The sequence below is a fragment of the Rhodopirellula europaea 6C genome (genome assembly GCF_000338295.1).
Lineage (GTDB): Bacteria > Planctomycetota > Planctomycetia > Pirellulales > Pirellulaceae > Rhodopirellula > Rhodopirellula europaea.
Genome location: NZ_ANMO01000212.1, coordinates 1 through 57,671, shown reverse-complemented (window position 1 = coordinate 57,671; position 57,671 = coordinate 1). Strand labels below are relative to the sequence as shown.

Here is a 57,671-nt window from a genome sequence, read left to right as displayed (position 1 = left end):
CTTCTCGGCCGCCCCATGCCGGACCGCCCCATTTCCACTGGCCGTCGACCAATTCGGCGGACAGAGCAAAGTCACCCGGTGCGTATCCGATGACAACAACCAATCGCTTTGCATCCGGCAGAAAGACAACATCGCACGGAGTGAATCGTCCGCCTGACTTGAAGTATTGATTGACGGTCGGGTTGTCGAATTCGTCGCCCTTGGGTTGAGTCAGTTTCGCAAGGACTTCACCGCGTTTGGTCACGAACACTTCTTGCGTGTTGGTCGAAGCGAACGCCCAGTAGGATTCGCCATCCAAGACAAAGCAATCGGTTCCGTGAGCGTTCATGCCAGCAGCGAACACTGGATCCTGATCTTCAACGAGAGTCCATTCCTTCAACTCGGAATCGAGCTTCACGAGTCCGTGTTTAGCAACAGCCGTCACGACTTCTCCGGTCAACAAATCCCGGTCGGCGTTGTTGTGCAAGCCACCTTTGGCCGCATTGATCATCGCTTCGGATTGCTTGCCCAATTCCGGACGGTGTTCCCAGCGATACGTTTTGCCGTTGACTTGGAACTTGTTGGTCGGCGCAGTTGGATCGAACTTCGCGGTGGATTCCTTCGACGCATCGGAATCTCCGTGCTCGTGGCCTTCATGGGTCATTCCCGCCAAAGGAATTCCGGAGAGGATCGCAAAAACGGAGCAGATGATTATTCGGGTGTAGGGCACGATTGAGAGTCTTTTTTGGAGGATGATGAATCTGAAATGCACCGGCCGCGGTGGTCGTTTCCACGAGCAATTTCGGTGCATCCTGCGGGTGCCAATCTCTGTTTTCCGAGCCGGATCTGTCAATTGGGTGACGAAACCGAGAGCCATTACCAGCTCGAGCCTGCCCACAAAATCGCGGCAAAAGGCTCTGTGGCGATGATTCTACTTCAAACCAAACAGCGATCGCACGCTCTTCAAATTCACTCTCTAAAATAAACGGGAGTTCAGATCGACCAAATCCCAGCGGTTCTAAGCGGGTAGGCAGGAATAACTGTGTAGAACCTCACGTAGGCGAGTCTCTCTGAGACTCGCAAATAACAGCGTCTCGGAGAGACGCCGCTACGTGATCAAGCCCAATGACTCCCGCTCACGTGCTTAGGACATGAAAATTGCGACTTCGATACATTCGACATCGGCCAATCCGCCATCCTCTCCCTCCTCGATCGCGAGGCAGTTTCGATCGTTGAGTGCGGTTCTCGCAGAGCGTATGCTGAACAGATTGCGACGACGAGAGACCGCGACGAAGCAGGTTACATCACGTTTGCCGCAAACAAGAATCTGGCGTTATCGTTGTCTCTTTCAGCGTTTTCCGATGCCCCAAAAGAATGAACCAAAAGCAAACCAAGTCGGCCATGGTGGGGCCTCGGCAATTTCAGTGGCAGGGCGGTGGCTGGTTTGGATGCGTGATCGGCGGATCCGCTTGGCTGGTTCCCATGTCGGCGATCCTTGCGTTGAACGGTCAACCCATGCTCGCTCTGGTACCTTCGGGATGCTGCGTGCTGACGATTCTTGTTGGGCTGGCCCTTTGGCACAATCGTGACCGAGTACGTCCGTTTCGAGCATTGATTGGCATGTTAATGCTATTCTCGATCACGACTCCATTTGCTTGGTTCACCGTTGCAACCAACGCGACGGCGGATTCCCTTGTGCTCCTCAATTGGCCTCAGTCAATCGCGATCACTGCGATGGTCGCGCTGATCTGCCCCACCATTGCGATCTGGTTTTGCTTCCTCGAATACTCTCATCACGGCACGTCGAAACGGGCAAACCAAGACGTGTGAACTCCGATCAGACGCGCATCGAAGTGTTGAACATGTCGTCTCCTCGCCCGCCCACCGAGCGTCCTTCCCCTATCAAAATCGCTTGTGAAGATCAAATCTGTTGACGAATCCTTATCGACCGCCGCAGTCTGATGCCAGTTTTGATCTCAGCCACCAAGCCGTTCGGAAGCGAGTCTCCCGCCCTGCGACGGCACTGCTCATCATGGCGTCGATCCATGCCGTGCTTGTGACGATTCATCTTGTTTCAGCAGGTTTTGTCTATTACCAGCAGCTTGGTTCTGGGATTTCGTTGATCGCGACCGGCACCGCCGCCGCACAACTCGTGTCGATGATTGTGATTTCCATTGGTGCCGCCAAGCTTGGATTTTTGGAATCCTATCGAATGGCACGCATCGGATCGATTCTCGCGTGCGTTCCCTTGCTGACACCCTTCGTCTGGCTAGGCATCCCATTCGGTATCTGGGCATTGAGACTTCTGCGTGATCCTGAGATCCGCGGGGCGTTCCCAGATCAATCAATGTCCGATGAGTTGGATGGCAGTTAAGCATCCACGGCCACGAACTGGACGTCGAATTCGATGCGTTCGACCAATCAAGATGCAAACGCGGCTTTCGTTGACTCGCAGCATCGGTCTGGATAGACCGTTTGAGCTTGCTGAAGCGAACCGTGGCTAACGCCAAACGGCTAAAGTGATCGTGGGAAGGAACCGTGGTGGATGTCAAAAGGGTCGAGGTGATCGATGGAAGGAATCGGGAGAGCCGATCGCTCGCTACCACTGCGAGTTGATCGACGCTACTTTCTGCAGACGTATCTCGATGCTCATCAAAGAAACCAGTGTCCACGCAACCTTGGTGAACAGTTGCAACTTCTTTCCTCTCACGAGCTTGGCAACGAATTCATGCACCGCATCCATTCCCTGGTAAGAAATGCGTCCGCATTGGCCATTGCCGTGGTGGCATTCTCAGCGTCGATCGTTGCGTCTGAACCAAAGCCGATCGAAGCGTGGGACAGAGTTGTCTGCATCCAAAGCCAGGTCGAATCGAAACCCGACACGGGCAAGCTTTGCTCGGCGTTTCTCGTCACCGCAGACGAACGGTTGTATCTCGTGACGGCTGGCCACGCTTCCGCTGAAACAAACCTCAAGAGCAAGCTTCGGTATCGAGATCCAGATGGCGTGACGCAGTGGGTATCGCTCAAGACATTCTTCCGAACATCGACCAATCCGTGGCAACGAAACGAGCAATCCGACTTCGCGATCGCAGAGCTTCCCAATGTCGATGGTGCTGAAACGTACCGTTCTCATCTTTCTGCACTCTCGATCTCGTTGGATTCCATTTGCACCGAAACCCCGCCTCGCACGACCGAAATCGTGACGGTCGGGTTTCCGCTGGCCATCGGAGCTGGTGATGTGATCTCACCCGTCGCGGTGGTGGGGCATGTCGCATCTCGCGAAACGAACACGGCGAATAGTTGGGGGCACGAACCAATCGTGTATTGCTCGCCAGCCCTCGCTCAAGGAACCAGTGGCGGCCCAGCTTTTCTGAACAACCAGCCGGACGGAGAACTGACGGTGATCGGCATTTACGTCGGCGTGGTTCACGACGTGTCGGGTGCCAAGCTGTCCAAGATGGTTCCCGCCCACCTGATCCGCGCGCACATCTCGTCACAGCAAACGAACGAATAGCGAAGGATTGAGCGAGAAACGATCGCGTGCCATTCGACGTCCGCGAAACGCTGCCCGCACCGGCGGTTCACTTCCGCAATTGGCGACCGCGTGGCATTCGGCAGCAATCCACACTGCGATTGAAGAAGCAGATATTCCGGTGGGGAACATCCAGCACGCCCAGGTGGATTCGAACCACCGACCTACGGATTAGAAGTCCGTTGCTCTATCCAGCTGAGCTATGGGCGCGAGAGGAGGGTCGCTCGATGGCGACGAGCGGCAGTTTAAACCACCGGTTTCGATTTGGCGAGTTGACCTGCCGCGTTTTGGTGGCCGCTTGATTCGCGACTCAGTCGGCCTCGATGCCGGTTTGCCCGTAGGACCAACCGCACTCCCCGCACTCGTCATTGTCTTCCGCCATTTCATTGCCACACGCCAGACACGCGTCCTCGTTCGTGTTCGCCATCATCTGAAGCCGAGCCTTCGATTGAGTCCTCAGTTGGCTGGCAATCTGCTTGGCATGGGCCTCCTGAGACTCGGGCACCTTCACCTTGACGCCCCCATACGCACCGGAATGCATCCAGTTCATGCCGACGGTGTGGTTGTCCACGAGCTGAGGCGTCAAACCTTCTCGCGTCAACAACATGGCCAACATCTCCGCATCGACCACATGATCAAATACATCGACGATTACAAAATTGCTCTGCATGGAATGGATCCCGGTAGGTTTGGATTGAAAATACGAACCATTCTCGGGCCAGAGGTGTGGGTCGCAGATGGATGGGCGAGGAATCCGTTGCTTGTGGGCGCTCAATCCAATTGCTCGTTTGCCTGAAAAGTTTCACGAGTTTCGTTGGTAAACCGTTTCGATCGCTTTGGCCTCTTCTCCGTCTGGCGTGACGTTGTAGGCGGTGATGACCAAGCCGGATTCTTCATCGTACGCGTAGCGAGTTTTCCAGCCCCAGCGTGGGTGATCCTTGCCAACGTCGTAGTGGCCGAAGACTTCGAACGCAGCACATCGTTTTGACGACCCTTCGGGCACCGACAACGGTCCACGCGAAATCATGATGGCTCCGCTCATGTGGAAATCGTCTACCCAGGAGATCTCAAAGTTCTCCGTGACTTCGTTGAAAGCGATCCATTCTTCGCCGTGACGCGGACGGCCTTGGATCTGACTTTGGTACACGTGACGCAGAAAGCGACCTTCCAGCATTGGCTTGATGCTGCCGGAGACGTCGGATTCGTCAGCGAGCTTGCCGGGTTCGAACCAGGTTTGACAGTTCCCTCGCCAATCTCCTTCAAGGGCACGCAGCAGTTGTCGGGGTGGCACGGCAATTCCTCGGAATACAAGCGGCGGTTGATAAACCTCAAGGATAACGATTTGATGAAGCGCGCATAAAAAAACGACCCCGGAGAGTCTGGCTCTCCGGGGCCGCTAGTCTTTGAAATCGATCGTCGACGAACTATCGCGTGGCGACCGGTTGCGTGTAGATCGCGTGCTTGGCGTTGCCACCGGCTCGCAGGTAAGCAACCAGGTCAGCGATCTCTTCCTCGTTCAGCGTGTCCAACAAACCGTTGGGCATCATGCTGACGGTGGATTCACGCGTTTGGATGACGGCTTCCCGATCCACTTTCGTGAGTGAAGAAGGATCCAACATGTTGGTCATCACGTTCAGCTCTTTGTTCCGCATGTTGATCACACGGCCGGTGATGACTTCTCCATCCTCGGTCAGGAACTGCGTCGACCCATATTGGTCGCTGATCACCTTGCTGGGTTCGATGATCGAAACCAACATGTCACGAGGGCTGAACTTGCCACCGGCACTCGTCAAATCGGGACCAAGAATCCCGCCTTGCAATCCCATTCGGTGACACTTGTAACACGTCGCGGCGGCAAACATCGCCTTGCCGTTTTCGAAGTCGGGACGACGGTTTTCATCGCTCACCAGATCAACCAAATCGTCGACCTTCCATTGCTTGACAAATTCGCGTGGCGGTCCGGTGGGTGCCTCATCGGCTTGCTTGGGTTTGGCCAGCACGTCAGCCAGCGATTGCTTGTCAGCGTCTGACAAACGTTCAACAGTGACCTTTTTGATGTTGTCCAAGAAACCACCAAACGACATTCCGCCACGAGCGGTTGCCATTTCGTTGAACCACGCCAAGTAATCGCGACGAAGGTCCTTGCTCCAACCTTCCTTGGCTGCCCGCAATGCCATCGCGTAGTGGATTTGGCTCTCTTGGCTTGGCGAATTTTGCAAAGCGGCCACGACCGAGGCGGTCGAATCTGGATCGCCCAAGTAGATCGCCATGATCGCCAGCTCGCGGTCGAGCGAATCGACGCCGGTCGGGAATTGACCTTTGATCTTGCCGAACAGGGCATCTCGCTGCGTTTCGGTGAATTCGCCCAAACGCATCGCGACCAGACCAGCCGCACGAAGGAAGTCAATCTTTTCATTGGCCGTCAACGAATCCAGCTCGATCGTTTCCAACGCTTTGACAGCATCAGCTTGATCCGATTTTTCGCCCGTACGAGCCAAAGCGATCACGCCGAGAATTTTGGCTTCGGCGTTTGCTTCGTTTAGCGCCGTATTCTTCCACGCCGAAGGCGAACGGTGTTCCAAAGCGACTCGAGCGGCGAAGCGAATCGCGCGGTCGTCATGGCTCAGGTTCTTGATCGCTTGTTTGACAGCTTCGTCAGGAGTGACCGAAAGATCCGCGTCGTCCACGTGCAAAGCTTCGATGCTTTGACGCAGCTCACGAAGTTGTTTGGCTTCGTCCGACAGAGCGACAACTTCTTCCGCCGCATCGGCAGCGGCGATGTCACCGGTGTACTTGATCCGGTACAGACCGCTTTGCGTGCCACGACCACCGATCGCGAAGTACAAGGCTCCATCGGGATGGATGACCAAGTCCGTCACGGGCAAGGGTGCTGCGGTGGCGAAGGTTTCGTAAGTCCCGCTGTAGCTGGAACCATCTTCGGTCAGGTGAACCGCGTGAATGTTGCCGTAGCTCCAATCCGAAATGAACAGAGCGTTCTCATACTTCTTAGGGAATTTGGCTCCGTAGCCAAAGACAATGCCCGTTGGTGATCCGGGTCCGATATCAACAGCGGATCCAAACGAATCGGGATAGTACGCAGGCCATTTGCCGGTACCGTTTCGCCATCCGAATTCTGATCCACTGATCACGTGGTTGATTCGAGTGGGGCGGTACCAAGGCGTGCCGACGTCCCATTCCATGTCAGCGTCGTAGGTGAACAGTTCGCCTTGACGGTTCAACGCGATGTCGTAGGGGTTACGGAAACCAGTTGCGATCAATTCCACATCGCTGCCGTCAGGGTTCAACGAGCAGATGAATCCACCAGGAGCCATTCGGTTGGCGTTGTGGCCTCGAGCATCGGGCATGCGGCCGAGCAAGTGGTCTTCGTCCCAAACCTTTGGCACTCGCGAGTGGGCGATGTCTTCGGGCAAATTGGTGTTGTTGCCCGCGACCATGATGATGCGTTTGCCATCGGGCGTGACCAGCAACGCGTGAGGACCGTGCTCACTGCCGCCATTGAGCGGAATGATGTGTTCCTTTTTGTCGTACTGATCGTCGCCATTGGTGTCAGTCAAACGCCACAAACCGCACGGGAATTCGCGAGCGTTGACGTTGGCGTACAGCGACCCGAATGCGCACAGCAAACCTTGGGCACCGACAAATTCAATCTCGAGCTTTTCAACTTTGGCTTCACCCGAGCTCATGTCGATTCGGAACAGTCCGCCGGCTTGATCGCAGGCAATCAGGCGTCCTTTGGGATCGACCGTCAAGCTGACCCAAGAGCCTTCCGACTCGGGGGAGACTTCGTGCAACAGCTCGACTTCAAAGCCTTCAGGGACCTTGAACTGCTCGGCGGGCGTGACGCCCAACCCAGCCGATGCGGTCGGAAGATGAAGTTGGCTCAGTCCGAGGACGCCAACGATGGCTCCCAGACGAAGGGCGGATGACGTCACCGCGAGAACTCGCCGGGACAAACAGTTTCCCGCGTGCGAGCTCGCGAAAACGCCAGCAAACGTGGAAGAACAGAGGGATTTCATGGACGAAGCAGTTGCCGGAGGGATGGGGAGGGAGTGGGGGACGTGGTCGCAAACCACGCCGTCGAGCGTTCGCTCGGAGAAGTCCATATATTAACCGGCGGCCAGGGCAACCGCCAACCAACACGGTGAAGATCTTCGAAGTCCCTCTCGCCCGCCCCAAAGTGGCGTGAAACCGCACCGATCGATCTCTCCTCTCCTCGAATCAGCACTGGTTGGTGGCCGAGCGGACTCTCGTTCGGAATCCCACGCTTTATCGTGGTTGTGCAGTTTTAAAGTGCCGTGTTGTTGGCGTCTTGCGAACCCCGCCCGTTGGCAATGAGCTTGTCGATTTTGCTGTAGGTTGGCCACTCTTGGCCGACATCCGCAACTTGGACGGGCAAGAGTGCCCATCCTACATGCGTTGGAAACCCCATTGACGACTCAACCGACAAGCCGCAGCGGGAGGATCGGAATGCGAGCGTTCAGCGAAAATTCCGGGGAAGGGAGTGCGCACCGTTTCACATGCCCGGCCCTCACCCTCGCGTACGGAGGTCGTGCAGTTGTTAACTGCTGTGTTGCCAAGCGTTTAACATCACCCTCCCCCTGGGAGGGTCGAGCGAAGCGAGGGGAGGGCTCAGCATTGAATCCAGCACGTAACCCTCCCCGGCCCAAAGCGGCCCGACACTCCCAAAGGGAAGGTGAAGTAAAACTGCACGGCCTCCACACCCCCGAAGTGGTTCAGTGGCCGTTTGGTATCGACACGCCGGCCGGCGGCTTGCTACAGGCCACTTGAAGCGTGGTTTTTGCCACGCGTTCTCGTTTGTTTTGTGTTGGTGGCTGCCATGAATACTTGGATCGGAATCCCGTCGTTTACCGCCCTCGTCTGTATGTTGGCAGGCATTCTGGCTGGGCATTTGCTGTGGTACCGCGATCGCAGTCGTGATGTGCAGGCCATCAAAGACGCCGAGAAAAAGTACGCGAAAGCGAAAGCGGCGGCTCGAAGCCGAAAACACCACTTCCTCAGCATGCAAGGCGACATCGATTCGCTGCAATCCAGCCGGGACGAAGTGAAAGCCGAAAACGAACAACTGCGTCAGTGGCTGAAAGACCAAAAGCAACTGACGGCCGAAGCGGAAACCGAACTCGGCCACCTGCGGACCGAACACAGCCGTTTCGAATTGGCCAACAAAGACGCGGAAGAAGCTCGCAAAGCCGCGACCGATTCATTGGAACAAGCGGAAAAAGAAATCGAGTCGTTGCGTTCTGCTTTGGCGGACAACGAAACCCGGTTTGAAGAATCCGCTTCCAAGATGCGTGAGCTCGCCGAAACCGCCAACGCCACCGGCGATGAGCTTGCCAACAAGGAGAAGCAGCAGGAATTCCTGATGCAAGCCAACGAGCAACTCAAAACACAAAACGCGGAACTCGAGTCGCAAATCGAAGTCACTCGCGGTGAAGTCTTTGCAGCTGAGGAAGCCCTCAACGCTTTCCGAGAACAACAAACCACGCTGCAGAACGAACAACAAAACACACAAAGCCAGGTCCAACAAATCCTTGCGGACCTCAACGCTGCGAACGAAGAGATCGACACTCTCAGCCAAGCCAACGAGTCGCTGCTTCAACGAATTGAAGAAGCGGTCACCCAGCGTGACGCCGCGATCTTGCAGCGTGATCAATTCGCCGCCGAGCGTGAAAACGTATCCAACGAATACGACGAAACCGGCCAACGCTTTGCCGAGTTGCAAAAGGAATACGAGCACCTGCGATCACAACACGAGATCGCCATCCAAACCGCGACCCGCCACGAAGAAACCGTGCAAGTGGTTCGCGAAGAATTGGAAACTCGCAACGAAGAGGTGAGCGAACTGAAGACCGCTCGCACGCAACTGGAATCCACGTTGCAGGAGAACGAACTGAAACTGCAAACGCTGCAAAGCGAACGCGAAGAGTTGGCAGACGAACTGGACGAGCGAACGCTTCGAATCCAAGAAGCCATCGACAGCCGAGTGGTCGCCGAGTCCGCACTTTCAGAACTCGAAGAGCGGCTCAGCCTGACTCAAACGGAGCTGAATTCCAAACTGGAAAGCACCGCATCGCAATTGGAGTCGACCGAATCGAGCCTGTCCGAAACCCAGTCGCAACTTTCGCAGACGGTCGAAAAACTGACGACGACCGAGTCTCAGCTGGAACAAACACGGACGGAGCTGGCATCGGTTCAAACCAGTTGGAATGAGAGCCAAGCCAAGCTGTCAGAATCGGAATCCAAACTCTCCGCCACCGCACAGAAATTGTCGACCGTCGAGTCGCAACTCGAGCAAGCTCAAACCGATTTGGCATCCACCGCGTCTCGTTTGGAAACGACGGAGTCTTCGCTCGCGTCCGCGATTGTCCAACGTGACCGTCACGAGAAAACGCTGCAAGAGATCCACGCCTCGACAGAACAACTCCGCAACGAAGCCACGCAATTGGAAGCCACCATTGCGGCGAAAGACGACGCGATCTCACAACTGCGGATCGATCTGCAGGAACAGCAAGATTCCGTGTCGCGGCACCGTGCCGAGATCGAACGTCTTCAATCGGTTCGTCCCGAGTTCGAGAAGTTGAAGCAAACCGTTTCGGATCGAACCAACGAATCCACGCGTTTGGCTCAACAGGTCAAGAATCATCAGCAACGCGAAACGCAGTTGCAGCAAGAGATCGACGAACGCAATCAGCAAGTTCAATCGCTGCGACGATCGCAGGAGCAACTGGAGTCTCGAATCGGCGAACAAACTTCGCTGGTGCAACGATTGACCCAAGAGCTGAAGTCGACCAAAGAATCTCTGCAAACCGCTCGTCAGCACGAACCGCGTGCCGCGGCGATGCAGTCCCAGGTCGCCGACCTGACCGTCGAGCTCAAACGCGTTTCGAGCGAACTTGATCAAAGTCTCGATGCGAACGCGGAAATGCAAGAACGCATGCGAGTGCTGGAAGGCAAACTGCACGAGAGTGCCGCCGTCATGCGGGACCTTCGTCGCAAACGAGCCCACGTGCCCGTGTTGGAATCCAACGAGAACCAACGTCGCGCCGCGTAGCCATCCGTCTCGGGGCTTCCGCCCCGACTAAGGAAGCCGGCGCCATCCGGGGCGAAGATCATGAATCGCACCTGTCTCATTTCGTTCCTCGCTCACGGGCCTGTTGATCGAATCCCAACCCGACGCGTCAGCGAGGGATCGCGTGCCATTGCAACGAGCCGGTCAGTGAGGGACACGTCTGAAGTCTGGCGAAGCCACCAACGTAGGCCAGGTCATTACCTGGCACCCAGCCGATGCTTTGGAACAAAGCGAGCCGTCCAGCCGATCACGCAAGACTCAGCGATGTCCGCCTATTCACCCCGCCAGGTGCAACCTGGCCTACATGTCTGTCCCAGCCCGACGCGTCAGCGAGGAAAGACATCCTCCGCTTTCAGATCAACATTTCTTCGCGAATTTTGGTGAGGTAGGCGAGCATGGGTCGTGGCCGACCTTTGGCATCGATCAATCCCGCGTGCGGCGTCATGTGAGGATGCTGGTCCGACCAACCGTCCCACACCACCGCGTGCACGATTTGTTTTGACAGCAACGTTTCGATCAGTGGTTGCACAAATTCGAATTGAGCCTTGGCCCAAGAGTCAGGCTCGCCGTTGATTTCGGGTGACAACGGCCGCGTTTGAATTGGCAAGCGTGCCGCGGCGTCTTTTCCGGGTGCTCCCGCGACGGACAACTGAACCATCAGCGGAGCGTTCAGGGTTCCCCAACGGTCAAGCATTTGCCCGAACTCGACCGCCGATCGTGGGTGAGTGTCACCGTCGTCGAATCCAAATCGGAAATTCAATCCAATCCCGGCCAGCCCCAAACCGCTCCGCAGCAATGCGTCGGCAAAGTGCAACGGGCTGATCCCTTGTTCGTCGCGAGCGAGGTATTCGCCACAAGGTTGGTCCAACGACATCAAGACGGGCGTGTTTGGATCGCAACGTCGGATCGTTTGCAGGATTCCGATCGAGAACCGCATGACTTGTTCATCATCGAACCCAAGCGGTCCGGCAACGTTCAGTCCGGAGGCTGCGTTCCAAAGGTTCACGCGTCCGCGAAATTGCATGACCGTCTTTTCGACGAAGCTGGTCATCGTTGACATCAACTTGTCGAAGTCATCCTCCAACAAAGTCAACCAATCCGGCAACAAACCTTTGCGGTAGTCGATGACCGGTCCGCCGATCACACGCAGCCCCATTTGGGCACACGCGGTCAGGGCTTCGTCCGCGGGTTCGTAATTTGGACGCCCCGAATCGGTTTCGATTTCGCCCCAGCTAATTCGAACCGCGGCGGCGTTGAATGCTCGCGTGATGGTGGCTTGTTCATCAATTGAATTGCTGGCACGGCCGGACTGCATGTCCGCGGTGACTTCGGTGGCGGGCAGCGGCGGCAAAACTCCGACGGCCAACATGGTGCTCAACCGAGTTTCGCGACTTCGGCGATAGGCAACGGACTGAGTCGAGAACAGATCGCCCAGTTCGTTCGATGCCTGCTCGAGAGCTTCGATGGCTTCCAAGGCGGCATCCACGCACGACGGGTCGTCGGGGGCACACTGTGCCGCGTCCAGAAAACGCTTGGTGCCTCGCGTCAGAAAATCGTCGAATCGATCGCTGAGGACCAACCCGCCGCGCTGCCAGACATCGGCTTGAACACGAACGCGGTAACAGCTTCCACGAGCCAGTTCGACAAACAGTCGGTGCGAGCTGTCCAGGCAACGCAAACTGCATGTGCTGAGTTGGCGATACCCGATGGAGGGAATCGGGCAGGTCAGGAACAGTTTGGCCGAGGTGTCGACGCCGCGAGTCAGCGTGAAGCGGCCGTTCGCGTAAGAATTGCGTGACTGCCACGGCACCCCTTCGATGCCGCATAGATACGCGTCTTCCCAACGAGTCGATTCAAAGAACTCGTTCGCTGCGTCAGGGACATCAAAATGCATTTGCCCCATGGCAACCAGCGATTCAAAGACCGAACAAAAAACTATCGGGAAACGTCCGAAACGTTACTCAGGACCATCCTGGCAACCGAGACGGTGCGGCTCACCCATGTCGCCCGCCATCCGTTTCCCCGACGTTCGTTCGAGTTGACTGAAACGCCTGAATCAAGCGATTCTCAACTTTCGAAGGATTGTCCGAAAATGCCCTCCGAAACGATCCCTGGCAACAAAGTGTCTTGTCCGAGTGTCATTCCCAAGGAACTCCCGCACACAACGTGTGAACAACCACCTTTGTCCAACCGGGCTGGAAACAACCGAGTCGATCTGAAAAGGGGCCGGGTGGGATGGTTTGGCACGCGACTGGTGCCACTCCGCCGGCTTTCGCCTTAGCGCCATCATAGTAGTCGGTTCGGTCAGTCGCCGCGAGATGGCTGGTTCGAGGCACAAGAGCACCCTTTGGGGGACGAATCGCCCATTGAGCTCCGACGTGGGAGGTTGTCGCTTTGCACCATCGCTTTGAAGCGCCATCGCGTGTAACCTGTTTCGCTCGTTTTTTGAATTGCACCTTCTGAGAAGCAACACGCATGGACTGGATCGCGGAAGACCAACTCGGATCGCTTGGATTGCTGATGGGCGAGGCGGTGGAGCGTCTCGTTGATTCGCACGACCAGGGTTTCGATTCCCGCGCAGCAATGCTGACGGTGAAGACTCCCACTCTGACGCAAGGCGACAACGGAGTTCGCTTTGATTTCCAGGTGGTTGGCAACCGAGAAAAGCAGCAAAACGTTGCTCTCGAAATCGTCCCGCAAGTCGACGAGGACGATCCCGGCGGAGTCGGCGAACTTTCCAGCGAATGCCAATGCGGATGCGTGGCGTTCCTGCGAGACAACTCGTGCCCGCACACGTTGGCGGCCGCTTGGTGGTTGCAAGAACAAATCGCTCGGCGAAACGGCAACGGGCAACTGATCGAATTCCTGGGCGGTCTGAAAGCCGACGCCGTCGCGGCGGGCAAGCAGTTCGTGGATGAACTGTTGCGACGAGCCAAAAATTCGCGACCGGCACCAGCCGAAGACGCCGAGCCCACTCGTTTGCAGTGGCGAGTTCGCGTGAACATGGCATCGCAGACGGCACCGCTGACGATCACGCCGTTTGAACAAAAGCAACGCAAAGGCGGCAAGGGTTGGACGAAGGGTCGCGAAGTCCGCAGCTTCGACCTGCTGGATCAAAACTTGTTGACCGATCCGCTGGACAGCAAAATCGCATCGCTGACTTCGGTGCCGACACACGGCGTTCACGATGACAACTACGCCATCTTCGAAGCCTTGCGAATGCTGGCCGGCCACGAGAACGTTGCCTGGGACGATCAGAACGCACTTCCCGTCGAAGTCTTCTGCAGTCAGTTGTTGTTGACGTTGCAGCCAGTTGAAGTCGAACAGTCCAAGAAACCCAAAGCATCCAAGAGCCAAACCGACGGCGAAGCTTCCAAGAAGAAGACCGCGGCAAAGACAACTCGCAAATCATCAGGCAAACGTTCGGGCAAATCCGCCGATGAGTTGTTGGGCAACGTCACCGCGACGATGACCATGCCGGAATCGGAACTGGATTCCGTCGAGGCTCCATCCGCCGATGGTTTGATCCCCGACGATTTAATTCCCGATGAAGAAAAGGTCGAGGTGCAATTTCAACCGCGACTGTCGGTCGACGGAATTGACATCAATGTGCAAAAGTGCGAGATCGTTGTTGGCGGCCTGAGCCCGGTCGAACCAGCGATCATCTTGGCCGATTCCGACGAAGACCGAATCGTCCTGTGCACGCTGGCCGATCCCGCTGCGATTGGAATCATTCAGTTCTTGCTTCGCGGCGACTATCGCGACACATTGCTCGATCACGCGACGGCTTCGCGGTTGGCTTTGGCCGCTGGGTCGATCGACTCGTTGATTCGAGTGGAACTGCCACCGCAATTGGCCGGCCCGATCGTTCCGGCTCCGTGTGAGCTAGTGCTGCAAATGCGTCCGCGTCCGGGTGCGGGATTGAAGGTATCCCTGCGAGTCTACGAGTCACGTCTGCGAGATTCGTTGATCCCCGGGGATGCTCCCGAGTTGGTGCCATGTTTGGCCGAGACCGGTCCGATTCGATTGCAACGCGATTTGAAAGCGGAATTGGAATCTGCCGAAAAGATCGTGCAACGTTTTGGCCTGAGCCGTCTGTCTCACGAGAGCACCATGGAGTGGGTCGCACTGACCGATCACGCCGCATTGGATTTGCTCGGTCGTTTGCACGACGCCGGTGATGAATCGCCTCGAATCGTTTGGCCCGAAGGCGAAACGTTCCGCGTGCGTGGTGAGATCACACCGAAATCGCTGCGAATCAAAATCGATGACTCGCCGGACTGGTTCGGCATGACGGGAACCGTGACCGTCGATGGTGTCGACGTGCCACTACAAGATCTTTTGATGGCGGTCCGCGAAGACCGTCAACTCGTTCGTGTCGGCGATCGCCGTTTCGCGAAAATCAGTGAGGCGTTCCGCAAACGGTTGACTCAGTTGGGCGACACGCTGGTCAGCGAAAAAGGACAACTGCGATTGGCCGGAGCAGCGGTGCCGTTGGCTCGCGACGTTCTGGGCGACGACGTGACGCTGGAAACAACAGCGGCTTGGCACCAAGCGATCGAGCGACTCGATTCGCTTCAGGATTGGTCACCGGATCGTCCGGATGGCCTCGATGCGACGCTGCGTGATTACCAATTGGACGGGTACCGATGGCTGGCACGTTTGAGTCGCTGGGGCGTTGGTGGCGTCCTCGCCGATGACATGGGGCTCGGTAAAACCGTCCAAACACTCGGCATCTTGGTCGAACGTGGTCCCACTGGCCCCGCTTTGGTCGTGGCACCAACCAGTGTCGGTGAGAACTGGGTTCGAGAAGCGGAGAAGTTCACTCCCGCGTTGACCGGCAAGCTCTACCGCGATTGCGATCGAGACGAAGTCATCAAGACCGCGGGGCCAAACGACTTGCTGATCGTCAGCTATCAATTGCTGCAACGCGACGCGAAACGATTTGCTTCGCGAAGTTGGCACACGTTGGTGCTCGACGAAGCTCAGTTCATCAAGAACTCACAAACCAAAACATCGCAAGCCATTCGCACAATCCAAGCGGATTGGCGTTTGGGACTTTCCGGTACGCCGCTCGAGAATCACCTCGGCGAGTTGTGGAGTTTGTTCCGAACGCTGAGCCCAGGCTTGCTCGGGTCTTGGCAACGATTCCGAAGCCGATTCGCTGAGCCGATCGAACGACACAGTGACGCGGATCGTCGCGAATCGTTGGCGCGGTTGGTTCGACCGTTTGTGCTGCGGCGAACAAAAGACAAGGTGCTGAAGGAATTGCCGCCTCGCACCGAGATCACGCTGCGTGCGGAATTGTCGGCACCAGAACGCAAACTTTACGAAGACGCTCGCTTGGCCGCGCTGGCGGAATTGACCGCGGGCGGCGGAGCACCATCGCACGAAGGCCGACGTCGCATTCAGACGCTGTCATGGCTGACCCGCTTGCGTCAACTTGCGTGTCACCCATCGTTGGTCGAACCAAGCTGGAAGGGCACCTCTTCCAAGTTGCAATTGTTCTTGTCGCTGGTGGAAGAACTCCGCGAAGGTGATCACCGCGCTCTCGTGTTCAGCCAATTCGTCAAACACCTCAGCGTGGTGCGAGCGGCATTGGACGAACGTGGGATCTCGTATCAGTACCTTGATGGAGCCACTCCGTCGCACGAACGGCAACGCCGAGTCGATGCTTTCCAAAACGGCGAAGGCGATCTGTTCTTGATCTCGTTGAAAGCGGGTGGAACCGGTTTGAACCTGACCGCGGCCGACTATGTGTTGCACTTGGATCCATGGTGGAACCCCGCCGTCGAAGATCAAGCAACTGACCGAGCGCACCGCATCGGACAAGAACGGGCCGTGACGGTTTATCGATTGGTCGCTGAGCGAACGATCGAGGAGCAAATCCTTCAACTGCATGCCGACAAGCGAGAACTTGTCGCCGGCATCTTGGATGGCACTGACGCCGCCGCGAAATTGCAAACGCAAGACTTGATCGATTTGATCAAGGCCGAAATGGGTTGATCTTCAACAGCGTTTCGCCGCGGAAATCATTGCCCTTTTGGCAATTGACCAAGGCACGCCGCGACGCATGAGAGTTTCCCGCCAAAGCGATTTAGACGCCAAACTCTCGCTGCGTCGATGTCCTTTTTGGCATCGACTTTGCGGCCATTTCTCTCCTGAACGACGCTCTGTGAACGTAAACGCACGCGTCAATTTGTGCCCCTACACAGGAGACCGAAATGACTAAGCGACTACCTACACGCCAACGACGTCTTGCACTTGCTGTTGCTGCTGGACTGATCACGCCACTGGCCGCTGCATCCACTGCGAAAGCAGGTTTTGGATGGGAGTGGGAAACCGGATCGCCTTACTACGAGGACGATGCCTGGTATGACGTCAGCGAATGGTTCGACGGAAACGATTACAACCCAACCGACGAAGCGATCGGCCGCTGGGACAACGAGACGTACGACCGCGACGAAGCCCTGACGTCCAGCGATTCCGATAACGACATCGACTGGACGAACAACGATCACGGTTACTACGCCGACACCGAGTCAAGTGATACTTGGTTCTACGACTACTATGACCATGGCTACTCGGACTACGGCGACTACAACAACGACGGCAACTACGAGTACACATCGAACTACTACGACTATGACAACGATGGTGTGTACGACGCCTTCGCTTCCTACACCGACACCGATGGTGATGGAACCTACGACGACGCCACATACGTCTCGTTCTCCGACAGCGACGAACAAAGCGACTCGCAAAAGACTGCTCAGCAAAAAGCCGATCAACAAAACTCATCCGCCAGGAGTCAGTCGTTCACCGGTAAGATCACTCGAGCCAAGAAGGTGAAGACACCAGCAACGACCAACATCGTTGTGGAACTTCAGAACCAAAGTGAAGGCAAATCGATGATCGCCGACTTGGGTCCCGCTGATCAACTCGACCGTATGCCGCAGCTCAACGACACGCTGACGGTCAAGGGTTCACCGTTCAAGACCGGAGACACCCGCGTGCTGCTGTCGCGATCGATTGAACACGACGGGCAACAGACGCAGGTCGAACGTAGCGGTCGCGAATACACCGGCACGATCGAAAGCACGAAGACCGTTGACGTGCGAGGACAGCAACGACAGCTTGCAAGAATCAAAACCGACAACGGCAAAAAGATGCTCGTCGATTTGGGACGCAAACAAGACTTGGATGCCAACATCACTGAAGGCAGCCAAGTGACGATCAACGGTCCCGCCGTTCAAGTGAAGGATCGCGTGATGTTGCTCGCCACCAAGGTCACCTTGGATGGTGACACAATCGACATCTCGCGGATGGCGAAGAAGTGATTCGATTGATTACGTCCATGAATGAGTGACGCATTGCGTTCGGCGATTTGCCGAACGCATTTTTTTTGCGATCAAGCCAGACTCTTGTCTGCCAGCTCTTGTCCGCCAGAGAAATCAATGAGATCAAATTGCTCCCTGGCTACTTGCGTCACGGACGGATCCGTAGAAGAATTAATTCTCGGACAAGTTTTTTTAGACTCATTCCTTGACTCCATCGAGCAATAGTAATGTCGCGATTGTTTTTCTCCGCCCTGTTTGCGTTCAGCGTTTCTGTCTTCACTGTTGGTTGCGGAGGCGGCGGCAACGAAGTGATCGAAGACACTCGCTCACCAGCCGAAGTGCAACAAGAACAAGAAGATTACGAAAAGCAAATGGAAGAAACAATGGATTCCGCCACGAACAGCTAGTTCGCCGTTTCTGATGGCAGCATGAAAGGCATGGCGTAGATTGTGGTTAGCCGACGAAAACGAGCAAACGCAGTTGGCCAGACGCCTTCGAATCCAGAGAGTTCTTCCACGAACTCTGCACTGACGGATCGCGTTTCGTACGCGATCCTTTTAGCGAGCATTTGCGGGCTCGCTTTTTTTCTGCGCCTCGTCAATGTGCTGCAGACGCTTGAAGTCCCGACGCTGATTGAATTGCTGGGCGATGCCAGAGGGTATTTCAACTGGGCAATTCTCATCAGCGATGGTGACTGGTACGGCTCCGAAACCTTTTACCAGGCTCCGTTGTACCCGTACTTCTTGGCGGTTCTGATGACCGTTTTCGGCCCGAGCATCACGCTGATCCGGGTCGTTCAAATGCTGCTGGGCGTTGCCGGAGTCGCGTTGATCGGCCTATCAGGTCGCAAGCTCTTCTCTAAGAACGTCGGGCTAGTTTCGGCACTCATGCTGGCGGTCTACCCACCGGCCATCTACTACGACGGCATCATCCAGAAAGCATCCTTGGCTACTTTCTTGCTGTGCGTTTTGGTCACCGCATGCGTCTACCTTCAAAGTGAGGTGCGTCGTCGATACGCTATTTTGGCCGGCGTTTCGTTGGGTTTGCTGGTGCTGACACGAGAAAACTCGTTGCTTTGGACACCGCTGATTCCAGCTTGGATTCTGTTTGGAATCGATGAAACCAAACGGCAGCGATGGACGCTTATCGGCTGTTTCGTATGCGGACTCGCCTTGATCGTTGTGCCTATCGCAGCAAGAAACGCGTCCTTGGGAGGCGAGTGGTCGCCAACGACGTTCCAAGCCGGGCCAAACTTCTATATCGGCAACAACCTGCAAGCCAGCGGCATCTACGTGCCCTTGGTAGCCGGTCACGAGACGCCGATGCACGAGCGTGCCGATGCGCAACGACTGGCAGAACAAGAGGTTGGCCGCGAACTTTCCTCTCGCGAAGTTTCGCAGTTTTGGATGTCACTGGCGTGGGAGGAGACTCGGCAGGCGCCCGGTCGCTGGCTGCAGCTGATGGTCGCGAAGACATTCATGGTCTTCAATCGCTATGAAGTCCCCGATGTTGAAAGCATGTACGTCTTTCGAGACTATTCCTTTCCGTTGCAACTGAGCCGAATCTGGCACTTTGGCATTTTGTGCCCATTGGGCATTTGGGGATTGATTGCGACTCGAGGCGATTGGCGCAGGTTGTGGCTGCACTACCTGTTGTTGCTATCGATGATCGCCGCGGTGGTGTTGTTCTTCATCCTGGGACGTTACCGCAATCCGGTGGCGGTATTGTTTGTCCCATTCGCAGCGGCGGGTGCGGTCGACCTTTACCGGCGACTTCGAGAACAGCAGTGGCGATCGATCGGTGCAGCCGCCGTGGTCCTGGTATTGTCGGCGATCCTTTGCAACATCACCGTTTACGAAGAGCAGTCCCTCCAGGCCAGTTCCTACATGAACATGGGCATCGCGGCCAGCAAGGCCGGCGACCTTCCGACAGGAATTCGATTGCTGAAAAAGGCAATTGCCGAGTTCCCAGAGATGGCGGAAGGATACGTCAATCTCGGCCGGGCATACATGATGAGCCGGCAGCCTGGGCGTGCTGCGCAATGCTTCCAAAACGCTCTCATTCTTGATCCGCGGTTGGTCGGAGTGCACTTGCAGCTGGGGGAAGCCTTCGAATTGTCCGGGATGCAACCTCAGGCAATCGAGCAATACCAGCGGGCATTAGCGGTCGATCCAACCGACTCTCGAGCCTTAAAAGCCCTCAACCGGCTGCGCTAAACAGTTCACAACGAGCACAGAAACGCTCGTTGCGAACCCCTCTTCCGTGGCATAACGGCAGTCAGTACGCCCTTCCACTGCACAATTGTGAAATTTTCCCTCTGCAAATTGGAGATCTTATGCTAATCTTCACCTTCAATTTTCGGGGTCTTATCTTCCCCATTCGTCTCTTTGCTTTCTTTAGGAGCATCATCAATGCAGAGAACTCATCGTTCGCGATCAGGTTTCACCCTGGTGGAACTGTTGGTCGTCATCGCCATCATCGGCGTCCTTGTCGGTCTTTTGTTGCCGGCTGTTCAGGCCGCACGTGAGGCAGCACGCCGCATGTCGTGCAGCAACAATTTCAAGCAGATTGGGCTTGCGATTCACAACTACCACAGCGCCTTCAACCAAATTCCGACCAACGGAACTGGTACGAAGCAAGAAATCGGAATGGCAAGTGGTACCAACCAAAGCAACCGTTTGTTCCTGAGCTGGTTGGTTCCAGTCCTTCCCTACATCGAACAGCAAGGGTTGTGGGAGCAAATCTCGAACCCAAGCACCATCGTCACACCCGGCCAAACATTGCCCGGCAACGTCAATGGAGCTTGGCCTGCGATGGGACCTTGCCCATGGCAGACGACGTATGTTCCTTGGGTTACCCAAATCCCAGCATACCGTTGCCCGAGCGATGCTGGAGCCGCCCAAGGTCCTGGTCAACTTGCACGTTCCAATTACGCTTGTTCGGTTGGCGATGCCGTCGACCGCGCAAACAATGGTGGTGTCAACGACTTCGGCTATTTCGGTAACCAAAACAACCGTGACGAAGACTGGGCAGTGACTCGTGCCCGTGCGGCACAACGTGGATTCTTCTGGAACCGCAACAAGATCCAGTTCCGCGATGTTCTGGACGGTCTGTCCAATACGATCGCTGCAGGCGAAGTTGTCACTTCGGGCGGCAAGCGAGAAATCAACGCTGACTTCGTTCGAAACATCACCTCGATGTTGAATCCCAACGAAACCATCTTGATTCCTGCACGTTGCAAAGAGGGTGCGCATATCGATCCGACGCGTCCGCAATTCTATGCCCCAGGTGCAAACGTCAGCGGAAGTTTGTCGCAAGCCAAGCATGCTCGCTGGGCCGACTCGCGTCCGTACTACACCGCGTTCCACACGATCCTGGCACCTAACGGCGCTAACTGTGTGCATGACGGTGGCGATGGAAACCACTCCGGTGTGATTTCGACTGCCGGCAGTCGTCACGCTGGTGGTGCTCACGTGCTGATGGGCGACGGTGCCGTGAAGTTCATCACGGACAGCATCGATACCGGCAACCTTGAGGCAAGCACCGTTTGCCGCAATGCACCTGGCCTACCACCAGGATCGCAAAGTCCATACGGAGTCTGGGGTGCACTCGGAACACGCGACGTCAAAGAAGTCGTTGACTTCGAACTCTAAGAAGCTAGACGTCGCATAGACTTTTCAACCATCGAAACCTCGTCCGCAATTCGCGGGCGAGGTTTTTTCGTATCAAGCAAAGAGTAAGCACCGGAACGGGACGACGTTTTCCGCACGTCATACAACAATGCGTAAGGTCAGGCCCGATCAGGATGATCCGTTACAATCTTTCTGTTTCAACGCCATGTGCTTCCTCGCCATTTGCCTCCCCACAGACTGCCATTGGATGCCACGCATGACGATGGCCGAATCATGAATCAAAAACGAGTCCGGCTCAGCCTCAAGAAGCGGATCGCTTTCAGCGCCTTCGTCACCCTGTCTTTCTTTTGCTTCGCCGAAATTGGTTTTCGAGCGATGGAGATCTTTTGGCCTCCTCGCCACGTTGATTTTGGACTGGGGTTCAACGACGACAGCCGAGTGTTCGTCGACTCGACGCTTCACCCCGGTTACATGGAAACCGATCCGGCAAAACGAGTCAGCTTTGTGAGGCAACGGTTCCTCCGGGAAAAACCGGCGGATGTTTATCGGATCGTGGCGCTGGGTGGTTCGTCGGTGAATTACCTCGAGCCTGAATTCGAGCAATTGGAACGTCAACTCAGCAGCGAATCCAAACAGATCGAGATCATCAACTGCGGCGGCTTGGCCTATGGAAGCCATCGGTTGGTGTTGGTCATGCGTGAGATGCTGGAGTACGAACCTGACTTGATGCTTCTCTACACCGGGCACAACGAATTTGAGGAGGTTGAACAGCTCTCCCTTTCCGGTGTGGACAAACTTTCATTCGAACGAACGATCAGCCACTCAGCGATCATCAGGTTCCTTCGCGATCGTCGAGCCGACTACGAAGTCGACCGTCTAGAGAAAGAGCACAATCAACGACTGCTGGCCCGCGAGGAACCAGTCAGCGATTCCAACTTTGCCCGAGCCTGGTCGCATGATTTTGGTGAGCAAGATGTGCAAGAACGCATGCAGAGCTACGAACACAACCTGAGATTGATTCTAGCGACAACAAAGCAGCAACAGATCCCGGTGATCATGGGCACCGTTTCATCCAACTTGCTTCAGCCCTACTTACCTCGCGAGGCGGCGGTGAGATACCAACGGGTGTACGAACTTTGGAAGGACGGAAAGAAGGACGAAGGTCTTCAGCTTGCAAAGCAGATCTTGGCCGAAACGACCGGCCGGCATCAATGCAGCGAGTTGGAAAACAACATCCTAAAAGATCTGGCCGACGAGTATTCGTTGCCTCTCGTCGACGTCGAATCAATGATCGCCACCGCGGAACCACATGGCATTCCTGGCGAAACACTTTTTGACGATCATTGCCATCTCAATGATGCAGGCCGAGCCATCTGGATAGCGGGCTATGCACCACAAATTCAAAAGGCCATTGCATCAGATTCGGTTGTGTCTGAATAAGTATTCGCGACCAAACGAAATTCACGCCACGAACCTCCCGCTCAAAGCATGCATTGATCGAGTCATCACGCTGGATCGCTGCATAGTTTTTTCTTTGAACGGAGTGACGATCTCGGGCGTCGCCATGGCTGTTCAGCGACCGACGATCGCGGGAAGAAGCTACCCTCGACATCCGGCTATGAAGTCACGCCAAAGAACCGACCAGCGGTTGTCCGCGACGGCTGCTCCAACCGGATCCCCCATCGAGTGGCAACAGTTCTGCGAACACACAAGTGGCAAATGGACTGAACAATGAACCCATGCACGATCATTCCACTGCACTGACAGCTCGAGCCGAAACATCGCGCTTCATATTTAAGGGGGTCCAACGCAACCTTAAGCGGCATTAATTTCGATTTTAGGCTCCACTCACCCTCGTTCAAATGTTACGGTGTGCTTTCCATTTGGGGGTTTTTCATTCCCCGTTCAAGTGCTTGTCTTCCTTTAGGAGAGTCTTCCATGCAAAGAACTCATCGCACGCGATCAGGTTTCACACTGGTGGAACTGTTGGTCGTCATCGCCATCATTGGCGTCCTCGTCGGTCTCTTGCTGCCTGCTGTTCAGGCCGCTCGAGAAGCAGCACGACGCATGTCGTGCAGTAATAATTTCAAGCAAATTGGGCTTGCTATTCACAACTACCACAGTGCTTTCAACCAGATTCCGACCAACGGCACCGGATCAGCCCGACAAGTCGGGATGAACGACGCAACCAATAATAGCAACCGATTGTTTCTCAGCTGGCTTGTCCCCACCCTGCCTTACATCGAGCAACAAGGTTTGTGGGAACAAATCTCGAACCCGAGCACAAACGTCACGCCAGGGCAAACGCTGCCTGGTAGCGTGAATGGTGCTTGGCCTGCAATGGGACCTTGCCCATGGCAGACTCGATATGTTCCTTGGGTCACTCAAGTGCCCGCGTATCGTTGCCCCAGTGACACCGGTGCGGCCCAAGGCCCCGGTCAACTCGCCCGATCGAACTACGCGTGTTCGGTTGGCGATGCGGTCGACCGAGGTCACAACGGCGGTATCAACGATTACGGCTACTTTGGCAATTTCGACAATCGTGACGAAAACTGGGCTGTGACTCGTGCTCGTGCGGCACAACGTGGGTTCTTTTGGAATCGCAACAAGATCCAATTCCGAGACGTCCTCGATGGTCTGTCGAACACGATCGCCGCCGGTGAAGTTGTCACTTCGGGTGGCAAGCGAGAGATCAATGCGGACTTTGTTCGAAACATCAGTGCGATGGCGAACCCAAACAACACGATTTTGATCCCCGCTCGTTGCGCGACGGGTGCTCACATCGATCCGACACGCCCACAGTTTTACGACCCAAGTGCCACCGTTAGTGGAAGCTTGTCACAAGCCAAGCACGCTCGCTGGGCTGACTCGCGACCGTACTACACGGCTTTCCACACCATTCTGCCGCCCAACGGTGCCAACTGCGTCCACTCCAACAACGATGGCAACCATTCCGGTGTCATCTCGACTGCCGGCAGTCGGCACGCAGGTGGTGCTCATGTGCTGATGGGTGATGGTGCGGTGAAGTTCATCACGGACAGCATCGACACTGGCAATCTTGAGGCGAGCACAGTTTGCCGTAACTCACCTGGTCTCCCGCCGGGATCGCAGAGTCCATACGGAGTCTGGGGTGCACTTGGAACGCGTGACGTGAAAGAAGTCGTTGACTTCGAGCTCTAAGAGCTAGACGTCCCACAGACTGATCAACCATCGAAACCTCGTCCGCAATCCGCGGGCGAGGTTTTTTCATTCGCTGACCTGACAGATAGATGCAAGGAAAGCTGCGGATCGAACTCCGCACCCAAAAACCATGGGCGCTCCGATCGACCATGTCTACTGAAACCAACCGGTTTCTAACGCCATTCGTCTTACCCTACGTCGAAACACGTTTCCACTGGACGCGACCGCCTTCGGCAGCTCCATTCGCTAGCACGATCCCGACTTACGCCGACCAATCATGTCGACCCTTGTGAACTAACCTTCATCCAAGCCCAACAGGAATCGCTCCGTCGCCGTTTCATCAACGCGAATGTAGTGGTCGCGAAGTGGAGGAAAGACGTCACCTTTGACACTTTCCAACCGCAGCTCTTCTGTCGATCGACGTGGCATGTGGCAGTCGACACAGTTCTCGGCAAAGTTCACACCTTCGTGAGGAAAGTAGCCGCAGTCGCTTTCGTTCTCGTGGCACTTCATGCACCGGCTGGAAAACAAAAGCTCGTTGCCCCGCTCGTTATGATGCGGGTCGTGGCAATCAATGCAAGTCATCTGCGACTGCAGGAAGCATTCGCTTTGAGACAATCGATTCAGCTGATTGCTGGTGTGCACGCTGTTCTTCGCATCCGCTTCTTCATCGGGCGGATAGTAATGATCCTCCAAAGGATCCCCCGGTCGGAAACTGAGTGCATCGCCCTTGAGTTCCCGTGAACCTCCGTGACACTGACCACAAATGTCCATTTGAAGCTGACGCTCTAAGTCGGCCGGATTGGTGATGCCAACGGCTTCTCGAGCGTCCCGATTTTCGCGATGAAAATTCACATGGTCCTTCGCCGGCCCATGACACCGTTCACAGGTCACACCCATGATCAAAGAACCTGGCGTGTAGCGATTGGTGTTGCCGCGAAAATCAAAGTACGTCATGTGGCAATCCAGGCAACGCTGCGGAATGGGCCGGGCGTAGGCAGCATCCCCGTCGATGTAGCCGGGGCTGTTGATCCATTGATCACCATCGGTGATGTGCGTCACATTGTGCTGATAGAGCCCATCCCTGTGCCAATACAGATACGTCTGAGCCATTTTGGACGATCCCATGATGATCTCCATCGGAATCTCAAAGCTCCAATCAAAGAAATGGGCTCGTTGCAGAAACTCATCCCCCCGCCGAATCATCTCGAACGACACGTTGGGATCGGACGTTTGAAAACGATTGCCACCGGACTCAAAGATTCCGTCGATCGTTGATTCATTGACCGGGCGACACGTCTTGTAGTGCCCCGTCGCGAGAAACGACTGATATTTTTCGCGATGACACTCCTGACACTGCTCGGGGCCGACAAATCCAGGGTTCTCCTGGTGAGGAGTGTCGTCGTCCGTTTTTTGCGGAGACTCACCGGGACGAAAAGGAATTTCGACGCCGCCGCCATCCTCGTATTTCCCGACGAACCAGACGTTCCCGGGAATCAGATTCACCACCATGTCATTGGGCGGCGCGGAAACTTTGGTCGATTCCAAAAGAGCCGCCGATTCAGCTTCGCTGCTCTTTCGCTGTTGCTGACTCTTCACCAAATCACGAAACAGCTCATCATCGCGTTTTGTCTGCGTCATGCTGTAGCCGAACCAGCCGACGACCGCGACGATCACGATGAAAGCTAACCCGCGTTTGTAATTCAAGGCTCATTTCCTGCGGCGAAGTTCTGTCAGCAAAACGCGATTGGATCAAACGAACTTGCAAACGACAAGCATTTGCATCCACATCGGTTTGCTTACCAGCTTAACTGAGTTCAGAGCCGCGTGAGAGCCTATTTTATCGCACTCTCAATCCCCAGATCGATCCTCCCACCCGTACCAGCGATCAACCTTCGGCTTTCGCAGGAATCAGATTCACGACCGTTTGGATGACCTCGCCGATTGTCATGACTCTCGCGTATCGGTCGCGAAGCGTTGCCAGCGTCGCGTTGTGTAGCTCCGGCGTCACCGTCGCACAGCAGTCCTCGACCACGGTGACCAAATACCCCAAATCGCAGGCGTCGCGAACGGTGGTTTCGACGCATTCATTGGTGTAGACGCCGACGACGAACAGGGCTTCAATGCCCATGTTTTTCAGGACGTAGTGCAAGTTGGTCGAACTGAAAACTCCGCTGGCCGTTTTGTTGATGACGATTTCATCGCGATCCGGCTCCGGTGCCACCTCCGCCAAAAACTCTGCTTCGTGCGATCCTGGAGCCGCCAGCAGATTCAGCCGTTTGTGCCCTTTTCCTCGGTCGCGTCCGTCTCGCGTCAGCGACTGAATCCGGGTGTGAATGACTTCCAGATTGCGTCGACGAAACGCCTCTTGCAACCGCCGCACGTTTGGCAACACCGTGTCGTTCAGTCGATCGAAGTAGTATTTCTGGCCTTCGGGGGACACGCCGTGGTTGTTTCCTTCGGCAAAAACACCGCATCCTGGTGCGGCGTCCAGATATTGCAGATCGATGCACAACAAAGCGGTGTGCCGGCCGACTAGAAATTCGCCGTGAGCAGGATTTTCAACAAACGATTCGTGATAAATTTCGCGAAGCGGATCCGGGTGTTCGTCGTGCGGTGCAAAATCGTTCATGGTGAGCCTTCGATGCGATCAATCTGGTTTGCTTGACATTTCGGTGAGCGAGTGGAGCAACACGTTGGCTCCCGCCTCAATGTCCTGCCACGCGGTCCATTCCGCGGGCGAGTGACTTTGCCCAGACTTGCTGGGGACAAAGATCATACCGACCGGAATCATTCTTCCCATGATTTGCGCGTCATGGGCAGCCCCACTGGGCATGATTTCGTAATCAAGCTGCAACTTTTCGGCTTGTTGCTGGATCGTCTTCACGATCAGGTCACCACACTCGACCGGACTGATCAAACTTTTCTGCTCAAACTCGAACATCAAACTTCGACGACGCGCGATCGCTGAGAGTGCTTTGCGAAACGCATCGGCCAAATCTTCCAAGACGTCCATCGAAGTGTCGCGAACGTCCAATGCAAACTCGACCAAACCAGGAACCGTGTTTGTTGCTCCCGGCAAAATCTGAGCCTTGCCAATGGTCGCACGACTTCGGTCGCTACCGTTCTCTTCCAAGATCCGTGGAACCTCATGAGCAAAATCGGCCAACCCCATGAACGCGTCGTGCCGCATGTCCATCGGCGTCGTGCCCGCATGGTTGGCTTCGCCCTTGAGCCGCACCGACCAAGTGAACAAACCGGTGATTTGGTCGACGACACCAACCGATTTGTGCAAACGGTCCAGGACGGGACCTTGCTCGATGTGCATCTCCAAATAGCAATGCAGGCTTTCAGGATCCCTCGCCGCATCCAAAGCGGCAACGGGATCGTATCCATGCCGTGACATCTCTTCCTGCAACGAAACACCGTTCATGTCCGTCATGGTCGCAATCATCTCGGGATTGATTTGTCCACAGACTGATTGCGAGCCAAACATCCCGCCGAAACGGCCTTCCTCATCGCTGAAGGCAACCAATTCGATTGTCCGATCAGGTTGAACGCCGGATTCCTTTAGGCAACGGAGGCATTCCAGCCCCGCCACCACCCCGAGAGTTCCATCGAGGGCACCAGCGCAAGGCACCGTGTCGATATGCGATCCGACCAACACGCGAGGCAGATCAGATGTGCCGGCTAAGGTCGCCGAAATGTTGGCGGCACCATCGATGGAGCTGGGTAAACCAGCCGCTTCAATTCGGTCAATCAACCAGCGTTTGCCAGCGATATCAGCGTCGGTGAATGCCATTCGGTAAATGCCATGGTCTTCCGAATTGCGGCCGATCTGCGAGAGTTCGAGAATGTCGGCCTTGATTCGTTCCAGATTCACTTGCATGGCAATCAATCCACTGCCGGCAAGGGCAGCCCTTCGACGTACTGACCGTGCAGCATGTGCAGTTGCAACACGTGGTTCATGACAATGTCGTTCCGACGAGCGATCGTCCCATCGGATTCTTTCCAAGCATCATCGATGAACTGCATCAACTTATCGTGCTGGAAGAACCCTACCGATTCGACACGTGACGACGTCAACCAATGATCGATCATCTCTTGCACGGCGGCTCGCTTGACCGGGTCCGTGTGTGCAGGCGGGGCCATGAATGCAAACTTCTTGCGTTCATACAACTCACGCGGCAACACGTTGACCATTGCTTCGCGAAGCACCCATTTCTCGACGCCATCGCGGATGCGAATGTCCGGTGGAATGGTCGTTGCGTACTCGGCAACATGGTGATCGAGGAAGGCCGGACGGGCTTCCATGCTGTTGGCCATGTCCATCCGGTCGCCACCCCATGTCAGGATCTGACCTTCCAACATTGTTTTGCTCCACGTGTACTGCGACACGTCCAAGCGGTGGCGGCCGCGAACCTGAGCTGGATCGATTGCTCCGGCCACTTCACCGACCGGATCATATTCCTGCAACAAATCGGTCAACGATGATGACAGGATCGGCTCGAAACGCTTGAGCACCAACATCCACGGCTGGATCCATGACGGCGTGAAGCCACACAGGTCTTGCCAAGCACTGTGTTGCAAATCTTCCTCGGCCAGAATCGCGCCGGCGAAGATACCACCTTCGTCATCTCGACCGAGCCAATCGCGTTTGAAGAATGGATAGCCGCCAAACAGCTCATCACTTCCTTCGCCCGTGATCACGGCTTTGTAATTGCACGCACGCACACGACGACTCATATGCCACTTCGCGACCGCGAGAGTGTTGTAGAACGTCCGCTCGGCATGCCAAGTCGCACGTTCAAAAGCCGGGCCGTACAGTTCTTTCTCGGTCAGCCGCAGCAATTCCTGCTCTGCCCCGGTGCGTTCGGCCATCCGTTTGGCAATGTTTGATTCGTCATATTCGTCACTATCAAAGGCAATCGTGAACGCTTTGACGGGCGACTGCTGCAATGTGTTCGCCAGCCCGAGGATCGAACAACTGTCGATTCCGCCAGACAAGTAGCAGCCAACCGGAACGTCCGCTTCCAAACGTGCCGCGACCGCATCGATCAAGCGATCTTGGACGCCTTGAATGAACGGTTCTGGATCCGCATTCTCTTCGTGCGATTCAGGAAACTCGAAATCCCACCAACGCTTGGTTTGAACCTCCAGTGAATCGCCGTTTTTCTGAACCACCAACATGTGGCCCGGCAACAACGCATCGACACCTTCGAACGCGGTCGATCCCGGCACCATGACTTGCATCATTTGGTGAACGGCAGCTTTGGGGCACAACCGTGGCTCGACATCGGGGTGCTGCAAAATTGATTTGACTTCGGATCCCCAAACGATCCCGTTGTCGTTGACCGCGAAATACAGCGGCTTCACACCAAACCGGTCACGGATCAGGATGAGTCGTTCCTTGCGATCGTCGTACAGCACCACCGCGAATTCACCGCGAAGATGATCGACCATCGCCAGGTCGTGTTTCAGGTACAGCGGCAGGGTGATCGCACTGTCGCTCTTTCCGTTGCACTCGTATTTCTCGCAAGCCAATGCGGTGCGAATGCGTTTGTAATCGTACAGTTCGCCGTTGACTGTGACCGCGTAATCACCGTCATCCGTTTCGATCGGTTGATGACCACATGCGAGTCCAATGATCGACAAACGCGTGTGACCCATCGCCAGCCCACGTTCCTGAAAGAAACGGCTGCCGCGTTCATCGGGACCGCGATGGTCGAGAACATCGAGCATAGGATCGAGCGCAAACCGCAATTCGCGTTCGTTGGTACGAGATGGATTCCAGAATCCGGTGATGCCACACATAAATGGTGTTGGTGTTTCGTAGAAATGGATTGAGAGAGAGGATCAAACGCCGCAGTTAGATGCAACGGTTAGATGCCGCTGATTCGGTCGGTTCGATCCAAAACGGCCGCCAAGAGTGCTTGCCGAACAAATACCGCGCCAGCCGCCTGGGCGAAGTACAGATTGTGGTCGGTTTCATCCAGGTCCTCGCTCAACTCTGCATTGCGAGCGAGCGGGTGCATGATTACCGCGCCGTCTTTGAAAGGACTGCTCGCATCAAGACTGTAGCGAGAATCCAGATTGCGATAGCTGTCACCAAGAAATGCGATCGAGTTCACATAGACGACGTCCAACTGCGGCAGCACTTCCTGCACGTCGTTGGTGATCTCAATCGGAATCGGTGACTGCTCGATCGGTTCAGTCAAATCCAATCCAACCGGATCCGCCATCTCGCTAACCAACGTGATCTTGCTGACCGCACCGGTGAACATCAGCGACAGACGCAGAAAGCTTTTCACCGCCCGCATTGACCCGGGTGTACCGATGATACCCAGATGCACACGCTTCTCCGGCGGGCATTGCTCTGAGTGCAACTCGGGACGCCACTTCAGCAACGCGTACCAGTCGATCAATGCCTGGGTTGGGTGATGGCCCGAACCATTGCCAGCATTGATCAACGGACGCTGCAGATTCTTTTGAATCTCGTCCATGCTGTCCGTCTCGGGGTGACGCATGATCACAACGTCGCCGTACGTGTTGAACATCTCACCGATGTCCGCCAGCGATTCGCCCTTCGCGATCCCGGTGACTTGACCATCGGGTACCGATAGGACTTTTCCGTCGAGTCGCTGCACCGCACTTTCGAACGACAACCGAGTTCGGGTGCTGGGTTCGAAGAAAGCCGTGATGGCGATCTTTCCGTCCAGCGGTTTATCCATTTCGACGTTGCGTGATTCAAGGAGTGCAGCGAGCTGCGCAATCGACAAGACGGTCCGACGATCGAATTGCCGCGGGTTCAAGATCGACTGCCCGGCGAGCGACTTCAAAGCGTCACGGTCAATGTTGCCATCGAACGCATCCAACAGCGACAGCGGTGACAGCTTCTGTCCCTTGGAGTTTGCTGCGGATGCACTCAAGGCTTCCGAAACCTGTTGATTGGAAAGTGAATTCATTGGACTACCAGATTTGTTTGTCTCGTAAGTCGATCCATAAAAATCCGATCAGCACCGCTACGCCGATGACACAAAGCACCAGACTGCCAATCACAAGAAATTGTAAGAAGAAAACGGAAAACATGGATTCAGTCGTCCGCCAAAGTTGCAAATTCAAAATCGTCTGGCCAGATCTGGCAGCAAACGGCAAATGTGACACCCGAGACGGCGGCCCCGATCAAAGATGCGGTGAACCAACCAATTTGAAAATAGGCAACCAACCCGAGGATGCTCCCCAAAACCATCGAAGCACACGCGGCGATGGGGCTGGCCCGGCGAAAGTACAGACCGCAAAGAATCGGCCAAATGCAGCTGCCGACCATCGGGCCAGCGAAGAAAAGCACCGTCGCCAATGATCCCACGTTTGGGAACGCCGCAATCCAAGCGATCGCTCCGAGGCCAATGATGGCCATCGCAGATAATTTTCGCTTGGACGAGTCACTTGAGTGCTGATGGGTCACGTGGTTGTGAATAGGTTCGGCAATGTCGTTGACAATCAAATCCGACGTCGCAGCAAGCAGACTATCAATGCTGGACGCCAAAGAGCAAAAAACAACGACAAAAACCAGCAATGCGCCGCTGGTCCCAAGCAATGTCGCTGCCACCAACGGGCCCGCCGTGTCCGGCTCGCTGATACCGATGCCAAGTGCCGGTGCGGCGAGACCCAGAAACCCTGCCACGATGGGAACCGGCAACCACAGCACACCGCCCAAAGCATAGGCTTTTGGTCCGACCCCTTCACGCATTGCAAACGCGCGACTCCACCAAACATTGCTATGAAAAATCTCTCCGAACCCGAACAGCATGTTGTTGAACAAAGCCATCAGCGCGGCGGGAAAAAACGCTGAGAGCAACATTGGTCGCTCGTTTCGCAGTTTTTCGTGCACCTCTTGAATTTCAACCTGAGTCAGAACGGCGATCGCGACCACGACCAGGCCCACCAAAATGATCAGGCTTTGTATGAAGTCCGTCCCGATCACCGCGTACATTCCGCCGAACAACGTGTAGGCGACGCAGACCAACACGACCACCGTCATTCCATACTCGTACGGAATTCCCGACAGCACGTTCAACAGCTTTCCGCCCGCCATCGACATCGAGACCAACCAGGTCACGGCATAGAACAACGAAATGATCAAGAATGGAACCGTCCCCAACCAACCGTAGCGGCGGCGGATGAACTCAACGGCGGTGTATCCCTTTGGCATCAACTGCCGAATGCGACCGCTCATCGGAGCAAATGCAAACAATCCAAAGCTTGCCGTTGAATAGGCCAGTGCTCCCCAGATTCCCAATTGCAATGCATATTGCGGGGCCAACATGGTTGTGTTGGAAGTGATCCAAGTCGCCACGGCGGTCGCGGTCCCCATTGCCAGCCCAACGTTTCGGCCGGCAACGGCAAAACCGTCATACGATTTGGCTTGACGTCCCCACCACCATCCCAACGCAATCCACAGAATGCCAAAGATGGCCAGCAAGACGTATCCAGATTGAGGGCTGAGGATGGCCCCGGATATTGCCAACAACTCACCACTCATGCTTCGCTTCCTTCCGCTGGTGCCTGATCATTCGTCTCGGCGACCATGCTCGTGGACCGGTGCATCCACGTGCCTCGCACGATCACGACGATGACCGCCAGAAACACGATCGCGCCGATGGCCAGCAACAACGTTGCCTGCCACACCGCCCAATGCTGAACCTGAACCGTCGCAGGAACTTCCGACGTTGCGATCACACGCCCGTTCGCATCCAACGCTTCCACTCGATAGCGATACGTTCCGTCAGGAAGTCCTGATACGAATGCGGATGGAAGTGTCCCCTCGTAAACCACTCGTTCCGGGATACCATTCTCGGCTTCCTCGGCTGATGCACCTAGTGACTGCTGACCATCCGACGAACCTTCGGTGATTGAATCAACCACGCTCGAAACCCGAAACGAGCCGTCGAAGCCAGACGCTCCGGTCACTTCCCAATTCAACTGAAAATAGCCTTCATGAGAGACGATTGGTTTCTCAAGAATATCTGCTTGAAACGCAACCGACGCGGCCGATTCAAAACCATCCGACGGTTCTTGACCGGCAACAGGCGATGCCTGAATCAGAAAGATCCACCCGCTGCCCATGATAAAGGCGGAGAAAAGCGAGCGAAAAAACGAACTGCCTCCAGGGCACCAGATATTTCAATTCCGTCGGGGTGAAGCGAGCAGTCCCAAGATGACTCGGCCGGTTCGCGTTGGAATGAGCGGCAAAGCAAAAGCCTATCAGATGGCCAGAATTGAAGAAACCGCATTGGCGTCCTTCTGAGCGACGCCTTCGAAAGATCTCGCCACGAGCTTCCCCAAAATTTCGCATCCTGAACCGAAAGAATTTGCGTTGCAGCGAAAGTTCTCGGCACCAGCTCTGCGCATACTAAAAATGGCCCGCACGAATCACTTCATACGGACCACGGTCTTCGCACCGAAAAATCGGCGGATCCTCGAAGAAGATCTCAGGGAGTCTGGAACATGCTGGCTTCCCAAATGAAACTGCCGTTTCTCAAACGAACGCGGGGCGGAATGACATCCAGCACTTCGGCGTCGCCAATCGTGTCGCCCTTGGAAACAAATTGCGTCTCGTCGCCGAAACGAATGATTGCCCGTGTCTTTCCGACGTCCGCAAATCCAAGCACCAAGTACTCGGACGCTTTCGTCGGACGCGTCATTGTCGACGGGGCCGCTTGGTCAATGTGAAAAGGATCTTTGCGATCTGGGAACGGTGGTTCAAAGACTCTTGGAGAACTCACCGCCATCGCCCCAACTTCACCCATACCAATCTTTAGGTCCGACTGAGTCTCCCGGTCCTGCATCGCGACACGGCGAATGGTCTCAATCGACTCGGAATCCACGCCACACCCCGGTAGGACCACCACCTTCACGAACATCAACGCAAATACGGCAGACCATTTCACCCGAGCCGTTGTTGATGTGCTGTTACCCTTCGACACAGTTTTCTCGCCGTGGTTTTGCAATCGTCCCATCAAATGTCGCTCGAACATTATCGCTGCTCCATCTCACGAACATGGACTGGCGGATAGCCTGCAAATTCTTCCGCATCCTGTTGGGACGAGACAGCACCAAATGGCACATCGGCCCGCAACGGTTCATTGATCAGCGACCGAAACGTCTCAACCTTGGCCGGCATCATTCTAGACGATGCCGCCACCGCCGAAACGGACTCGTTTCGCATGCGGGCTCGGATCTGCGGAGTCCTTTGATTTCGAAGGTCGGACGGACCAACGATCGCAACGGACTGGATTGGACTGGACGGACTTTCGTCCGTTGCACGAGAACTATGATTCAGCATCGGAGTTGGCAACGCGTCAGTTGAGCCACGTAGAGCAGGGGTTGGCGGCCCCAGCATCACGGGCTCTGTATCAAACCTGATCGAATCCGAAATCACAGTTTCGGATTCATGCGAAGGCGTCACTCGGCCGGGGACAACCGGCGCGGGGTTCACCAAACCAGGAAACGAAAACTCCATCGGTGCGATGCCTTCGCCCCCCAACATACGCAGTTCATCGGTGCCGCCGTTGATCCGAGGTCGTGGATGGTGATTGGGACAATTCTTGTCGTAGCAATGTGGTGTTTGCGGACAAACTGACGCGTAGGGAATCGCGTCGAGTTGCCGGTTTGCGACGCACATCGCCTGCCGCGAACGTTCGTTGCCATGGTCATAAGGCGAGATGATCTCGGGTTTCAGAAACACAATCAGTTCGCTTTCACGGACTTCGGTTGAGTGGCTTCGAAACAACTTCCCCACGTATTTCAAATCTCGCAGATAAGGCACTCCGCTGGTGCCCTCAATAATCCGTTTCTGACGCAAACCACCTAGCGTGAACATGTGGCCGTTCGCGACACGAACAGTGGTCTCGGCCGTTCGGCTATCAATCACCGGATTGTTTTCGATTTCGCCAACTTTGACGCTGTACTCGGGTTGGACCTGCAATTCGATTGTGTTGTCGTTGCTGATCCGCGGCGTCACCTTCAGAATGATCCCGGCATCTTTGAATTCGACCTGAGCGAAAACGACGTTGCTGCCTTCGGCCGGTGACGCGGCGACGATTGGAATTTGTTGGACGATTTTGATCGAAGCTTCGCGGCGATCGATTGCGGTGATCGATGGGTCAGCCAACAACTTTGCCTCATCACTGCTATCCAAGGCACGAAGCAAAACGCTGGTGTCAAACGTGTTCGTTAAAGTGCGAATGCCAAACGAACTTGCGCCGCCCGATCCGAGCGTTCCAAAGGTTACCGCTTTTTCTACATTTCCCGCCAAATCAGCAAGCGCCGATTCGTCGGTCGTGTCCAGACGGAACCCACGGCCCCAATTCACGCCCAACTCTTCGAGCTCTTCCAAGCTGACGTCATAAATCAACGCCGTGATACGTACCTGAGCCCGAGGAACGTCGAGCTGTTTGAACGCCTCCGTGGCCAACTCCAACTGAGCCCGGTTGCCTTTGATCAGGATGCGATTTTCAGCTTCGTAAACGGACACAATTGTGTCTTCTCCCAGCGCACCTTGAAGCGACTCTCGCATTTCCGAGGCTTCGGTAAATTGAGGCGTTAGGTAGATGACCTCAGTTGCCATCGCATCATAGACGTTCGGTGCCGCTGGACGTTGAAGCCCGGGCGACGCGGAGTCTGCCAGATTGTTGCTGCTTTGAACGGTGCCTTCTGGCCGCATTGCAAACAAAATTTGCTGAACGCGATCGATATTCTCTTTGTAGTCGACCACCAAAATCGCGTCGCGTCCGATCGGTTGAATTCGTCCGCGATCAGACAACAACAGCTGAGCCGCCGCGATTGTCGAACTCATCTCCGCTTCATCAACGGCTCGGAACTGCAGCGTTCGCGATTCGAAATCTGGGCTTCCCGTTCCAACTTCATCCAGCGGCAACACAACCAAACTGTTTCCCGCGGCAATGTAGCCGTAACCAGAAGAAGTCAGAATCGCAGACAAAACGTCTCGCAGAGGAGCGTCTTTGAAAACACCGGAAACGTCCCCGGTGATCTTTTCACCCGCGACGATGTTGATGTTCCACAGATCCGACAGCAAAAACACAACCTCCTGCAGCGATGTCTTTCGGAACGTGATGCTTCCCCGTTTTGAAAGCACTTCGTCGATAGAAAGTGAAGGGCCGTCCAATTGGACGTGCGACTCGGTTCCCGCCGCCAACGATGCTCCCGAGACAGCCTCTGTTTCCAATTCGCCGGACTGTGGAGTACCTCGGTTCGCATCAACCGCGATACTCTGAGAACTGCTCGGTGCCGCGTTCGCATCGGCAGCGACCGCGGCGGCACCGCTCCAGGTTGTCGCGAACGTTGCCAACGACAATCCCACACCAATTGAAACGGATCGAACCATTGCAGCGAGCACACGCCGAGCTTGCGAACGACGCGACGTCACCTGACTCGCGAGCGGATTGCTCGGAGTCATCATCACGTATGTAGCTTGTGACGCGGAGCCTTCCTTGGCCATGCGTTGATCCCTGTTGGTGAAAAGTAAGTGCACGACTTGACGTCGGATCACTTCAGTCGCGTCGATTCAATCGCAGCGACCAGATCATCATCCTCACGAACCGAACGCTGCAGTCCATACAGCGTGATTCGCAATTCCAATCCAATCCATTTTTCGCTTGATCCAGCGGGCTCCAATCCCAAAGTCTCAACCGTCATCAACCATTGCTGGTTCTTGATCTTCTCCATCACTTCCATGATCGCATCCAACGTCCCGTCGGCGACCAATGTCAACGAGTGCGAATGCAACTCGAAGTCAGACTCTTCGTCCATCTCGGGCAACCGTCGACTGTGCGGGTCATCGTTCTGAAATGCCCAACGTCGACGTTGCCCGTCTTCTATTTCCAAACTTCGCAAGGTGGCGTTGCTTTGCCGAACAATGCCAATCACCGTGTCACGTACCTTCTGGATTTTGTCCGGCGTGGTCGAACGTTCCAGCAATTGCATTCGTTCTTCTTGCAACGTCGTCTCGATTCGCTGCAACCGCACGTCGCGGGATTGCAGCATGTCAAACTCTTCTTCAAGCTTCGACAATTCGCGATGGCCCGCACGTAGCTCGCTGTATTCATCGACCAGTGGTTTTCCGATCACTATCAACACAAGGAAACTTCCAGCGGCGACGATCACCCGGGTTAGCCGGTCATTCGGTTTATTCATGGGAACTCGACTCTCCCGTTCGCGAATCACGATGTTCCGGACGCATTCCCAATCGAATTTGAAACACCAAACCATCGTCATCTGCGCTGGTGTTCGTACCCAGCAGAGCAACTTGATTGATCTCTGGCACGCGACGGACGTAGCTGATCACGTCGTAGATATCGTTCTCTTGAGCCGTCCAACCTTCCAAGTGAATTTGATGCTCGGCATCCAGCACCATGGACCGCAATCGAGTTTGAGCGGGCAGACACTGCGCCATTTGCGTGACGATCTGATTCACGTGCGGCGTGAACGTTTTGGCCTCGATGGTTTGTAGATGCGTGACAAATTCACGCATTTCTTGTACACCCGCCATTCGCACCTGCGTCTGACGCATCTGTGTCTCGACGAAGTCGCGTTGTTGACGATGCCGTTCTGCTCGCAAACGTTCGTTGGCGACCATCGTAAAACCGATCGACAACAAAATCACGGCTGCCGCGACGGGCCAAAACGTTCCGACCACTCGCCGTACAAACGACTTGCCACGATCACGTCGAATCTCTTGCAGCAAGTCTGGTTTGGGCAGTTCTGGATTAGCGATCAGCGGTAACACGGCCGCCGCGATGGCTACCGTATCGCTTTCGGTAATCGGAACCTCACAGTAGACTTCGTCTGCACCCTCGATGACAGTCGAGTTGTAACGGTCAATCTTCCAAGACGCGGATTCCAACGTGATCGCCGAAACGGACAGTTTTGAATCGTTGGCAAAACGTTTGACGACAGGATTCACCTTGTCAGGTCCGCCGCCGACAAACAGTTGATCCAATTGGTGATCCGACATCCCACGATGACGCTGGCAGAAACGCTGCAAACGTTCGAGGTGGTGATCGATCACGTCCGCGAATTCACTGCCGTCTCGCGCAGCCGCCGGGCGGTAGTCCAACAACAAACGTCCTTCGAACGAAATCCCCACTTCCCACGATTGACCAAACGAATCAGCTATCAAAACGGGGGCGTGCCGGTCTAAGCCCAACCAACCGATCAATCGAGACAGACTGACCAACGAAGGCTCCACCCACGCGATCTCGATATCGCACATGCGGAACACTTCATAAAGATTCTGCAGACGAACGCGGTTACCAACCGCCGTCAATGCATGCTCCATCCCCGGCCCGATCGTCTCGCGAGTGTGACCGGTGACTTTGCCGCCGGGTCCCAGCTGCAGATAACGAGGGATGCGGCCCGCCAATGCGGTCAAGTCGCGGTCAACGTCTTCCACTGTTCCGACTGATATGCGAGTGACGCAAAAGTCACCACTCAGCGATACGGCAATGGGTGCATCACCAATTTGATGGCGCTGCTTCAGTGTGGTTAACGCTTCGACCATTTCAGTCCAGCGTCCACTGTTGATCCAACCGTTTGGATCCGAGCATCGAACCTGATCGACAATCATCTCGTCTGCTGGTTCGTTCAACTGAACCGCGTCGGTCGACTTGTATGCACTCGCCAACAACAACCGATCGTCTTCGATGCGCAACGCAACGCTGCGATCAACCGTCGACGCGAACTTCGAGCGACCGAGTGGCCACCGAGGGGAACGTTCGTTCGTTTTGGTTGCAGAGCGATTCATATGCTCGTGGCAACGGCATTCTTCCCTTTGCGTCTGAGGTCAAAACCCGTCCAGGTAGAAAGATTCCACCCACTTGTGGTGGGCTGCCTAGATCTTGGCGGCAATACCAGACGGAACGACGGCGCCGTGTTGGCAAACTGTTACGATGGCAACAATCAATCCAATTGCTTGGCGAGTGCACACCAAACCACGCCGAGCCCTCCCTTGACCTGTAATCAGGCGGGCCACACATGCTCACTTCTATCTTCCGCGAGTCTGCCTCTCGCCATCGACTTGCCTCTTCGCATCGCTCGCACATCGGCGTGATCGCGTTGCTGCTGGCGGGCATGATGTTCAGCTTGCTGATCGCACCGGCGGCCGTCGCACAAAACGGTTCCTTCTTAGAAAGTCTGTTTCGCTCGATCGCGGAAAAGAAGCTGCAAGACGAACTTTCTAAGCGGGAAACAGATCGCGGCGGTCGGCCGCCCGCGCCCGCACCACGTCCCGGCGATTTTCCCGCAGGACCACTTGGCCCGCCGATCCCCGGCAATCGCCCGCCGATTCAACCGGACAGACCTCGCGACGATCGCCGCCCGGATCGCCCACAAACGATCCGCACCAATTCGCGAGAGGTTGGGCAATTCGCCGAACTGCTGATTCAAATGGATCGCGAACTGGCGTCGCTCAAAGACGAACTGCAAGATCTGTCACGACGCGACGCCGGCATCCGAGCGCTATTGCCGGAGACCTATCAAGTCCAAGCACTCGCGCGCACGGTGCTACGTCAATGTGACGGCGCCAACTCACTTTCGTTGCTCCGCGATCCGTACCGAAGTCTGGATCAACGCTGGCGAGAGCTTTCCTTTCAAGTCCGCTCGATTCCAAATCGATCGGATCGGCTGCGTTCCATCGTTGCCAACTGTGATCAAACCGGCCGCAAGCTTTCGCGTTTGATGAAGATTGAACCTCAGTTCGATCGTCACGGGTTGCACGACCAAATGATCATCGCCGCGACATACATGCAAGCGTTACTCGATGACGTCGAAACCGCACGGGTGCCATCAGACCAAGCCCACGATTTGGTGCACCGAGGCCGATTGCTTCGCGAGGCGATCTTGGAAGAAGCCGACCACGCCGAGTCGGTTCAGTACGACGAGATCGTCAGCCGCTTCACCGATTTCGTTGCTCGTTGGCAAGCCTACGCGAGCGAACTGGCAATGCTTCGCGATCCGGTTCTGGATCGTCGACTCGCCCGCATCGCCCAGTGCGGCGACCAAACTTATGCACTGTTGTGGATGCCTCCGCCACCACGACCAACACCGCTTCCCGGTCCCGGCTATCCATCGCCCGGTTACCCCGGCCCGGTTTATCCCGGCACAGGATTTCCAGGTGGCGGATTCCCTGGGGGTGGCTCCAACCAGGGTGAGTTGTCGCCTCGAACGCGGCAGACCTTGATGTCCGACGCCGCGTCTTTAGAAGGCTCCGCCGAATACTTCCGAGCCGACCTGAAACGCTACGCCCGCTACCTGAGCCCCGATTCGTACGAGCGTGAAGTTCTTCGGGGAACCGACCGGTTGTACGAGCTGGCAAAAAAGCTGCACGAGGATTTGGACCGACGCCAGCCACTGGATCGATTGCAACGCACCGCGGCGGAGCTAGCGGAGGTCTGGGAATCACTTTCCGACGAGATTAGTCACATTGATTCTCATGGGCTGACCGGTCGCCGAGCGGATTCGATCAAACAACGGTTTGAGCAAATGCTGCCGATGGTTGGTTCCTTGTCCGCTTCGTTGCTGCCCACTCGGTAAGTCGCCATCAAACCAGTCTCGCTCCTTTCTATCTCACCAAATCACAGCCCGACTCGCCCATGAGCAATCGTTCCGTCCGCTGCCCGCAATGCAACACGACCGCCAATGTTCCCCCGTCGGTGGTGACCGCTCGATGCCCATCGTGCGGCCATGTTTTTGGTGTTGCATACGCTCAAGTCGCAGCGGAACCGCAGGCCGCATCGGCGAAGCCGAGGAAGAAGAAAGCTTCTTCGCCGGCCGGTGACATCAACGTGCCGCTGCTGGCCGGGGTATTGGTCGGAGTCCTGGTTTTCGCGATGGTCGGGGTGCTGGCGGTCATGTTCGTGGGCGGCTCCGATTCTGACGCGTCATCCGAGACGAGCGGGTCTCAGACATCGGACGTGGCATCCACGGAAGATGACAAACCGGTCCTGGTCGTACTCAGCGAAGAGGAACTCGCGGCATTGCCGATCGCAAGCGTCCCTGAAAGCAAACGCCGTGCGATTTACGATCAAATTCGCGACTCCGCCCGGACCACGATCGAGGCACCATTGCTGGTTCCCGACGGAAATCCAGTGCGTTCGACAATGGAGAAAAGCCAGCAAGCCATCCATGACAATTCGATGCGTCAGTTGGCAGCTCTGCACGATATCTCGATGGACGACATCGCGTTGATCACCGCCGAAGGCGACGCGAAAAATTGGGATCCCAGTCCGCGGAGTCACGCCCGTCGCAATGGCGAGCGACTCTATCCCGAAGAACGCAGTCGCGGTTGGAAGGGCAAGAGCAAAGGCAACTGACAATCGCACCGCTCGTGTTTCACGACTGGTCTTTCACGCCTCTTTGAACTCGCATCTGAAGAGACCGTGAATACACTGAGCGTGGATCGACAGCACGTCACCAGGAAAATGTCTCGGCGGAACGTTCCTGGATGGCCACTCCCTCAACGGATTCTCAGCACCACGGATTGATGGCCAAACGCAAACCGGATCTCGATTCTCTCTCTGACGAGCAATTGCTCGATCTACGGATATGTGACCTGGGTGTCACGATTGCCAATTCGCCGCTGAAGAAACGCATCGAGCAACTCAACGCTGAGCTCGCCGACCGCGATCTCCGATTCACTCCCCACTGTTGGTTAAGTGAAGATTGGTTTTCACCCGATGAAATCCCTGGGATCGCCATTCCGTTTTATTTGGCACATCCCCGGCTCATGCGACTGGAACGAAAGCAGTTGCTGGAGGTCGAAGGTGGCACCCACGAATGGTGCATGAAAATTTTGCGGCACGAAGCCGGCCATGCAATCGACACCGCGTTTCGATTGCGGCGCAAGGCGATCTACCGCAACACATTCGGCAAAACCTCGCTGCCTTACCCAGAATACTATCAGCCCAAGCCGTCCAGCCGCGACTACGTTTTGCACCTCGACATGTGGTACGCTCAGGTCCACCCGCTGGAGGATTTCGCCGAAACATTCGCGGTTTGGTTGCGGCCCGGTTCGCGTTGGCGAACTCGCTACAAAGATTGGCCAGCGATCGAAAAGTTGAAGATGGTGAACGAACTCATGACGTCGCTTCAAGGCAAAAAGCCTCGCGTGCAATGCCGGGCGACCTTGGACCCTATCAGTCGCATTCGCAAGACACTGCGAACGCACTACGAACGCAAACGCCAGCACTACGGACTGGATCTACCCAGCGTCTACGACAACGACCTCCGGCGTTTGTTCTCTTCCGACGACGCCCACCGCCGTAACGTCACCGCGGCCGCATTTCTAAGCCGCATTCGAACCGAACTGCGTGGTTCCGTCGCCAAATGGACCGGCGAATACGCTTACACGATCGATCAAGTCATCCAAGAAATGATCGAACGTTGCCGCGAACTGCAGCTTCGACTTGGTGCGTCCCCGGAAGAAACCAAACGAGATGCCATGATCCTGGTCGCCGTCCGCACGACAAACTTCCTTCACGAAGGAGGCCATCGTGCAGCGGTCTAAAACGAGCGAATCCAGCTCCCCTCGACCCTTCGAGGTCGTGCAGTTTTCAAGTGCCGCTTTTCGGCAGCTTTACACACGGCGTACCTCTCCCGAAACAAAGTTTGGGGAGAGGTCGAGCGACGCCGTTCAGGCGTACGCGAGGGTGAGGGCCGAGCACGGGAAAAAACGCGTACTACCCTCCCCGGAATTCTCGCTGAACGCTCGCATTCCGACCCTCCCCAACTCCGTTCAGGAGGGTGACTTCAACCTTGCGAGCACGGCACTTCAAAACTGCACGACCTCCTTCCAAGGGGAGGGTGAAGTAAAACGGCACGACCTCTTCGCCGCAGGAACTCTGTCATGAGCAAATTGCGTGTGCTGGTTTTGGTCCGAGAAGGCAACGTTCCACCGGATACCCTGGAAGGATTCACCGACAAAGAATCCGACCCATGGAAGGCGGAATACGACGTCTGCGAAACCCTTCGTGGGCTCGGGCATGAGGTTTTGCCACTGGGCATCTTTGACGATCTGGCCCCGATTCGTGCGGCACTACAGAACTTTCAACCCAACATCACCTACATGTTGTTGGAAGAGTTCTACGGTGTGGTCACGTACGATTTCGCCGTGATCAGCTATCTCGAATTGATGCAGCAACCCTACAGCGGATGCAACCCGCGAGGATTGATGCTCAGCAAAGACAAGGCATTGTCGAAAAAACTGCTGATGTATCACCGCATCCCAACGCCACGCTTCGCGGTGTTTCCCAACGGCCGTGCGGTGCGTCGTCCGAAAAAGCTCGAGTTCCCCTTGTTCGTCAAATCGACCATCGAGGATGCTTCGTTCGGGATCGCTCAAGCCTCGATTGTGCACAACGACGAATCACTCGCCGAACGAGTCGCATTCTTACACGAGAAAACTGGCGGCGACGTGATCGTCGAACAGTACATCGAAGGCCGCGAATTGTATGTCGGCGTGATGGGCAACACTCGATTGGTGACCTTTCCCGCCTGGGAAATGGACTTTGGAAAAATGCCTGACGAGTCCGCACGAATCGCGACCAGCCGCGTCAAATGGGACCGGAAATACCAGGAGAAACACGACATCACTTGTCATGCCGCCGAAGGCTTGACCGAGCTCCAGCAAAAGCACATTGCCAAACTTTGCAAACGGGTTTATCGAGCGCTTCACATGAGCGGCTACGCTCGCATGGATCTGCGGATGACTCCCACAGGCGAGGTCTTCGTAATCGAGGCCAATGCGAACCCCAATATCGAATACGGGGAAGACTTCGCGGAATCCGCCGAAGCCGCCGGAATCCCTTACGAATCGTTGATCCAACGCATTCTCAACCTCGGGTTGAGCTACCGAGCCGCTTGGATGGGTTGAGCTTGGGCTGATAAAGATGAAATCAACAAGGCGGTTTGGGCGGTTTCCGACGAATGATATTGATTCGGCGTTTGTCGCTATTGAAAAAGTTAAAGTGCAAATTGACAAATGTAAAATGCCGGAATGCGTGGATGAATTCGCATCAATTTGCATTTTTCAATGAGTTGCATTCGGTTCGCGCACTTACCACCCTGCCAAGATTTTCATCAGCCCAGGGTGAGCCCCTGATCCGTCGGCGAGACCCTGAAATCGTCCCCGGCGATTCTTTCCAATCTTGCCTAACCAGACTCTCGTTTGTGGCGATGAATTTCGGTGCCAATTGTTCCGATGGGAACCACTGGATGGATCGGTCACCGCCAATGCACGTCGCCAGACGAGCCAAGCTAGGAAGGGTCTCAGGCAATGCCTTTGAAGAAGCTGTGGAATTCGCTGCGTGGAGTCACTCCTCAACCAAAGGTGACTCTCGAGGCTGCCCCTGCGACCACGTCGCCGGGTACTACCCAACCCGAGCCGGCTGCTCGCAAGAAAACGGCCAGCAAGCCATCCGAGAAGACGACGATGGCTGCTTCCAAACCGGTCGCTGCACCGCAGGCGAGCGTCCCGACACCGACATCCGTTGCGAAATCCAAACCGGCCGTAGCAGCACGCGGCGTCTTGTCGATGCTGTCGCGAGGCGAGCACGACGCGTTGGTCAAAACACTGACCAAGCTTCAACCGTCCAGCATCTTGGAAATCGGCGTCGGCGACGGTTCGCGAACTCCGGCTGTCGTGCATGCGTTGGCCGAGACCAACCCGGCACTCAAGTATGCCGTGATCGATCAATTCGAAATGGTTGGCGGCACAGTCAAACTGCGTGACTTCCACGGCCAATTGGCGGGACTCGCGATTCGTCCCTCCATCGTTCCCGAAAACGCGGCTCGAGGAGTCGTGACGGTGCTGCACCGCCTGGGCATGATGGACGCGATCATTCTCGATCCATCGCTCGATGCCGAGACGTTGGCGGAACTCGACACGGTGCTGAGCAAGGTCTCGTATGCCGACACGATGATCCTGCGTCAAACCAACGGCAAATGGCAATCCACGGCGTCGAACTCGACAACGCTTCGCGCCACTCGCCGAGCCGCCTAATTGGGCCCAGCCCAGGCGATTGAAGCACTTGTTCCCCGTACGATGGACTTCCAAGTCCGTCGGCGTGATTCCAAAGCGGCAACAAACGCTTTGGCAGCGAACGCTGACGCATCGTCTTCGCCACCAACCGATCATCGCGTCAACGCGGTGTCGTCAACGGTTGGGTTCTTGGTCTGGCCAGGCTGCGTTCGAGCAGCCTGTTCGAATTCGTTCGCCCACCATTCGACCGATCTGGCTTGCGTCCATCGCCCGGCTTCCGGCAGTGACTCCAGTGCCGCGGTGCACTCTGCAACCGTTTGAAATCGCTTCGATGCGGAACGATCCAAGCAACGCATCAAGATATCCTGTAATGCAGTCGGCAATCGACGTTGCAAGCGATCTTCAGGACGAGGTGGGTTTTGCTCGAGCTGTTTCAAACACAGGTCGATCACCGAGTCACCTTCGAAGATCGGACGCCCGGTCAGCAACGCGTAGCCAACTGACCCGATCGAATAGATGTCCGCACGAGGTGAAGCGGCGGCGGGATCACGAATGGTTTCGGGTGCCATGTAAAGCGGCGTGCCCGTCATCGAGTCGGCACGCGTCACGCCTTCTTGAAGCGTTAAATTCGAATCACCGCCGATGTCTTTGACCAATCCAAAATCCAACACCTTGATGTGATCCCAAAGACCACCGTGTGCGCTCACTAGAATGTTCGCCGGCTTGATGTCTCGATGAATCAAACCGGCGTTGTGGGCTTCCGAGATCGACCCGCAGATCTGCAGCAAGAAATGCACTGTTCGCTCGGGCGTTTGAGGCCCGTAGTAATCAATCAATTGTTGCAGCGAGATGCCGTCGATGTATTCCATCACGTAGTAGAACGTTTCGGCAGGATCCACTTCCTCGCCGATTCGCGAACTTCCGATCTGAGATTCGCCGGTTTCCGCACTGCACTGACCAAAGTCATAAATCGCGATCGTATTTGGATGTCTCAACGTCGACGTCAACTGAACTTCGCGATGAAACCGCGCCACCGATCGAGTCGACAATCGCTCACCTTCCAGCACCTTGATCGCGACATCGCGGCGTAAGTATTCGTGCTGGCCTCGATATACCGATCCCATCCCACCAACACCCAACAATTCCAAAATTCGGTATTGCCCGATTCGGCGACCATCGCCTTCTTCTTCTGCTGCCATTGGAGGTTTGCGAATCGCTCGGTGCCGTGAATACGCGATCAAACTCAACGCGATTCCGGATAACGTCACCACACCGGCAAGAGTTGCAATGAGAACTCGCCGAAGAATCGTCGCTGGTTGATACGCTTCCGCCACATCGATTTCGGTCGCGACCGCCATGTCGAATTCCGGCAACCATTTCCACGCGCCCACAACCATTGCGCCGCGATAGTTGCGGTACCCTTCCAACTCCATCCCGTCGGCACGGCGAGTCGCCTGATCGGCCATTCGAGTCAGGGGCAATTGCTGCATTGGAATCGTGAGCTGATCGCTGGCCAGAACATCAGCCCCGGGATCACGCATCTGATAATTCAACACGCTGTACTCGGGAAACCCTTTCTCGGCCAATTGAACTTCAAACCGACTGGTTGAAAGCATTCGCCCGCGACCATCAATCGCGTACGACTCATCTGTTTCCCCCGACTGCGTGATCTTCAACAAATCACTGAATCGGTCGTCGGCTTCCATCACCCAACCAAACGCCCCGAAGCACTGATTGCGGTCCATCAAGGGTGACATCGACACCATGACCACGGTCTGACTTTCAGTTTCCCCCAAACGCTGTGGCATCGCCAGGGTCGACTTTCCGCCGATCAATCGCTCGTGATTGAGTTTCGAAAACTCGACTTTCAACCCGATGATCGATTCGCGACTGCTGGCCAAAACGACTCCGTCGCGACTCATCACCAGCCACGGAACGGTCCCGATCAACTCTGGGATTATCACACGCAGCTCGTGTCGAATCGACTCACCTTCATACGGGGTCAGCTCGTCGTCACCACGCAACAATTGCAAACTAAGTTGGCGGACGCGTTCGTCCCGTGAGTAACGTTCCGATTCGCCTTGCAAATCAGAAAACATCATTTCCAACGAATGCACGTTGGCCGCCAAAACAGACTGCAACGAATGAGCGACCAAGTTTTCGGTCGCGCGTTGTATCGCTGATGCCAAGATGGCCCCGGCCATACACGCGGTTATCAAAACCACCAGGACGGAGATCCCGGTCGCGACACGCCGCCGTGTGAACCACGGAACCAGTGGCATCGATGGCCGAAAACCGGTGTCGGAAAGTACGCCAGGCACGTCATCTGAATCGACGACGGAGAACGACCTTTCGTTTCCAGTCGTCTTCAGATGTCTCACCCGGTTCGCCAAGCCATCACCCGCATACCGATCAATCGACGACTTGCCAATCGAATGAGGCGTGTCGGCACTTTGCGGGTCATCTGGCATGGAGCATGCATCGGTTCGCCTGGGAACCGATCTCAGCAGTTCAAAGAACTAGGGGGTGGAAACCCACCACTCTAGTCTTCCTCACGCAACTTCGCGAGCGAGGAAAGGTCCTCCAGCGTCGATGTGTCACCCACCAATTCGCGTCCCGCGGCAACATCTCGCAACAATCGCCGCATAATTTTGCCGCTGCGAGTCTTCGGAAGTGCCGCGGTGAAGCGGATATCATCGGGCTGAGCCAACGCACCGATCTGTTTTCGCACGTGCTGCTTCAATTCATTTCGAAACTCGTCGTCGTGCCCCCGATCGTTGGAAGTGACAAATGCCGCGATGGCTTGTCCCTTCAAATCGTGAGGTCGCCCCACGACAGCGGCTTCGCAAACATCGGGATGAGAAACTAAGGCGGATTCCACCTCGATCGTGCTCAACCGGTGCCCGGACACGTTGATCACATCATCGATGCGTCCCATGATCCAGTAGTAGCCATCGGTATCGCAACGTGCGTTGTCACCCGTCAAATACTTGTCGGGCACGTCCGACCAATACTGCTCGACAAAGCGTTCTTCATCGCCGTAGATCCCACGCAACATTCCGGGCCAAGGTTGCGAAATACAAAGTTTGCCGCCGTGTTCGCTGTCCACTGAATTGCCGAGTTCATCGACGATGCTGGGCACAACTCCTGGCAAGGGGCGGGTGCAGGACCCTGGTTTAGTGGGCGTGATTCCTGGCAGCGGGCTCATCATGATGCCGCCCGTTTCGGTTTGCCACCAAGTGTCGACGATCGGACATTTTTCCCCGCCGATCTTTTTGTGGTACCACATCCAGGCTTCCGGATTGATTCCTTCGCCGACACTTCCCAGCAATCTCAGGCTGGACAAATCGTGCTTGTCGACATGTTCGTCGCCCCACTTAATAAAGGCTCGAACAGCCGTCGGTGCTGTGTAAAGAATGCTGACCTTGTGGCGCTCGACGATATCCCAAAAGCGATCTTCGGCGGGGAAGTTTGGAGCGCCTTCGTACATCAAACATGTCGCCCCAGCTGACAACGGTCCGTAGACGATGTAGCTGTGCCCGGTGATCCAACCACAATCGGCGGTGCACCAGTAAATATCGTCTTCGCGATGATCGAACACCCACTCGAACGTTCGTTTGGCCCACAGGTTGTATCCCGCGGTGGTATGTAGGATGCCCTTGGGTTTACCTGTGCTGCCGGAGGTGTAAAGAATGAACAGTGGCGTTTCGCTGTCGAGCGGCTCGGCGGCCATCTGGCCAGGTTGATTCTCGACTACATCGTGCCACCAAACGTCACGACCTTCCTGCATGGGGGCATCGTCGCCAGTCCGGCGAAGCACCAAGCATTTTTCAACCGTCGGTGACTTTTCAAGCGCCTCGTCCACGGTCGCTTTGAGCGGCAACACTTTGCCGCGGCGATACAGACCGTCGGAAGTGATAACCAACTTAGCCGATGCATCATTGTTTCGTTCCGCAATCGATTCCGCACTGAATCCCGCGAAGATCACCGAGTGAATCGCGCCGATTCGAGCACACGCCAGCATCGCGACGGCGAGTTCGGGCGTCATCGGCATATAAATGCTGACGACGTCGCCGACGCCAATCCCGAGCTGCGTCAAACCTTCAGCACACTTGGCAACTTCGGTTTGCAATTCGGCGTAGGTCAGCGTTCGCTGGTCTCGCGGCTGACCGTCTTCGACCGGTTCGCCTTCCCAAATGATGGCGGTCCGGTCACCGCGTCCCGCTGCCACGTGGGCGTCAACGCTGTTGTAGCAAGCGTTGGTTTTGCCATTCACAAACCATTTCGCATGAGGCGGCTGCCAGTCGCAAACGGTGTCAAACGGTTCGAACCAATGCAAATGTTCGAGTGCTTCGGCTCGCCAAAATTCATCCGGATTTTCGCGAGCGGCGGTGGCCAGCTTTTCGTACTGTTCCTCCGTCGAGATCACCGCCTTGGAAGTGAATTCGGCCGACGGGTGAAACAAACGTTCTTCCACCAAAACGTGATCAATCGATCCCGACGCATTTGAGGATTCGGGTTGGTTGGAACTGGATTCAGACGCGGATGCGGTGGGCATGGGTCAGGATGGGGGCAATCGAGAAGCGGGGAGGGAAACACGTCAGCCCTTAGCTTAATGGGAATCGCTTCCGTTGTGGTGGAGGCGATCCAGAACCAATTCGCTACGATACACAGTTCATCCTTTTGCCTCCTTTCAACGCTCGATGATTGCTCCCATGGACTGGACCACGATTGACGCCTGCCGCACCAGCACTGAGTTGCCTCGCCCAGTCGAAATTCGCGGGTGGATCCGAACACGACGTGACAGCAAAGGCGGTTTCAGCTTCTTGGAAGTCAACGACGGCACTTCGCTGGGCAACCTGCAAGTCGTCGCCCCGGCCGAGCTGGAAAACTATGCCGAAGAAATTCAAAAATTGACGGCCGGATGCAGCGTCGTCGTCAAAGGCGAACTAGTCGAGTCCCCCGCCAAAGGCCAGGCCACCGAACTGCACGCCAACTCCGTTCGCGTCATCGGCTGGTGCGATGGAGAAACCTACCCGCTGCAAAAGAAACGGCACTCGTTCGAAAAACTTCGCGAATGGTCGCACCTGCGAGCCCGAACCAACACGCTCGGCGCGGTGATGCGAGTTCGCAACCGGATCAGCCAATCGATCCACCGCTTCTTCGACGACGAAGGATTCAACTACCTGCACACGCCGATCATCACGGCCAGCGACTGCGAAGGTGCCGGCGAGATGTTCCGCGTCACAACGCTGAACCTGGAAAAACTGGCTGGTTCGAATCGCCCCTTCGACACCAAGCAGGATTTTTTTCAAAAGCCAACCCACCTGACGGTCAGCGGCCAACTGGAAGCGGAAACCTACGCGACAGCCTTGTCCCGCGTGTACACCTTTGGCCCCACCTTCCGCGCCGAAAACAGCAACACGTCGCGGCACTTGGCTGAATTTTGGATGGTCGAACCCGAAGCCGCCTTCTACGACCTTCACGACAACATGCAATTGGCGGAAAGATTCCTCAAACGAGTCTTCTCGGATTGCCTCTCGCATTGCGGCGAAGACATGGAGTTCTTCAACGAGCGCATCGAAAAAGGAAAAATCGACCAACTCAAATCGGTGATCGAAAAACCATTCGAACACATGACCTACACCGATGCGGTTGAACGTTTACTTGCTTGCGATGAAAAGTTCGAATACCCGGTCGAGTGGGGCACGGACCTCCAAGCCGAACACGAACGGTATTTGACCAGCGTCGTCGGCGGCCCAGTCATCCTGACGGACTACCCGTCCTCGATCAAACCGTTCTACATGCGAGTCAGCGACGACGGCAAAACGGTCGCCGCGATGGACGTTTTGGTTCCCGGTGTCGGCGAAATCATCGGCGGATCACAACGCGAGGAACGTCTTGATGTGCTGCAACGCCGCATGGCCGAAGGCGGCTTGGACGAATCGGAATACTGGTGGTACGTCGACCTGCGTCGCTACGGCACCGTGCCCCACGCGGGATTCGGCTTGGGACTGGAACGAGCCGTCCAGTATGTCACCGGCATGGCCAATATTCGCGACGTGATCCCGTTTCCACGCACACCGGGCAACGCCGAATTTTGATGTCCAGTGCCGTTTGCCGATTGGCACCTTCGCCAACGGGAGCCCAGCACCTCGGCAACGCGAGAACATTCCTGATCGCGTACTGGAGTGCTCGCTCCCAAAACGCGCGTTTGATTTTGCGGATCGAAGACATCGATTCGCCACGCATTAAACCGTGGGCCACCGAACAAGCCATCACAGACCTGAGATGGCTCGGCATCGATTGGGACGGCGACCCGATCATCCAAACCGAACGCTCGCCGCTGTACGACCGGGCCCGCGAACAATTGCTCGACGCCGGTCGCGTGTACCCATGCAGTTGCACACGTCGCGACATCGAAGCCGCCGCGTCAGCACCGCATGAAAGCACCGCCTCGGGATGGACGCCCGATGCACCGGTCTACCCCGGCACATGTGCGGGCTGGAAAAACGGCGACCCGTTGCCGGAAGACAAACCGTTCTGCTTTCGCTTTCGAATGCATGCGAAACCCGATCGTTTCTACGACCGAGTCCACGGCGAAGTCACCTGCGATCCCATTCAAGACATCGGCGACTTTCCCATCACTCGAAAAGCCGAAACAGCAGCAGACTGCTTGGCGGCGTATCAACTCGCGGTCGTCATCGATGACATCGACGCGGGAGTCACGGAAGTCGTCCGCGGCGACGATTTAATCCTCAGCACGTTTCGGCAACTTCAACTCTACGAAGCATTGGGGCATTCCCCACCCAGCCACGCCCACGTGCCGCTGGTCACCGGCACCGACGGTCGCCGGCTCGCCAAACGTCACGGCGACACACGCCTGTCACATTTTCGCGAACAAGGCATGACGCCTGAAACGATCGTCCGCTGGGCCGCGAAAACATCGGGACTTTGCCCCGATTCGGATGACTCGCTAAAAGACATGACGCTCGATCAAATCCACCAAAAACTGATCGGTCAATTCGACTGGGTTCGCATCCAACGCCAACCAACCATCGTCGACGACTTCGGCTCGTCAACGGACTGACGAAACATCAGAGCATCTTTCACGATCAACTCATATTGCCCCACGTACGATGGACTTCCAAGTCCGTCGTACCCAAATGCTGCACTAAGCCGTCTTGTGATGGAGAGAACCGCGGCTAACGCCGTGCGGCTAATATTGTCGCGGCCAACTAACTCTGAACCGCCACCACGACACGTCCGCGGTGATCACTCTGTCCCCAATTTTTCGCGGTCTCGATCACGTCATCGAGCTGGATCTCGTTGGTCATGGTTTCCAATTTCGCCAGGTCCAAATCTTCCACCAAACGCTGCCAAGCTTCCGAGCGTCGAGGCTGCTTGCACTGGACACTGTCGATGCCGACCAACGTCACGCCTCGCAGAATGAACGGAGCCACCGTCGCGGGGAATTCCATGCCACCAGCCAACCCACACGCCGTCACGATGCCGTCGTACTTCGTCGATGCACAGATGTTCGCCAGCGTGTGACTGCCGACGACATCCACCGCGGCCGCCCAACGTTCTTTGCCCAACGGTTTGCCGGCTTCGGAAAACTCTGAGCGCGGCAGCACTTCGCTCGCACCGAGTTCTTTCAAATAGTCCGCCGCTTCTGGACGCCCTGAAACCGCCGCGACTTCATAACCCAGTTTCGACAGCAACCCAATCGCGACGCTGCCAACACCCCCGCCAGCACCGGTCACCAAGATCGGCCCTTGGTCGGGCGTAACACCGCCACGTTCCAACGCCATCACGCACAGCATCGCGGTGAAGCCAGCCGTCCCGATCGCCATCGATTGACGCATCGTCAATCCTTCTGGAAGCGGCACCAACCAATCACCCGGCACACGAGCCAATTCGGCGTACCCGCCCCAGTGGGCTTCGCCAATTCCATAGCCCGTCACCAAGACCTCTTGGCCGACTTGATAGCGATCGTCGTCGCTGGATTCGACGACGCCAGCCAAATCGATTCCGGGCACCATGGGGTACGAACGAATCACCGGCATCTTTCCCGTGATCGCCAACACGTCTTTGTAGTTGAAGCTGGACCAGTGCACTCGCACGGTCACATTGCCCTCGGGCAATTGTTGCTCATCAATGTCTTGCAACGTCGCGCTGATATCCTTGTCGTTCTTCGTGACCAAGACGCCTCGCATGGCAGTATTCCTGTGGTTGTGGGGGAGATGATCACAAACTCTACCAATGCAGATTCTCCCTCGACATCCGCCGATCCCCAGCCCGGCACGATCCATAGAGCCCTTTCGCAATCCGATCGCGTCTCACCCCGGAAAACACGGCGTTTCTGATTTTCTTGTGTCCACTCGAATAGAAGCCGCCCACCGGCTGAAATACGATGCCTCGTCTCGCTTCCCCACCCCATCTTCCCCAGATGAATCCCATGCGTTTGCCAGCTTTCGCACTCCACCTGCTTCTCGCCAGTTGCGTCGTGATCGGCCATTCCTTCGTTCATGCCGACGAAGCGTCTCCCCAAACACCGAGGCAGCGGGAGGTCACCGAGCTTCGTTTCCAAGTCGACGCGCTGGCAGACAATCCCGTCGACACACCGTTCTCCGCAACCTTCACAGACGAAGCCGGCCAAACACTCAAAGTCCCCGGCTTCTACGACGGCGACCAAACCTATTGTATTCGGTTCACACCGTCCGCCGCAGGCAAGTGGACATACCAAACGGCTTCACCCAACACCGAGCTCAACGCTCAAACCGGCACGCTGAATGTTGCCGCGGCCGCTGACGAACGTCGTGGCGGAATTGAGCTTGATCCGAGCAACGATCGCCAATTCCAATTTCAAAACGGAGACCGCTATTACCCGATCGCGTTTGAATGCGATTGGCTGTTTGCGCTCGACGCTGAAAATGCGGGCGACATCCCCAAGACGCGGCAGTTCGTCGACACGCTGGCCGAAAACGGTTTCAACCAAGTCGTCCTAAACGTGTTTGCTTACGACGTCAAATGGGCCAAGGACGATCGTTTGGATTCCAAGTACGAATACGGCAGCCCCAACGTCTATCCGTTTGCGGGCGACAACGAATCACCTGATCATTCGAAGCTCAACATCGAATACTTCCAACGACTCGACCGAGTGATCGAATACCTCGATCAAAAGGGCATCGCCGCTCACCTGATGGTCTACGTCTGGAATAAACGCGTGAACTGGCCAGAAGCCAACTCAGACGCCGACAACCGCTATTTCGATTACGTCGTCCGCCGGTACCAAGCCTACCCCAACCTGATTTGGGACATCTCCAAAGAAGCTCTCGGATACGGTCACAACGACGTCACCTATATCCACGGCCGCATCAAGCGTCTGCGTGAGCTGGATGCCTACCAACGTTTGATCACCGTGCATGACTACGGCTACTGCCGACGCTTCGCCGACAAAATTGATTTTGTCTCCGTTCAGCTTTGGCAATCCGAACTCTACCACGTAATGCGAGAAGTCTGCAAAAACATCCCCGGCAAACCGATCCTCAACATCGAACACGGTGGCTACGAAAAAGGCCCCTACGTCGTCTTCAGCGGCAACTACACATCACCGGAAGTCTGCCTCGAACGAGCCTACCAGTGCGTCTTCGCAGGCACGTTCCCAACTCATTACTGGCAAGGCGCCGCGTGGAATGTCATCGTTCCCGACATCACCGAACTCGACCCCGAAGATCGCCCGCGATTGGACTACTACCGCCACCTGCAAACTCTGGTTGAAAAGTACGACCTTGGCAATTTGATCGCCGGTGACAAACGCAGCAACGCTGGCTTCTGCCTCCACAACGACAAGGGGCAAATCCTCTACTATGTCCCCAAAGAAAATGACTTCTTGGGACTGCGACTGCCCAGCGAAGTCCGCGGGCAAACGATGAACTTGACCTGGTTCAATCCCTTCGACGGCACGTTCAGCGAAACGACCCAGCAGAAGATCGAACAATGGCCGGCGGTGAAAGTCCCTGGCGGAGATGGTTTCCGAATCTTGATCCTGAACCATCCCGTCGCCAGCGAGTGAATGACCTTACACGGCCACAGGAACCCGTTGCAGGAACTCCAGCGTCGCACTGGCGAACTCTTCCGGGTTGTCTTGCGGAACCCAGTGCGAGCAGTCTTTCATCGGATGCAGTTCCGCGTGAGGCATGTCCTTCACCAACTGCTCCGCCGTGCTGATCGGCTGCCATTTGTCGTCTTCGCCCCACAGCAGTAGCGTCGGTTGCTGCATTTGGCCCAGACGACTGGTCAGCGGAGTGGTGTGGTTCGTGTTCAAACTCGCCGCGTTGCGAACCAAGCTCACGATTCCGTCGCGTTCTTGGTAGGGCGTCACGATGCCTTCCTTGAACTCTTCGGTGAGTCGTTCCGAACGCGACAAACCAAACTGAAAACTCCCGACCAACTTCTCGGTCATCTCTTCCGGTTTCATCTTCGCGTTGCGAGGGTGCCCCATCGCGAGCATCTCATCCACAGGCCAACTGTCGTAGGCGACGCTGTTGGACAACACCATCGATCGCACCAGTTCAGGCTTTCGGTCCGCCAGGATCAGTGCCACGCCGCCACCAATGTCGTGAGCAACGAAGTGGGCACTTTCGACGTCCAAGTGTTCCAGGAAACGCTCGACGAAGTCAGCCTGAAATTCAATCGAACGATCAAACTGGTCGCGGCGATCGGAGTACCCATAACCAATCATGTCCGGCGCGATGACTCGGTAGTGCTGAGCCAGCGTGTCGATCACATCGTGGAACAGGAACGACCAGGTTGGGATGCCATGCAACAACAGAATGGGCTCGCCCTCGCCCACGTCAGTGTAAGCGACGTCCAGCGGTTCATTGATCACGCCATCGAGCGAGATGGTTTGCTGACGTTTTCGAAATTCTTGAATATTCATCGGAGTCTCCATCAAAAGGGAAATGCATATCGTTTTTGAATGCGTGTTCAAAAACAAAATGCACAGTGATGATTCAAGTCCGCCATGCGTTCGATCCATTCACTGTCACATCAGCGACTGCGAATCAATTCCGTCAGCGTCGCCAGCGTTTGCTTCGCGGTAGCCGCATCGCCACTGACACGTGCCTGCAACAACGCCCCATCGCCCAACGCGACGGTGAGCCGAGCCAACGATTTCGCGGACGGTTTGGTCGCAATCGCACCTGTTTTCATCGCTTGTTGATAAGTCTTGGCAAACTCGTTCACCATACGTTGGGTCGAGTTAGCCATCCGATCCGCGATGGCCGCATTTTTCGGGCCAATCTCACCGCCCGTGTTGACCAACAAGCATCCGCGATGGTCAGGTGCCTTTGCATCGGCTTCCCATCGAGCCAACACTTTCGCGATCCGGTCCAATGGTTCGCCTTCGCCGCGAAGCAACTCGATCACTTCATTGACGCGGTGATCGATGTAGCACTGAATAGCTTTTTCAAAGATGGCCGCCTTGTCACCGAACGCATTCACCAAACTTTGGCGGCCTTCGCCGGTCGCGGCTTCCAATTCGCGAAAACTGGTTTGGTTGTATCCCAATCGCCAGAACACGTCGACGATCGCAAGCAAAGTCTCCTCGCGATCGAAGTTCCGTGGCCGCCCGATCCGTCGCAGTGATTCGTTTTCAACAGACATGGAACGGGGAGAGCGAGAATTCGGCGACGGGTGAAGGAAGCGACCAGCTTAAACGATGTTACCCCAATCTCCGCGAAGCTCCGCTCCTCCGCCACTCCGCGTTTCAAGATTCGCGTCAATCAACCACGCCCCGTCGCAATTGATCGGCCATCAAAAATCCCAACCAACCCTTCGC

40 protein-coding genes, 1 tRNA gene and 2 pseudogenes (1 of these 43 running past the window's edge) are annotated in these 57,671 nt (G+C 55.9%); 21 read left to right on the top strand and 22 right to left on the bottom strand.

Going from position 1 to position 57,671, the window contains the following annotated elements:
* Positions 1-643, bottom strand: the 5' portion of a protein-coding gene (locus tag RE6C_RS22210) for a hypothetical protein (protein WP_008660253.1). Its footprint begins 476 nt before the window's first position; only the first 643 of its 1,119 coding nucleotides appear in the window; it begins with the start codon at positions 641-643; the stop codon falls past the left edge of the window.
* Between the two features lie 710 nt (positions 644-1,353).
* Here RE6C_RS22210 and RE6C_RS22200 point away from each other — a divergent pair.
* The 3 genes from RE6C_RS22200 to RE6C_RS22190 all read left to right on the top strand — a co-directional run bounded on the left by RE6C_RS22200 (position 1,354) and on the right by RE6C_RS22190 (position 3,493).
* Positions 1,354-1,809, top strand: coding sequence for a hypothetical protein (locus RE6C_RS22200; protein ID WP_008660252.1), 456 nt, complete (start codon positions 1,354-1,356; stop codon positions 1,807-1,809).
* A gap of 100 nt (positions 1,810-1,909) precedes the next feature.
* On the top strand, positions 1,910-2,353 hold the full coding sequence (locus RE6C_RS22195; RefSeq protein WP_039963023.1) for a hypothetical protein: 444 nt from the start codon (positions 1,910-1,912) through the stop codon (positions 2,351-2,353).
* 354 nt (positions 2,354-2,707) lie between these two features.
* Positions 2,708-3,493: a S1 family peptidase gene (locus tag RE6C_RS22190; protein WP_052035025.1), complete on the top strand. Its 786-nt coding sequence runs from the start codon at positions 2,708-2,710 to the stop codon at positions 3,491-3,493.
* A 154-nt stretch (positions 3,494-3,647) separates the two neighbouring features.
* Here the strand turns inward: RE6C_RS22190 and RE6C_RS22185 are convergent.
* The 4 genes from RE6C_RS22185 to RE6C_RS22170 form a co-directional block, all read right to left on the bottom strand.
* Positions 3,648-3,721: transfer RNA gene (locus RE6C_RS22185), tRNA-Arg, on the bottom strand.
* Positions 3,722-3,821: 100 nt separating this feature from the next.
* Complete coding sequence (locus tag RE6C_RS22180; protein WP_039963019.1) at positions 3,822-4,181, bottom strand: putative signal transducing protein; 360 nt, start codon at positions 4,179-4,181, stop codon at positions 3,822-3,824.
* A 132-nt stretch (positions 4,182-4,313) separates the two neighbouring features.
* Entirely contained in the window at positions 4,314-4,802 is a 489-nt protein-coding gene (locus RE6C_RS22175) for a DUF1579 domain-containing protein (protein ID WP_008660242.1), read from the bottom strand.
* Between the two features lie 133 nt (positions 4,803-4,935).
* Positions 4,936-7,485, bottom strand: coding sequence for a c-type cytochrome (locus tag RE6C_RS22170; RefSeq protein ID WP_039963018.1), 2,550 nt, complete (start codon positions 7,483-7,485; stop codon positions 4,936-4,938).
* A gap of 884 nt (positions 7,486-8,369) precedes the next feature.
* Here RE6C_RS22170 and RE6C_RS22165 point away from each other — a divergent pair.
* The 3 genes and pseudogenes from RE6C_RS22165 to RE6C_RS33610 all read left to right on the top strand — a co-directional run.
* Positions 8,370-10,601, top strand: a complete 2,232-nt coding sequence (locus RE6C_RS22165) for a coiled-coil domain-containing protein (protein ID WP_052035024.1) — start codon at positions 8,370-8,372, stop codon at positions 10,599-10,601.
* Between the two features lie 60 nt (positions 10,602-10,661).
* Positions 10,662-10,946, top strand: a pseudogene (locus RE6C_RS22160) (DUF1589 domain-containing protein); the annotation flags it as partial.
* Positions 10,892-11,008: pseudogene (locus RE6C_RS33610) on the top strand (DUF1589 domain-containing protein); the annotation flags it as partial. The pseudogenes RE6C_RS22160 and RE6C_RS33610, both read left to right, overlap by 55 nt.
* Here the strand turns inward: RE6C_RS33610 and RE6C_RS22155 are convergent.
* The gene (locus RE6C_RS22155) at positions 10,972-12,522 is read right to left on the bottom strand and encodes an endo-1,4-beta-xylanase (protein WP_008660237.1); all 1,551 of its coding nucleotides are present in this window, start codon (positions 12,520-12,522) and stop codon (positions 10,972-10,974) included. The pseudogene RE6C_RS33610 and the gene RE6C_RS22155 sit on opposite strands and share 37 nt — an antisense overlap.
* A 572-nt stretch (positions 12,523-13,094) precedes the next feature.
* On the opposite strand from RE6C_RS22155, the gene RE6C_RS22145 reads away from it, so the two are divergent.
* The 7 genes from RE6C_RS22145 to RE6C_RS22110 all read left to right on the top strand — a co-directional run bounded on the left by RE6C_RS22145 (position 13,095) and on the right by RE6C_RS22110 (position 24,771).
* On the top strand, positions 13,095-16,625 hold the full coding sequence (locus RE6C_RS22145; protein WP_008660235.1) for a DEAD/DEAH box helicase: 3,531 nt from the start codon (positions 13,095-13,097) through the stop codon (positions 16,623-16,625).
* A 218-nt stretch (positions 16,626-16,843) separates the two neighbouring features.
* Complete coding sequence (locus tag RE6C_RS22140; protein WP_008660234.1) at positions 16,844-17,959, top strand: hypothetical protein; 1,116 nt, start codon at positions 16,844-16,846, stop codon at positions 17,957-17,959.
* Positions 17,960-18,186: 227 nt separating this feature from the next.
* The gene (locus RE6C_RS22135; RefSeq protein WP_007329084.1) at positions 18,187-18,366 is read left to right on the top strand and encodes a hypothetical protein; all 180 of its coding nucleotides are present in this window, start codon (positions 18,187-18,189) and stop codon (positions 18,364-18,366) included.
* 195 nt (positions 18,367-18,561) lie between these two features.
* Positions 18,562-20,175 (top strand): tetratricopeptide repeat protein, encoded by a 1,614-nt coding sequence (locus tag RE6C_RS22130; RefSeq protein ID WP_008660230.1) that lies wholly within the window; start codon positions 18,562-18,564, stop codon positions 20,173-20,175.
* A 195-nt stretch (positions 20,176-20,370) separates the two neighbouring features.
* On the top strand, positions 20,371-21,612 hold the full coding sequence (locus RE6C_RS22125) for a DUF1559 domain-containing protein (RefSeq protein ID WP_039963015.1): 1,242 nt from the start codon (positions 20,371-20,373) through the stop codon (positions 21,610-21,612).
* 252 nt (positions 21,613-21,864) lie between these two features.
* On the top strand, positions 21,865-23,031 hold the full coding sequence (locus tag RE6C_RS22120) for an SGNH/GDSL hydrolase family protein (protein ID WP_236618425.1): 1,167 nt from the start codon (positions 21,865-21,867) through the stop codon (positions 23,029-23,031).
* Positions 23,032-23,529: 498 nt separating this feature from the next.
* Positions 23,530-24,771 (top strand): DUF1559 domain-containing protein, encoded by a 1,242-nt coding sequence (locus tag RE6C_RS22110; protein WP_008660226.1) that lies wholly within the window; start codon positions 23,530-23,532, stop codon positions 24,769-24,771.
* 294 nt (positions 24,772-25,065) lie between these two features.
* On the opposite strand, the gene RE6C_RS22100 is transcribed toward RE6C_RS22110, so the two are convergent.
* The 11 genes from RE6C_RS22100 to RE6C_RS22045 form a co-directional block, all read right to left on the bottom strand.
* Complete coding sequence (locus tag RE6C_RS22100) at positions 25,066-26,478, bottom strand: multiheme c-type cytochrome (protein WP_039963008.1); 1,413 nt, start codon at positions 26,476-26,478, stop codon at positions 25,066-25,068.
* 181 nt (positions 26,479-26,659) lie between these two features.
* Positions 26,660-27,403 carry a cysteine hydrolase family protein gene (locus RE6C_RS22095; protein WP_008660223.1) on the bottom strand — a complete coding sequence of 248 codons (744 nt, stop codon included), beginning with the start codon at positions 27,401-27,403 and terminating at the stop codon, positions 26,660-26,662.
* An 18-nt stretch (positions 27,404-27,421) separates the two neighbouring features.
* Entirely contained in the window at positions 27,422-28,660 is a 1,239-nt protein-coding gene (locus RE6C_RS22090; protein WP_008660221.1) for a Zn-dependent hydrolase, read from the bottom strand.
* A 5-nt stretch (positions 28,661-28,665) separates the two neighbouring features.
* A complete protein-coding gene (gene asnB, locus RE6C_RS22085; protein ID WP_008660219.1) occupies positions 28,666-30,585 on the bottom strand; it encodes an asparagine synthase (glutamine-hydrolyzing) in 1,920 nt (639 codons plus the stop codon).
* 68 nt (positions 30,586-30,653) lie between these two features.
* Positions 30,654-31,736 (bottom strand): aspartate/ornithine carbamoyltransferase family protein, encoded by a 1,083-nt coding sequence (locus RE6C_RS22080; RefSeq protein ID WP_008660218.1) that lies wholly within the window; start codon positions 31,734-31,736, stop codon positions 30,654-30,656.
* Between the two features lie 128 nt (positions 31,737-31,864).
* On the bottom strand, positions 31,865-33,313 hold the full coding sequence (locus RE6C_RS22075; protein ID WP_008660217.1) for a sodium:solute symporter family protein: 1,449 nt from the start codon (positions 33,311-33,313) through the stop codon (positions 31,865-31,867).
* Positions 33,310-33,897 (bottom strand): hypothetical protein, encoded by a 588-nt coding sequence (locus tag RE6C_RS22070; protein WP_008660215.1) that lies wholly within the window; start codon positions 33,895-33,897, stop codon positions 33,310-33,312. Before RE6C_RS22070 ends, RE6C_RS22075 begins: the two co-directional genes overlap by 4 nt.
* Positions 33,898-34,262: 365 nt before the next feature.
* Positions 34,263-34,808 (bottom strand): hypothetical protein, encoded by a 546-nt coding sequence (locus RE6C_RS22060; RefSeq protein WP_008660214.1) that lies wholly within the window; start codon positions 34,806-34,808, stop codon positions 34,263-34,265.
* A complete protein-coding gene (locus RE6C_RS22055; protein ID WP_039963006.1) occupies positions 34,808-37,291 on the bottom strand; it encodes a type II secretion system protein GspD in 2,484 nt (827 codons plus the stop codon). The genes RE6C_RS22060 and RE6C_RS22055 overlap by 1 nt, the downstream gene beginning before the upstream one ends.
* Before the next feature lie 47 nt (positions 37,292-37,338).
* A complete protein-coding gene (locus tag RE6C_RS22050) occupies positions 37,339-37,986 on the bottom strand; it encodes a hypothetical protein (RefSeq protein ID WP_039963004.1) in 648 nt (215 codons plus the stop codon).
* Entirely contained in the window at positions 37,979-39,595 is a 1,617-nt protein-coding gene (locus RE6C_RS22045) for a hypothetical protein (protein ID WP_039963003.1), read from the bottom strand. Before RE6C_RS22045 ends, RE6C_RS22050 begins: the two co-directional genes overlap by 8 nt.
* A gap of 317 nt (positions 39,596-39,912) precedes the next feature.
* On the opposite strand from RE6C_RS22045, the gene RE6C_RS22040 reads away from it, so the two are divergent.
* From RE6C_RS22040 to RE6C_RS22015, 5 genes are all read left to right on the top strand, one after another.
* Complete coding sequence (locus RE6C_RS22040; protein WP_039963029.1) at positions 39,913-41,382, top strand: hypothetical protein; 1,470 nt, start codon at positions 39,913-39,915, stop codon at positions 41,380-41,382.
* 59 nt (positions 41,383-41,441) lie between these two features.
* Positions 41,442-42,161, top strand: a complete 720-nt coding sequence (locus RE6C_RS22035; protein WP_008660208.1) for a zinc ribbon domain-containing protein — start codon at positions 41,442-41,444, stop codon at positions 42,159-42,161.
* Between the two features lie 131 nt (positions 42,162-42,292).
* Positions 42,293-43,354 (top strand): putative zinc-binding metallopeptidase, encoded by a 1,062-nt coding sequence (locus tag RE6C_RS22030; RefSeq protein WP_007327979.1) that lies wholly within the window; start codon positions 42,293-42,295, stop codon positions 43,352-43,354.
* Between the two features lie 339 nt (positions 43,355-43,693).
* Complete coding sequence (locus RE6C_RS22020) at positions 43,694-44,719, top strand: D-alanine--D-alanine ligase family protein (protein ID WP_008660205.1); 1,026 nt, start codon at positions 43,694-43,696, stop codon at positions 44,717-44,719.
* Positions 44,720-45,121: 402 nt separating this feature from the next.
* Positions 45,122-45,847, top strand: coding sequence for a hypothetical protein (locus tag RE6C_RS22015; RefSeq protein ID WP_008660202.1), 726 nt, complete (start codon positions 45,122-45,124; stop codon positions 45,845-45,847).
* A gap of 131 nt (positions 45,848-45,978) precedes the next feature.
* Here RE6C_RS22015 and RE6C_RS22010 read toward each other — a convergent pair whose 3' ends face one another.
* The gene (locus tag RE6C_RS22010; protein WP_008660201.1) at positions 45,979-48,297 is read right to left on the bottom strand and encodes a serine/threonine protein kinase; all 2,319 of its coding nucleotides are present in this window, start codon (positions 48,295-48,297) and stop codon (positions 45,979-45,981) included.
* 71 nt (positions 48,298-48,368) lie between these two features.
* Positions 48,369-50,384, bottom strand: a complete 2,016-nt coding sequence (gene acs, locus RE6C_RS22005) for an acetate--CoA ligase (RefSeq protein ID WP_008660200.1) — start codon at positions 50,382-50,384, stop codon at positions 48,369-48,371.
* A gap of 145 nt (positions 50,385-50,529) precedes the next feature.
* Here acs and asnS point away from each other — a divergent pair, with 145 nt between their 5' ends.
* Entirely contained in the window at positions 50,530-51,930 is a 1,401-nt protein-coding gene (asnS, locus tag RE6C_RS22000; protein WP_008660199.1) for an asparagine--tRNA ligase, read from the top strand.
* Entirely contained in the window at positions 51,930-52,916 is a 987-nt protein-coding gene (gene gluQRS, locus RE6C_RS21995) for a tRNA glutamyl-Q(34) synthetase GluQRS (RefSeq protein WP_008660198.1), read from the top strand. Before asnS ends, gluQRS begins: the two co-directional genes overlap by 1 nt.
* 148 nt (positions 52,917-53,064) lie before the next feature.
* On the opposite strand, the gene acuI is transcribed toward gluQRS, so the two are convergent.
* The gene (gene acuI / locus RE6C_RS21990) at positions 53,065-54,045 is read right to left on the bottom strand and encodes an acrylyl-CoA reductase (NADPH) (protein WP_008660197.1); all 981 of its coding nucleotides are present in this window, start codon (positions 54,043-54,045) and stop codon (positions 53,065-53,067) included.
* Between the two features lie 242 nt (positions 54,046-54,287).
* Between acuI and RE6C_RS21985 the strand changes: the two genes are divergently transcribed.
* The gene (locus RE6C_RS21985; RefSeq protein WP_039963026.1) at positions 54,288-55,904 is read left to right on the top strand and encodes a DUF5060 domain-containing protein; all 1,617 of its coding nucleotides are present in this window, start codon (positions 54,288-54,290) and stop codon (positions 55,902-55,904) included.
* 6 nt (positions 55,905-55,910) lie between these two features.
* Here RE6C_RS21985 and RE6C_RS21980 read toward each other — a convergent pair whose 3' ends face one another.
* Positions 55,911-56,771, bottom strand: coding sequence for an alpha/beta fold hydrolase (locus tag RE6C_RS21980; protein WP_236618423.1), 861 nt, complete (start codon positions 56,769-56,771; stop codon positions 55,911-55,913).
* 110 nt (positions 56,772-56,881) lie between these two features.
* Positions 56,882-57,496 (bottom strand): TetR/AcrR family transcriptional regulator, encoded by a 615-nt coding sequence (locus RE6C_RS21975; RefSeq protein ID WP_008660191.1) that lies wholly within the window; start codon positions 57,494-57,496, stop codon positions 56,882-56,884.
* Between the last annotated feature and the right edge of the window lie 175 nt (positions 57,497-57,671).

What these genes read in the sequence shown, in the direction of transcription:
- RE6C_RS22110 (WP_008660226.1), top strand. Translation starts at nt 23,530, where the DNA reads ATGCAAAGAACTCATCGCACGCGATCAGGTTTCACACTGGTGGAACTG.
- RE6C_RS22095 (WP_008660223.1), bottom strand. Translation starts at nt 27,403, where the DNA reads ATGAACGATTTTGCACCGCACGACGAACACCCGGATCCGCTTCGCGAA.
- RE6C_RS22075 (WP_008660217.1), bottom strand. Translation starts at nt 33,313, where the DNA reads ATGAGTGGTGAGTTGTTGGCAATATCCGGGGCCATCCTCAGCCCTCAA.
- RE6C_RS22030 (WP_007327979.1), top strand. Translation starts at nt 42,293, where the DNA reads ATGGCCACTCCCTCAACGGATTCTCAGCACCACGGATTGATGGCCAAA.
- acs (WP_008660200.1), bottom strand. Translation starts at nt 50,384, where the DNA reads ATGCCCACCGCATCCGCGTCTGAATCCAGTTCCAACCAACCCGAATCC.
- RE6C_RS22060 (WP_008660214.1), bottom strand. Translation starts at nt 34,808, where the DNA reads ATGTTCGAGCGACATTTGATGGGACGATTGCAAAACCACGGCGAGAAA.
- RE6C_RS22045 (WP_039963003.1), bottom strand. Translation starts at nt 39,595, where the DNA reads ATGAATCGCTCTGCAACCAAAACGAACGAACGTTCCCCTCGGTGGCCA.
- RE6C_RS21985 (WP_039963026.1), top strand. Translation starts at nt 54,288, where the DNA reads ATGCGTTTGCCAGCTTTCGCACTCCACCTGCTTCTCGCCAGTTGCGTC.
- RE6C_RS22020 (WP_008660205.1), top strand. Translation starts at nt 43,694, where the DNA reads ATGAGCAAATTGCGTGTGCTGGTTTTGGTCCGAGAAGGCAACGTTCCA.
- RE6C_RS22135 (WP_007329084.1), top strand. Translation starts at nt 18,187, where the DNA reads ATGTCGCGATTGTTTTTCTCCGCCCTGTTTGCGTTCAGCGTTTCTGTC.
- RE6C_RS22140 (WP_008660234.1), top strand. Translation starts at nt 16,844, where the DNA reads ATGACTAAGCGACTACCTACACGCCAACGACGTCTTGCACTTGCTGTT.
- RE6C_RS22050 (WP_039963004.1), bottom strand. Translation starts at nt 37,986, where the DNA reads ATGAATAAACCGAATGACCGGCTAACCCGGGTGATCGTCGCCGCTGGA.
- RE6C_RS22055 (WP_039963006.1), bottom strand. Translation starts at nt 37,291, where the DNA reads ATGGCCAAGGAAGGCTCCGCGTCACAAGCTACATACGTGATGATGACT.
- RE6C_RS22165 (WP_052035024.1), top strand. Translation starts at nt 8,370, where the DNA reads ATGAATACTTGGATCGGAATCCCGTCGTTTACCGCCCTCGTCTGTATG.
- RE6C_RS22180 (WP_039963019.1), bottom strand. Translation starts at nt 4,181, where the DNA reads ATGCAGAGCAATTTTGTAATCGTCGATGTATTTGATCATGTGGTCGAT.
- RE6C_RS22125 (WP_039963015.1), top strand. Translation starts at nt 20,371, where the DNA reads ATGCAGAGAACTCATCGTTCGCGATCAGGTTTCACCCTGGTGGAACTG.
- asnS (WP_008660199.1), top strand. Translation starts at nt 50,530, where the DNA reads ATGATTGCTCCCATGGACTGGACCACGATTGACGCCTGCCGCACCAGC.
- RE6C_RS21980 (WP_236618423.1), bottom strand. Translation starts at nt 56,771, where the DNA reads ATGAATATTCAAGAATTTCGAAAACGTCAGCAAACCATCTCGCTCGAT.
- RE6C_RS22015 (WP_008660202.1), top strand. Translation starts at nt 45,122, where the DNA reads ATGCCTTTGAAGAAGCTGTGGAATTCGCTGCGTGGAGTCACTCCTCAA.
- RE6C_RS22200 (WP_008660252.1), top strand. Translation starts at nt 1,354, where the DNA reads ATGAACCAAAAGCAAACCAAGTCGGCCATGGTGGGGCCTCGGCAATTT.
- RE6C_RS22120 (WP_236618425.1), top strand. Translation starts at nt 21,865, where the DNA reads ATGAATCAAAAACGAGTCCGGCTCAGCCTCAAGAAGCGGATCGCTTTC.
- asnB (WP_008660219.1), bottom strand. Translation starts at nt 30,585, where the DNA reads ATGTGTGGCATCACCGGATTCTGGAATCCATCTCGTACCAACGAACGC.
- RE6C_RS22070 (WP_008660215.1), bottom strand. Translation starts at nt 33,897, where the DNA reads ATGGGCAGCGGGTGGATCTTTCTGATTCAGGCATCGCCTGTTGCCGGT.
- acuI (WP_008660197.1), bottom strand. Translation starts at nt 54,045, where the DNA reads ATGCGAGGCGTCTTGGTCACGAAGAACGACAAGGATATCAGCGCGACG.
- RE6C_RS22010 (WP_008660201.1), bottom strand. Translation starts at nt 48,297, where the DNA reads ATGCCAGATGACCCGCAAAGTGCCGACACGCCTCATTCGATTGGCAAG.
- RE6C_RS22035 (WP_008660208.1), top strand. Translation starts at nt 41,442, where the DNA reads ATGAGCAATCGTTCCGTCCGCTGCCCGCAATGCAACACGACCGCCAAT.
- RE6C_RS22080 (WP_008660218.1), bottom strand. Translation starts at nt 31,736, where the DNA reads ATGAATTCACTTTCCAATCAACAGGTTTCGGAAGCCTTGAGTGCATCC.
- RE6C_RS22155 (WP_008660237.1), bottom strand. Translation starts at nt 12,522, where the DNA reads ATGGGGCAAATGCATTTTGATGTCCCTGACGCAGCGAACGAGTTCTTT.
- gluQRS (WP_008660198.1), top strand. Translation starts at nt 51,930, where the DNA reads ATGTCCAGTGCCGTTTGCCGATTGGCACCTTCGCCAACGGGAGCCCAG.
- RE6C_RS22145 (WP_008660235.1), top strand. Translation starts at nt 13,095, where the DNA reads ATGGACTGGATCGCGGAAGACCAACTCGGATCGCTTGGATTGCTGATG.
- RE6C_RS22090 (WP_008660221.1), bottom strand. Translation starts at nt 28,660, where the DNA reads ATGCAAGTGAATCTGGAACGAATCAAGGCCGACATTCTCGAACTCTCG.
- RE6C_RS21975 (WP_008660191.1), bottom strand. Translation starts at nt 57,496, where the DNA reads ATGTCTGTTGAAAACGAATCACTGCGACGGATCGGGCGGCCACGGAAC.
- RE6C_RS22190 (WP_052035025.1), top strand. Translation starts at nt 2,708, where the DNA reads ATGCACCGCATCCATTCCCTGGTAAGAAATGCGTCCGCATTGGCCATT.